Annotated in this window: 53 protein-coding genes and 1 pseudogene (1 of these 54 cut by a window edge); 30 read left to right on the plus strand and 24 right to left on the minus strand. The window is 73.6% G+C overall.

What is annotated here, in order from left to right:
• Positions 1-114 precede the first annotated feature (114 nt).
• Positions 115-579, minus strand: a complete 465-nt coding sequence (locus tag AB0N17_RS13835; RefSeq protein WP_366011487.1) for a hypothetical protein — start codon at positions 577-579, stop codon at positions 115-117.
• Between the two features lie 295 nt (positions 580-874).
• On the opposite strand from AB0N17_RS13835, the gene AB0N17_RS13840 reads away from it, so the two are divergent.
• Positions 875-1,519 (plus strand): hypothetical protein, encoded by a 645-nt coding sequence (locus AB0N17_RS13840; RefSeq protein WP_366011488.1) that lies wholly within the window; start codon positions 875-877, stop codon positions 1,517-1,519.
• A gap of 219 nt (positions 1,520-1,738) precedes the next feature.
• Here AB0N17_RS13840 and AB0N17_RS13845 read toward each other — a convergent pair whose 3' ends face one another.
• Positions 1,739-3,091: a VWA domain-containing protein gene (locus AB0N17_RS13845; RefSeq protein ID WP_366011489.1), complete on the minus strand. Its 1,353-nt coding sequence runs from the start codon at positions 3,089-3,091 to the stop codon at positions 1,739-1,741.
• Positions 3,088-3,945, minus strand: a complete 858-nt coding sequence (locus AB0N17_RS13850; RefSeq protein ID WP_366011640.1) for a MoxR family ATPase — start codon at positions 3,943-3,945, stop codon at positions 3,088-3,090. The genes AB0N17_RS13845 and AB0N17_RS13850 overlap by 4 nt, the downstream gene beginning before the upstream one ends.
• 120 nt (positions 3,946-4,065) lie before the next feature.
• Here AB0N17_RS13850 and AB0N17_RS13855 point away from each other — a divergent pair, with 120 nt between their 5' ends.
• From AB0N17_RS13855 to AB0N17_RS13870, 4 genes are all read left to right on the plus strand, one after another.
• Positions 4,066-4,638: a TetR/AcrR family transcriptional regulator gene (locus AB0N17_RS13855; protein WP_366011490.1), complete on the plus strand. Its 573-nt coding sequence runs from the start codon at positions 4,066-4,068 to the stop codon at positions 4,636-4,638.
• 635 nt (positions 4,639-5,273) lie between these two features.
• Positions 5,274-5,954, plus strand: coding sequence for an ABC transporter permease (locus AB0N17_RS13860; RefSeq protein WP_366011492.1), 681 nt, complete (start codon positions 5,274-5,276; stop codon positions 5,952-5,954).
• Complete coding sequence (locus AB0N17_RS13865) at positions 5,951-6,622, plus strand: ABC transporter permease subunit (protein ID WP_366011493.1); 672 nt, start codon at positions 5,951-5,953, stop codon at positions 6,620-6,622. Before AB0N17_RS13860 ends, AB0N17_RS13865 begins: the two co-directional genes overlap by 4 nt.
• Complete coding sequence (locus AB0N17_RS13870) at positions 6,619-7,560, plus strand: ABC transporter substrate-binding protein (RefSeq protein WP_366011494.1); 942 nt, start codon at positions 6,619-6,621, stop codon at positions 7,558-7,560. Before AB0N17_RS13865 ends, AB0N17_RS13870 begins: the two co-directional genes overlap by 4 nt.
• Positions 7,561-7,566: 6 nt before the next feature.
• Here AB0N17_RS13870 and AB0N17_RS13875 read toward each other — a convergent pair whose 3' ends face one another.
• From AB0N17_RS13875 to rhaI, 7 genes are all read right to left on the minus strand, one after another.
• The gene (locus AB0N17_RS13875; RefSeq protein ID WP_366011495.1) at positions 7,567-8,721 is read right to left on the minus strand and encodes a betaine/proline/choline family ABC transporter ATP-binding protein; all 1,155 of its coding nucleotides are present in this window, start codon (positions 8,719-8,721) and stop codon (positions 7,567-7,569) included.
• Between the two features lie 63 nt (positions 8,722-8,784).
• Positions 8,785-9,426 (minus strand): lactate utilization protein C, encoded by a 642-nt coding sequence (locus AB0N17_RS13880; protein ID WP_366011496.1) that lies wholly within the window; start codon positions 9,424-9,426, stop codon positions 8,785-8,787.
• A complete protein-coding gene (locus tag AB0N17_RS13885; protein WP_366011497.1) occupies positions 9,423-10,901 on the minus strand; it encodes a lactate utilization protein B in 1,479 nt (492 codons plus the stop codon). Before AB0N17_RS13885 ends, AB0N17_RS13880 begins: the two co-directional genes overlap by 4 nt.
• Positions 10,898-11,653 carry a (Fe-S)-binding protein gene (locus AB0N17_RS13890; protein ID WP_366011498.1) on the minus strand — a complete coding sequence of 252 codons (756 nt, stop codon included), beginning with the start codon at positions 11,651-11,653 and terminating at the stop codon, positions 10,898-10,900. The genes AB0N17_RS13885 and AB0N17_RS13890 overlap by 4 nt, the downstream gene beginning before the upstream one ends.
• A gap of 72 nt (positions 11,654-11,725) precedes the next feature.
• Positions 11,726-13,114: a rhamnulokinase family protein gene (locus tag AB0N17_RS13895; RefSeq protein WP_366011641.1), complete on the minus strand. Its 1,389-nt coding sequence runs from the start codon at positions 13,112-13,114 to the stop codon at positions 11,726-11,728.
• Positions 13,115-13,170: 56 nt separating this feature from the next.
• Complete coding sequence (locus AB0N17_RS13900; RefSeq protein ID WP_366011499.1) at positions 13,171-15,210, minus strand: bifunctional aldolase/short-chain dehydrogenase; 2,040 nt, start codon at positions 15,208-15,210, stop codon at positions 13,171-13,173.
• A 59-nt stretch (positions 15,211-15,269) separates the two neighbouring features.
• Positions 15,270-16,430: an L-rhamnose isomerase gene (gene rhaI / locus AB0N17_RS13905; RefSeq protein WP_366011500.1), complete on the minus strand. Its 1,161-nt coding sequence runs from the start codon at positions 16,428-16,430 to the stop codon at positions 15,270-15,272.
• A gap of 262 nt (positions 16,431-16,692) precedes the next feature.
• Between rhaI and AB0N17_RS13910 the strand changes: the two genes are divergently transcribed.
• The 8 genes from AB0N17_RS13910 to AB0N17_RS13945 all read left to right on the plus strand — a co-directional run bounded on the left by AB0N17_RS13910 (position 16,693) and on the right by AB0N17_RS13945 (position 24,484).
• A complete protein-coding gene (locus AB0N17_RS13910; protein WP_366011503.1) occupies positions 16,693-18,210 on the plus strand; it encodes a sugar ABC transporter ATP-binding protein in 1,518 nt (505 codons plus the stop codon).
• Positions 18,207-19,277 (plus strand): ABC transporter permease, encoded by a 1,071-nt coding sequence (locus AB0N17_RS13915; RefSeq protein ID WP_366011504.1) that lies wholly within the window; start codon positions 18,207-18,209, stop codon positions 19,275-19,277. Before AB0N17_RS13910 ends, AB0N17_RS13915 begins: the two co-directional genes overlap by 4 nt.
• Complete coding sequence (locus AB0N17_RS13920; RefSeq protein ID WP_366011505.1) at positions 19,270-20,235, plus strand: ABC transporter permease; 966 nt, start codon at positions 19,270-19,272, stop codon at positions 20,233-20,235. The genes AB0N17_RS13915 and AB0N17_RS13920 overlap by 8 nt, the downstream gene beginning before the upstream one ends.
• 112 nt (positions 20,236-20,347) lie before the next feature.
• Positions 20,348-21,427, plus strand: coding sequence for a rhamnose ABC transporter substrate-binding protein (gene rhaS / locus AB0N17_RS13925; protein WP_366011506.1), 1,080 nt, complete (start codon positions 20,348-20,350; stop codon positions 21,425-21,427).
• A gap of 17 nt (positions 21,428-21,444) precedes the next feature.
• Positions 21,445-21,765 carry an L-rhamnose mutarotase gene (locus tag AB0N17_RS13930; RefSeq protein ID WP_366011507.1) on the plus strand — a complete coding sequence of 107 codons (321 nt, stop codon included), beginning with the start codon at positions 21,445-21,447 and terminating at the stop codon, positions 21,763-21,765.
• 26 nt (positions 21,766-21,791) lie between these two features.
• Complete coding sequence (locus AB0N17_RS13935) at positions 21,792-21,971, plus strand: hypothetical protein (RefSeq protein ID WP_366011508.1); 180 nt, start codon at positions 21,792-21,794, stop codon at positions 21,969-21,971.
• A 53-nt stretch (positions 21,972-22,024) separates the two neighbouring features.
• Entirely contained in the window at positions 22,025-23,050 is a 1,026-nt protein-coding gene (locus AB0N17_RS13940) for a LacI family DNA-binding transcriptional regulator (protein ID WP_366011509.1), read from the plus strand.
• A gap of 132 nt (positions 23,051-23,182) precedes the next feature.
• Positions 23,183-24,484, plus strand: coding sequence for an alpha/beta fold hydrolase (locus tag AB0N17_RS13945; protein ID WP_366011510.1), 1,302 nt, complete (start codon positions 23,183-23,185; stop codon positions 24,482-24,484).
• A 102-nt stretch (positions 24,485-24,586) separates the two neighbouring features.
• Here the strand turns inward: AB0N17_RS13945 and AB0N17_RS13950 are convergent, their stop codons facing one another.
• Positions 24,587-25,738 carry a glutathione-independent formaldehyde dehydrogenase gene (locus AB0N17_RS13950; protein ID WP_366011511.1) on the minus strand — a complete coding sequence of 384 codons (1,152 nt, stop codon included), beginning with the start codon at positions 25,736-25,738 and terminating at the stop codon, positions 24,587-24,589.
• 197 nt (positions 25,739-25,935) lie between these two features.
• Here AB0N17_RS13950 and AB0N17_RS13955 point away from each other — a divergent pair, with 197 nt between their 5' ends.
• Positions 25,936-26,796, plus strand: a complete 861-nt coding sequence (locus AB0N17_RS13955; protein ID WP_366011512.1) for a pentapeptide repeat-containing protein — start codon at positions 25,936-25,938, stop codon at positions 26,794-26,796.
• On the opposite strand, the gene AB0N17_RS13960 is transcribed toward AB0N17_RS13955, so the two are convergent.
• On the minus strand, positions 26,758-28,407 hold the full coding sequence (locus AB0N17_RS13960; protein WP_366011513.1) for a cytochrome P450: 1,650 nt from the start codon (positions 28,405-28,407) through the stop codon (positions 26,758-26,760). The two genes, AB0N17_RS13955 and AB0N17_RS13960, sit on opposite strands and share 39 nt — an antisense overlap.
• Positions 28,408-28,527: 120 nt before the next feature.
• Between AB0N17_RS13960 and AB0N17_RS13965 the strand changes: the two genes are divergently transcribed.
• Both AB0N17_RS13965 and AB0N17_RS13970 read left to right on the plus strand, forming a co-directional pair.
• Entirely contained in the window at positions 28,528-29,133 is a 606-nt protein-coding gene (locus AB0N17_RS13965) for a TetR/AcrR family transcriptional regulator (RefSeq protein WP_366011514.1), read from the plus strand.
• An 80-nt stretch (positions 29,134-29,213) separates the two neighbouring features.
• Positions 29,214-29,939 (plus strand): DUF2470 domain-containing protein, encoded by a 726-nt coding sequence (locus tag AB0N17_RS13970; protein WP_366011516.1) that lies wholly within the window; start codon positions 29,214-29,216, stop codon positions 29,937-29,939.
• Here the strand turns inward: AB0N17_RS13970 and AB0N17_RS13975 are convergent.
• From AB0N17_RS13975 to AB0N17_RS13990, 4 genes are all read right to left on the minus strand, one after another.
• Positions 29,907-31,022, minus strand: coding sequence for a lactonase family protein (locus AB0N17_RS13975; RefSeq protein WP_366011642.1), 1,116 nt, complete (start codon positions 31,020-31,022; stop codon positions 29,907-29,909). The genes AB0N17_RS13970 and AB0N17_RS13975 overlap by 33 nt on opposite strands.
• Before the next feature lie 192 nt (positions 31,023-31,214).
• On the minus strand, positions 31,215-32,300 hold the full coding sequence (locus AB0N17_RS13980; protein WP_366011518.1) for a hypothetical protein: 1,086 nt from the start codon (positions 32,298-32,300) through the stop codon (positions 31,215-31,217).
• Between the two features lie 96 nt (positions 32,301-32,396).
• Positions 32,397-33,650, minus strand: a complete 1,254-nt coding sequence (locus AB0N17_RS13985; protein ID WP_366011519.1) for an aromatic acid exporter family protein — start codon at positions 33,648-33,650, stop codon at positions 32,397-32,399.
• A 93-nt stretch (positions 33,651-33,743) separates the two neighbouring features.
• Positions 33,744-34,238, minus strand: a complete 495-nt coding sequence (locus AB0N17_RS13990) for an FBP domain-containing protein (protein ID WP_366011520.1) — start codon at positions 34,236-34,238, stop codon at positions 33,744-33,746.
• 49 nt (positions 34,239-34,287) lie between these two features.
• Between AB0N17_RS13990 and AB0N17_RS13995 the strand changes: the two are divergent.
• Positions 34,288-34,533: pseudogene (locus AB0N17_RS13995) on the plus strand (DUF3626 domain-containing protein); the annotation flags it as partial.
• A gap of 82 nt (positions 34,534-34,615) precedes the next feature.
• On the opposite strand, the gene AB0N17_RS14000 reads toward AB0N17_RS13995, so the two are convergent.
• Positions 34,616-35,260 carry a LuxR C-terminal-related transcriptional regulator gene (locus AB0N17_RS14000; protein WP_366011522.1) on the minus strand — a complete coding sequence of 215 codons (645 nt, stop codon included), beginning with the start codon at positions 35,258-35,260 and terminating at the stop codon, positions 34,616-34,618.
• 222 nt (positions 35,261-35,482) lie between these two features.
• Between AB0N17_RS14000 and AB0N17_RS14005 the strand changes: the two genes are divergently transcribed.
• Positions 35,483-38,662, plus strand: a complete 3,180-nt coding sequence (locus AB0N17_RS14005; protein ID WP_366011523.1) for a cytochrome P450 — start codon at positions 35,483-35,485, stop codon at positions 38,660-38,662.
• Positions 38,663-38,844: 182 nt separating this feature from the next.
• Positions 38,845-40,134, plus strand: coding sequence for an ROK family protein (locus AB0N17_RS14010; RefSeq protein WP_366011524.1), 1,290 nt, complete (start codon positions 38,845-38,847; stop codon positions 40,132-40,134).
• A 404-nt stretch (positions 40,135-40,538) separates the two neighbouring features.
• On the opposite strand, the gene AB0N17_RS14015 is transcribed toward AB0N17_RS14010, so the two are convergent.
• Positions 40,539-40,769 (minus strand): hypothetical protein, encoded by a 231-nt coding sequence (locus AB0N17_RS14015; RefSeq protein ID WP_366011526.1) that lies wholly within the window; start codon positions 40,767-40,769, stop codon positions 40,539-40,541.
• A 56-nt stretch (positions 40,770-40,825) separates the two neighbouring features.
• Positions 40,826-41,857, minus strand: a complete 1,032-nt coding sequence (locus tag AB0N17_RS14020) for an SDR family oxidoreductase (RefSeq protein ID WP_366011527.1) — start codon at positions 41,855-41,857, stop codon at positions 40,826-40,828.
• Positions 41,858-42,088: 231 nt separating this feature from the next.
• Between AB0N17_RS14020 and AB0N17_RS14025 the strand changes: the two genes are divergently transcribed.
• The gene (locus tag AB0N17_RS14025) at positions 42,089-42,967 is read left to right on the plus strand and encodes an alpha/beta hydrolase (protein WP_366011528.1); all 879 of its coding nucleotides are present in this window, start codon (positions 42,089-42,091) and stop codon (positions 42,965-42,967) included.
• A 285-nt stretch (positions 42,968-43,252) separates the two neighbouring features.
• Here the strand turns inward: AB0N17_RS14025 and AB0N17_RS14030 are convergent, their stop codons facing one another.
• Together AB0N17_RS14030 and AB0N17_RS14035 are read right to left on the minus strand one after the other, a co-directional pair.
• A complete protein-coding gene (locus AB0N17_RS14030) occupies positions 43,253-43,909 on the minus strand; it encodes an HAD family hydrolase (RefSeq protein WP_366011529.1) in 657 nt (218 codons plus the stop codon).
• A gap of 43 nt (positions 43,910-43,952) precedes the next feature.
• Positions 43,953-44,993, minus strand: a complete 1,041-nt coding sequence (locus AB0N17_RS14035) for a PHP domain-containing protein (protein WP_366011531.1) — start codon at positions 44,991-44,993, stop codon at positions 43,953-43,955.
• Positions 44,994-45,179: 186 nt separating this feature from the next.
• On the opposite strand from AB0N17_RS14035, the gene AB0N17_RS14040 reads away from it, so the two are divergent.
• Genes AB0N17_RS14040 through AB0N17_RS14050 form a run of 3 tightly spaced genes read left to right on the plus strand, consistent with a single transcriptional unit; the run spans position 45,180 to position 47,282 of the window.
• Positions 45,180-45,968 (plus strand): SDR family oxidoreductase, encoded by a 789-nt coding sequence (locus AB0N17_RS14040; protein ID WP_366011532.1) that lies wholly within the window; start codon positions 45,180-45,182, stop codon positions 45,966-45,968.
• 7 nt (positions 45,969-45,975) lie between these two features.
• Positions 45,976-47,001, plus strand: a complete 1,026-nt coding sequence (locus AB0N17_RS14045; RefSeq protein WP_366011643.1) for a DNA topoisomerase IB — start codon at positions 45,976-45,978, stop codon at positions 46,999-47,001.
• A gap of 35 nt (positions 47,002-47,036) precedes the next feature.
• A complete protein-coding gene (locus AB0N17_RS14050; RefSeq protein WP_366011533.1) occupies positions 47,037-47,282 on the plus strand; it encodes a hypothetical protein in 246 nt (81 codons plus the stop codon).
• Between the two features lie 100 nt (positions 47,283-47,382).
• On the opposite strand, the gene AB0N17_RS14055 is transcribed toward AB0N17_RS14050, so the two are convergent.
• Entirely contained in the window at positions 47,383-48,618 is a 1,236-nt protein-coding gene (locus AB0N17_RS14055) for an RICIN domain-containing protein (RefSeq protein ID WP_366011534.1), read from the minus strand.
• 96 nt (positions 48,619-48,714) lie between these two features.
• Positions 48,715-49,230 (minus strand): VanZ family protein, encoded by a 516-nt coding sequence (locus AB0N17_RS14060; RefSeq protein WP_366011645.1) that lies wholly within the window; start codon positions 49,228-49,230, stop codon positions 48,715-48,717.
• 532 nt (positions 49,231-49,762) lie between these two features.
• On the opposite strand from AB0N17_RS14060, the gene AB0N17_RS14065 reads away from it, so the two are divergent.
• The 6 genes from AB0N17_RS14065 to AB0N17_RS14090 are packed head-to-tail and all read left to right on the plus strand — an operon-like array spanning position 49,763 to position 53,550.
• Positions 49,763-49,957: a hypothetical protein gene (locus AB0N17_RS14065; RefSeq protein ID WP_366011535.1), complete on the plus strand. Its 195-nt coding sequence runs from the start codon at positions 49,763-49,765 to the stop codon at positions 49,955-49,957.
• Positions 49,954-50,406 carry a monovalent cation/H+ antiporter complex subunit F gene (locus AB0N17_RS14070; RefSeq protein ID WP_366011536.1) on the plus strand — a complete coding sequence of 151 codons (453 nt, stop codon included), beginning with the start codon at positions 49,954-49,956 and terminating at the stop codon, positions 50,404-50,406. Before AB0N17_RS14065 ends, AB0N17_RS14070 begins: the two co-directional genes overlap by 4 nt.
• 21 nt (positions 50,407-50,427) lie before the next feature.
• Positions 50,428-50,688: a DUF4040 domain-containing protein gene (locus tag AB0N17_RS14075; protein WP_366011537.1), complete on the plus strand. Its 261-nt coding sequence runs from the start codon at positions 50,428-50,430 to the stop codon at positions 50,686-50,688.
• Positions 50,685-51,422 (plus strand): MnhB domain-containing protein, encoded by a 738-nt coding sequence (locus AB0N17_RS14080; RefSeq protein ID WP_366011538.1) that lies wholly within the window; start codon positions 50,685-50,687, stop codon positions 51,420-51,422. Before AB0N17_RS14075 ends, AB0N17_RS14080 begins: the two co-directional genes overlap by 4 nt.
• An 8-nt stretch (positions 51,423-51,430) precedes the next feature.
• On the plus strand, positions 51,431-51,778 hold the full coding sequence (locus AB0N17_RS14085) for a sodium:proton antiporter (protein WP_366011647.1): 348 nt from the start codon (positions 51,431-51,433) through the stop codon (positions 51,776-51,778).
• Complete coding sequence (locus AB0N17_RS14090) at positions 51,778-53,550, plus strand: complex I subunit 5 family protein (protein WP_366011539.1); 1,773 nt, start codon at positions 51,778-51,780, stop codon at positions 53,548-53,550. The genes AB0N17_RS14085 and AB0N17_RS14090 overlap by 1 nt, the downstream gene beginning before the upstream one ends.
• Here AB0N17_RS14090 and AB0N17_RS14095 read toward each other — a convergent pair whose 3' ends face one another.
• Complete coding sequence (locus AB0N17_RS14095; RefSeq protein ID WP_366011540.1) at positions 53,551-54,207, minus strand: DUF4230 domain-containing protein; 657 nt, start codon at positions 54,205-54,207, stop codon at positions 53,551-53,553. It lies immediately after the preceding gene.
• Between the two features lie 209 nt (positions 54,208-54,416).
• On the opposite strand from AB0N17_RS14095, the gene AB0N17_RS14100 reads away from it, so the two are divergent.
• A protein-coding gene (locus AB0N17_RS14100) for a glycosyltransferase family 39 protein (RefSeq protein ID WP_366011541.1) crosses the window boundary here: on the plus strand, positions 54,417-55,750 show its 5' portion. Its footprint extends 967 nt past the window's final position; only the first 1,334 of its 2,301 coding nucleotides appear in the window; its start codon is at positions 54,417-54,419; its stop codon lies off the right edge, out of view.

The following is a 55,750-nucleotide window of genomic DNA, read 5'->3' on the forward strand; positions in this document are numbered from 1 at the left end:
GCGAGCGATGCGGCTATGCGAGAGCGGGATGAGACGACCGGCGGCAGCCCGATCGGGGCGCGCCTGGCTGCGCCTCCCCCGCACCGGCCCGTCTAGATGGTGCTGCTGCCTGCCTCAGGGATGCCGCGGAACCGGCGCCGGGGTGGCGTGGCCGTGGTGCGGTACGTGCCGCGGGTGGGCCGGAACCGGAACGGGGGCCGGGGCGGCGGGCGGTACGGACGGCACCGGGCTCGGGGCGGCGTGCCCGGGCGACGACGGCACGGGCCGCGGAGTGGCGGGCACGGGACTCGGGGTGGCCGTGCGGGCCGGGGACGGTACCGGGGAGGGGGCCGCCGTACGGACCGGGGACGGCACAGGGGACGGGGTCGCCGCTCGGGCCGGGGCCGGGGCCGCTGTCGGCACGGCGGTGGCACCGGTGTGGGGGTGAGGCGCGGAGTGGGCGGGGGAGTGGCCGCCGGTCTGTGCGGCCTGGGCGGTCATGGTGCCGGCGAGGGCCAGGGCCGCGCCTACGGCGGAGACCCCCAGGGTGGCGCGCAGCCTGCGGGCACGGTTCGGGCGAGGGGCACGGTGTGCGGACATGGGTTCCTTCGGTCGCTCGGGGTCGGACATCTGCTCGAAGTGGAGGCCTCCATCCCGACAGACGTCCGGCCCCGGGCGAGGTTGCAGGCGGGGAGGGAGGAATTTTCGTACCCCCCGGTCCTGGCCCGGGATCCTCGCCTGCGAACTCCTTCCGCGGCAGGCGCGTACCTGGTGGCCGGTGCCGGACGGTCGGTTCTCGGCCTGTCGTCCGTCGCGATCTCCTCTGTGTCCGGGGCCGCCTGCGTGCCAGAGTGGGCACGGACGCGCATCGGACGGCCGGGCGGCGGGGGAATCCATGCACACGGTGTTTCAGCTGGGCACGGGAGTGTTCTGGACCGTGGCCTATGTGCTGCTGATCCGGACGGGGTTACGGGAGCGCACCTTCGGTATGCCCGTGGTCTCCTTCGCCACCAATCTCAGCTGGGAGTTCACGTTCGCGTTCGTGCGACCCGGCAGCGGGGTCGTGTACGTCGCCGACATGGTCTGGTTCGGCTTCGATCTCGCCATCGGTTACACGCTCGTACGCCACGGCCGGTCCGAATTCCCCTACCTGCCGGACCGGTTGCTCCTGCCCTCGCTCGCCGCACTGCTCGCCCTCGCCTACACGGGCATGAACTACGCCTCGCTGCAACTGGACAGGGGCGACGGCACCCTCACGGCGTTCGGCAGCAACCTGGCGATGTCCGCCCTGTTCCTCGGGATGCTCGCCGGCCGCCGGGGCACCCGCGGCCAGTCCCCGGGGATCGCGCTGGCCAAGCTGCTCGGCACGGCCTGCGCCTCCATGGCCATGGTCGCCGCCCCCGACCCGGACCACCGTTACGACAACGCCCTCATGTACTACCTCTACGTCGGCTGCTTCCTGCTCGACCTCGTCTATCTCGTCGCCCTGCTGGCCGTGCGCCGGGCCGAGCGGGCGGCACCCGCCCCGGTGCGCGCCTAGTAGTGCTTCGTTAGGTTCTGTTTCTGCTGGCCGGCAGGGGGCGGCCGCAGGTGGTGCAGGTGCCGGTCCAGCACCTCAGCAGGTCTTGGAAGACGTCGAGGACCTGGTAGAGGGTTTAAGGGGAGTGGGGAAGGTGCCGAGCGGCACGGGGGAGTGGCTCATGGCGTGCGTCCTTCGCTGCGGATCAAGGGCCGGTCGCGGTCGTCCGGGACCAGTCGATCACACCGGCAGCAGACGGGCGATCAGCGCACCGAGCTGGCGGGCCGTCCGGCACTCGTGCATCTCGGCCAGCTCCGCGTAGGCGGGCGCGGCCGAGTCGCCGGTGCCCCACTGAGCGCGCGGCTCGGGGTTGAGCCAGTAGACGCGGCGGGCGCGCCGGGCGAGGTCGCGTACGGCGGGCAGGTTCGGGTCGCTCATGTTCGTCCGGGCGTCCCCGAGGACGAACACCGTCGTGCGCGGGCCGACCGCGGCGCCGTACCGCTCGGTGAACTCGCCCAGCGCCATGCCGTAGTCGCTGCTGCCGTGCCAGCCGGTGAGGGTGGCCTCGGCGCGGATGCGGGCGCTCAGCCCGCCGGGGTCGGCGCGGCCGTGGTCGAGCAGGCCGGTGACCTCGTCGAGCCGGTTGACGAAGGCGAAGACCCGGACCTTGCTGAACTGGTCGTGCAGCGCCTGCACCAGCAGCATCGTGAAGTCCGAGAAGCCCGACACCGAGCCCGAGACGTCGCACAGCAGCACCAGTTCGGGGCGGACCGGCCGGCGCCGGCGCAGCACCGGCCGCATCGGCACGCCGCCCGTGGAGAGCGAGGAGCGCAGGGTGCGGCGCAGGTCGACGGTGCCGCGCGCGGCCCGGCGGCGGCGCGCGGCGAGCCGGGTGGCCAGCTTGCGCGCGAGCGGCTGCACCGCCCTGCGCAGCTCGGCGAGCTGATCGCGGTCGGCGAACAGGAAGTCGACCCGGTCCGCGGTCGGCCGCACGCCGCGCCGCGCGATCTCGTCCCGCCCGCGCCGCTCCGCGACCCGGCGCCGCGCCTCCGTCCCGACCATGCGCCGGAAGTCCTCGATGCGGCGCCGGATCTCGTCGTCCAGCAGCCGGTCCGTGAACCCGGCCCCGCTGTCGCCCTGCCCCCGGACATCGGCCCGCACCCGGGCCAGCAGGGTCTGCGGGCGCAGCCGGTCGAGGGTCTGGTACGCCGAGAAGCCGTCCGAACCCGGCGAACTCCCGTACCCGCCCATGCCGTCGACGGCCTCGGCCGCCAACCGGGCCATCAGCGCCCGGTCGTCGGCGGCCAGCGCCTCGGCGAGCCGGTCGCGCAGGGCGTCGCGGTCCGCCGCGGCGCCGTCCGGGCCGCCGACCCCGCGCGGGAAGTACAGGTCGAAGACCGGGTCGAAGACGGCCCGTTGGGCCGGCCCGTGCAGCAGGGTGGCCGCCAGTCCCTCGCGCAGCCGCTCCCGGTCCGTGAGCCCCAGCGCCTGGACCGCGAGGGCCGCGTCCACGCTCTCGCCGGTGCCGATCCGCACCCCGTGCGCGCGCAGCGCCCCGACCAGGCCGGTGATCCGCTCGGCGACACCGGTCACAGCGCGTCCAGGTCGAGCTTGGCCGCCGCCTTCTGGATGTCGTCCTGGTGCTTGAGGATCACGCCGAGGGTGTCCTGTACGACCGTCTCGTCCAGCGTGCCGGCGCCCAGCGCCAGCAGGGTGCGCGCCCAGTCGATGGTCTCGGCGACGGACGGCACCTTGCGCAGGTCCATCGCGCGCAGCGCCCCGACCACCCGGACCACCGATTCGGCCAGCGCGGCGTCCAGGCCCGGCACCTTCAGCCGGACGATCCGCCGCTCCAGCTCCTCCTCCGGGAAGCCGATGTGCAGGAACAGGCACCGGCGGCGCAGCGCCTCGGACAGTTCCCGGCCGGCGTTGGAGGTGAGGACGACGAACGGGCGGCGGGTCGCGGTGACCGTGCCCAGCTCCGGGACCGTGACCTGGAAGTCGCTGAGCACCTCCAGCAGCAGCCCCTCCATCTCGACGTCGGCCTTGTCGGTCTCGTCGATGAGCAGCACCGTCGGCTCGTCGCCGCGGATGGCGGTGAGCAGCGGGCGGGGGAGCAGGAACTCCTCGCTGAAGATGTCGGTGCGGGTCTCGTCCCAGCTCTCGTCGCGGCCCGCGCTGATCCGCAGCAGCTGCTTGGCATGGTTCCACTCGTACAGCGCCCGGGACTCGTCCACGCCCTCGTAGCACTGGAGCCGGATCAGCCGGGCCCCGGCCACCTGGGCGACGGCCTTGGCCAGCTCGGTCTTGCCCACCCCCGCGGGGCCCTCCACCAGCAGCGGCTTGCCCAGCCGGTCGGCGAGGAAGACGGTCGTGGCGACGGCGGGCGAGGCGAGGTAGCCGGTCTCGGCCAGGCGGGCGGAGACGTCGTCGACGGACGTGAACAACGGGGCCTCCGGCGGGTCGGGAACAGGAGCCGGGTTCCTATCTAAGCGCTTGTTCACCTCGCGCGCCACGGTATACACCGATCGGTTTCTCTTCAGTCCGTCCAGCGGTAACCTCGCCGCATGGCCACCACTGACAAGGCGTCCCCCCGCGACCGGCTCCTCGACGCCGCCGCCCGGCTCTCCTACCGCGACGGCGTCTCCATCGGCATCGAGGCCCTGTGCCGGGAGGCGGGCGTCTCCAAGCGGTCGATGTACCAGCTGTTCGACAGCAAGGACGAGATGCTGGCCGCGAGCCTGGAGCAGCGCATCCCCCGGTACGAGGCGCGGTTCGCGCACCCCGATCCGCAGGCCGCGACCCCGCGCGAGCGCATCCTCCACGTCTTCGGACAGCTGGAGCGGGCCGCCCTGGACGACGGCTACCACGGCTGCCCGTACCTCGCCGTGCTGGTCGAGCTGAAGAACCCGGAGCACCCGGCGAGCGTGGTGGCCAGCACGGTCAAGGAACGGCTGGTTCGGACCTTTCGTACCGAGGCGGAGCGCGGCGGCGCCCACGACCCCGGCCTGCTCGCCCGCCAACTCCTGCTGATCTTCGACGGCGCCGCCGCCCGGGCCGGCACGGGAGTGGAGCGCCTGGACGACGGCCTCGCGACGACGACGGTCACGACACTGCTGGACGCGGCGGGAATGGCGTAACCGCCCCGAAGGGACACGGGCCCGCGTCCGGCCCGCGCGTGCGCGGCCGGCCGCGACGAGGCCGCAGTCGGCCGGCGGCTCCTTCCGGCCTCCGTGTGCGTGGCCGGCGACGACGACGCCGTAGCCGACCGGCGGCCCCCTCGCGGTCCGTGCGTGCTCGGCCGGCGACGACGACGCCGCAGCCGACCGGCGGTCCCTCCACCCCCGCGGGCGCGGTCGGCCACGACGCAGTGCAGCCGACCGGCGGCTCCTTCCGGCCTGCATGTGCGCGGCCGGCGACGACGAGGCCGCAGTTGACCGGCGGCCCTCCCAGCCCGCGCGCGTGCGGCCAGCGGCGACGTAGCCGCAGCCGCCCGGCGGCCCCTCCCGGTCCCTATGGCTCCCTCCCGGTCCCGGCGGTCGCTCCCGGTCCCGGCGGTCCCTCCCCGTTCCGGCGGCCCCTCCCGGTCCCTATGGCTCCCTCCCGGTCCCGCCGGTCGCTCCCGGTCCCGGCGGCCCCCTCCCCGTTCTGGCGGCCCCCTCCCGGTTCCGGCGGTCCCTCCCGGTCCCGGCGGCTCCTCCCGGTCCCCCGCGGAGCGCCCCGTACGGGTCAGTCCAGCGTGCCGACGCGTCGGACGGGCCGGTGCAATGGAGCCGTGACCGCGCCCCCGCACGACTGTCTCGCGCGCAACGCATGGATCTGCGGCGCCTATCTGCGCACCCGCCGCGAGATCCTGCTCGACGCGGTCGTCCAGCACCTCCAGCTGACCGCCCTGTCGGTCCTGCTCGGGCTGGTCATCGCCCTGCCGCTGGCGGTGCTGGCCCGCCGCTGGGGCTGGGCGGCCGGCCCGGTGCTCGCCGTCACGACGATCCTCTACACCATCCCGTCGCTGGCCATGTTCTCCCTGCTCCTGCCCCTCTACGGCCTCTCTGCCGGCCTCGTCGTCGCCGGTCTCGTGCTGTACTCGCTCACCCTCCTCGTCCGGAACATCCTCGCGGGCCTGCGCGCGGTCCCCGAGGAGACCCGGCAGGCCGCGCGCGGCCTCGGCTACGGCCCGGTCCGCCTCCTGCTCACCGTGGAGCTGCCCCTCGCCCTGCCCGCCGCGATGGCCGGCCTGCGCATCGCCACCGTCTCGGCGGTCTCCCTGGTCACCGTCGGCGCGATCGTCGGCTTCGGCGGCCTCGGCAACCTGATCTACGCGGGCATGAACACCTACTTCAAGGCCCAGGTGCTCACCGCGTCCGTACTGTGCGTGCTGATCGCGGTCGCCGCCGACCTGCTCCTGCTGGGCGTGCAGTGGCTGATCACGCCGTGGGCGCGGGCGGCCCGGGCATGAGCACGCTCGCCGCGAGCTGGGACTGGCTCACCGACCCCGCGCACTGGGCCGGCGACGACGGCGTCCGGCACCGGCTGCTCCAGCACCTCGTGCTCACCGTGGTCTGCCTGATCGTCAGCTGCCTCGTCGCGCTGCCCGTCGCCCTGGTCCTCGGCCACCTCGGCAAGGGCGGCGCGCTCGCCGTGAACCTCTCCAACGTCGGCCGCGCCGTGCCCACCTTCGCCGTCCTGGTGCTGCTGCTCCTGACCCCCGTCGGACGGTGGGGCGAGGGCCCGACGGTGGTGGCCCTGGTGCTGTTCGCCGTACCGCCGCTGCTCACCAACGCCTACGTCGGCATGCGCGAGGTCGACCGGAACGTCGTCCAGGCCGCGCGGGGCATGGGGATGACCGGGCGGCAGCTGCTGTTCCAGGTGGAGCTGCCCCTCTCGCTCCCCCTGGTCCTCAACGGGGTACGGATCGCCGCCGTCCAGCTCGTCGCCACCGCCACCATCGCCGCGCTCGCGGGCGGCGGCGGCCTCGGCCGGATCATCACCGCGGGCTTCAACCTCGCCAGCACGCCCATGGTCGTCGCCGGCGCCCTGCTCGTCGCCGTGCTCGCCCTCGTCGTGGAGGGCCTCTTCGAGATCGCCGAGCGGCTGGCGCCGGCGTGGGCCAGGGGCGGCCGATGAGGGGCGCCACGGCGCTGACGGCCCTCGTGCTCCTCGTCCTGCCGGCCTGCACCACCGGCCCCTCCCTGGAGAACCGCGGCCAGGTCACCGCTCCGCCCGGCGACAGCCACCACCTGACCATCGGCTCGGCCGGCTTCACCGAGAGCGACCTGCTCGCCCAGATGTACGCCCAGCTCCTGAACCGGGCCGGCTACAAGACCTCCCTGCTCACGGTCGCCAACCGGGAGCTGTACGAACCGGCCCTGGAGTCCGGCCGGATCGACGTCGTGCCCGAGTACGCGGCCACCTTCGCCGACTGGCTGAACGCCAAGACCCACGGCGCCGACGCGGAACCCGTCGGCTCACCCGACGTCGCCACCACGATGAAGGCCCTGCGCGGGCTCGCCGCACCCCGCGGGCTCACCGTCCTGCCGCCCGGCCGTGCCGTCGACCAGAACGCCTTCGCGGTGAGCGCCTCCTACGCCCGGCAGCACCGGCTCAGCACGCTCAGCGACCTCGGCGCCTCCCGGCTGAAGGTCCGGCTCGCCGCCGGCGACGAATGCGTGCAACGGCCGTATTGCGAGCCGGGCCTGCGCAAGGTGTACGGCATCGACGTCACCGGCGTCGACCCCAAGGGCGTCGGCACCACCCAGGCCAAGCGGGCCGTGCAGCAGGGCCGGGACCAGATGGTGCTGACCACCACCACCGACGCCACCCTAGGCTCCTTCGGCCTGGTCCTGCTCGCCGACGACAAGCACCTGCAGAACGCCGACTACGTGGTCCCCGTCGTCAACCGCTCCCGCGCGGGCGGCCCCGGGGCCGCCAGGGCGCTCGGCCGGCTCAACGAGGTCCTGACGACCGAGGACCTGGCCCGGATGAACCAGCAGGTCGACAGCTGGCGCCGGCTGCCCGCCGACGTGGCCCGCGCCTATCTCCGTGAGAAGGGCCTGCTGAAGTGAGAGGCGTCAGGCGTCCGACACCGAGTCGAACGGCACCTGCCCCCGCGCCACGCCCCGCACCTCCGCGTCCACCGAGCGGCGCAGCGCCTCGTGCAGCTTGGCCGGGGTGAGCACGCCGAGGAACCGCGCGCCGTCCAGCACCGCGACCCACCCGGCGTCGTACTGGAGCATCACCCCGAACGCCTGCTTCAGCGGCGCGCCCACCGGCACCCACGCGGTCATCCGGTGGGCGAGGTCGCCGACCGTGCCGCCCGCCGCCAGCTCGTCGACGCCCGCCCAGCCGTGCAGGTCGCCGTGCGCGTCCAGGACGACGGCCCACCGTGCGCCCTCCGCCCGCAGCCGCTCGCGGGCCCGGTCGGCGGGCTCGTGCAGCCGGGCCACGGGCGGCTGCTGAAGGTCGTCCGGCTCGATCGTGGTGACCGACAGCCGCTTCAGGCCGCGGTCGGCGCCCACGAAGGAGGCGACGTACGAGGTCGCGGGCGCCCCGAGGACCGCGCCCGGCGTGTCGAACTGCTCGATCCGCCCCTGCCCGTACACGGCGATCCGGTCACCGAGCCGGACCGCCTCCTCCAGGTCATGGGTGACCAGCAGCACGGTCTTGCGGACCGCCGACTGCATCCGCAGGAACTCGTCCTGCAGCTGCTCGCGCACCACCGGGTCGACCGCCCCGAACGGCTCGTCCATCAGCAGCACCGGCGGATCGGCCGCGAGCGCCCGCGCCACCCCGACCCGCTGCCGCTGCCCGCCGGACAGCTGCTCGGGGTAGCGCGACCCGTACGTCTTCGGGTCGAGGCCCACCAGCTCCAGCAGCTCGGCCGCCCGGGCCCGCGCCCGGGCCCGCTTCCAGCCGAGCAGCGCGGGCACGGTCGCGGTGTTGTCCAGGACGGTGCGGTGCGGGAAGAGGCCCACCTGCTGGATGACGTAACCGATCCGGCGGCGCAGCCGTACCGGGTCGACCGCCGCGATGTCCTCGCCGCCGACGAGGATCCGGCCCGAGGTCGGTTCGATGAGCCGGTTCACCATCATCATGGTCGTCGTCTTGCCGCAGCCGGACGGCCCGACCAGCGTGACGAGCTCCCCCTCGGCCACCTCGAAGGAGAGGTCGTCCACAGCCGTCGTACCGTCCGGGTACCGCTTGGTGACCTGCTCGAACCGGATCATTCCCTCACGCTAACGGGGCCGTCCGCGCGGCGCCCGGCGGCGGCATCGGCCAGGTGAAGCACCTCAGCCGACCAGCACCACCTCCAAGGTGCGCGGGCCGTGCACGCCCTCCACCCGGTCCAGTTCGATGTCGCTGGTCGCCGAGGGACCGGAGATCCAGGTCAACGGGCGCCCCGGGTCCAGGCGTTCGAGGGCCTGGGGGACGGCGGAGACGACCTGGTCGGGGACGCGGACCACGCAGATGTGGTGGTCGGGGACGAGGCTGATCCGGCGCCTGCCCTGGTCGGGGCCGCCGTCCAGGACGATGGTGCCGGTCTCGGCGATCGCCACCGCGCAGGCGGTGACCACGCTGTCGGCCCGGTCCAGGTCGTGCGGCGTGCTGTCGCCCCGGTCGGCGACCCGTGCGACGTCCGTCCGCGCCAGCCAGCCCTCCGCCAGGCCCGGCGGCACCAGCACCGACGCCGCCTTCCGGTCCGCGAGCAACCGGGCGACGAGGGAAGGGAGTTCGTCCTCGGTGCAGCGGTGCACGAGCGCCCGGTAGTCCGCCAGGTTCTCCGCCAGCAGGTCCACCGTCTGCTCGGCCGTGCGCTGCCCGTGCTCCCGCAGATAGTCCCGCGCCACGGCCTCCTCGTACGGCCGCTCGTCCGGTGTCACGTCGGCCAGCGCCCGCCGCACCCGGCCCAGGACCCTTTCCCTGCTGCTCACTTGCCGCCCTCCTGTCCGCCGCGCGTGCGCCGCCACCAGTCCCGGAAGGGTTCCGCCGGGACCGCCGGCAGATCCCGGCTGCCGGTCCAGGCGCCGCCCGGGCCCGGCAGGGTGCGCGGGTGCAGCCGGCGGGTGCGGGAGGCGAGCCGCTGGCCCGCGAGCAGGGCGCCGGGGCGGGCGAAGGCCCAGCGTGCCGCCCGCATCGCCGCCCGCTCCGCCGCGTGCCCCCGGGCGGGCTTCAGCACCACCCGGTTGCCCTGCCGCACCGCCGGGCCGCCCTGCACGACCCGCTCCCGCAGGTGCACCAGCACCTCGGGGATGTCGATGGCGACCGGACAGACCTCGTAGCAGGCGCCGCACAGGCTCGACGCGTACGGCAGCGAGGCGTCGATCTCGCTCGCCGTGCCCCGCAGCTGGGGGCTGAGGATGGCGCCGATGGGACCCGGGTAGACCGAGCCGTACGCGTGCCCGCCGGCCCGCTCGTACACGGGGCACACGTTGAGGCAGGCCGAGCAGCGGATGCAGCGCAGCGCCTGCCGGCCCACCCGGTCGGCGAGGGTGTCGGTGCGGCCGTTGTCGAGCAGCACCAGATGGAAGGTCCGCGGCCCGTCCTCGTCGGCGGTCCCCGTCCACATGCTCGTGTACGGGTTCATCCGCTCGGCGGTGGAGGAGCGGGGCAGGGTCTGCAGGAACACCTCCAGGTCCCGCCAGGCCGGCACCACCTTCTCGATGCCGACGACCGAGATCAGCGTCTCCGGCAGGGTCAGGCACATCCGGCCGTTGCCCTCGGACTCCACGACCACCAGGGTGCCGGTCTCCGCGACCATGAAGTTGGCACCCGAGATGCCGACCTTGGCCCGCAGGAACTTCTCCCGCAGGTGCAGCCGGGCCGCCTCGGCGAGCTCGGCGGGCGTGTCGGTCAGCCCCTCGGGGGCCGGGCGGCCCCACGCGCCCATCTCGGCCGTGAAGATGTCCCGGATCTCGCCGCGGTTGCGGTGGATCGCCGGGACCAGGATGTGCGAGGGGCGGTCCTTGCCCAACTGCACGATCAGCTCGGCGAGATCGGTCTCGTAGGCACGGATGCCGGCGGCCTGAAGTGCCTCGTTCAGCCCGATCTCCTGCGTGGCCATCGACTTGACCTTGACGACCTCCGACTCGCCGGTGGCCCGGACCAGTCCGGTCACGATCCGGTTGGCCTCGTCGGCGTCCGCCGCCCAGTGGACCGTGCCGCCCGCCGCGGTGACCGACTCCTCCAACTGCTCCAGGTACCGGTCGAGATGGCGCAGCGTGTGGTCCTTGATGCGGCGGCCCGCCTCCCGCAGCCCCTCCCAGTCGGACAGCTCGGCCACCGCCCTGGCCCGTTTGGCGCGGATGGTGTGCGTGGCGTGCCGCAGATTGCCGCGCAGGGTGGCGTCGTGGACGGCCTCCCGCGCGGCCTCGGGGAAGGCCGGCATACCGACGAACGTCCCGCTCATACCGCCGTCTCCTCCTTCGTGCTCGCCAGGATCTGTGCGAGGTGCACCGGCCGCATCCCCACCCGGAGCCGGCTCATGGTGCCGCCGATGTGCATCAGACAGGAGTTGTCGGCCGCGCACAGCACCGACGCGCCCGTCGACTCCGCGTTGCGCACCTTGTCCACGCCCATCGCCGCCGACACCTCCGCGTTCTTCACCGCGAACGTCCCGCCGAACCCGCAGCACTCCTCGGCGCCCGGCAGCCAGACCAGTTCCAGCCCCCGGACCGCCCGCAGGAGCCGGAGCGGCCGGTCCCCGAGCCCGAGGCCGCGCAGCCCGTGACAGGTCGGGTGATAGGTGACCCGGTGCGGGTAGTACGCGCCCACGTCCGTCACCCCCAGCACATCCACCAGGAACTCCGTCAGCTCGTACGTCCGCGGCACCACCGGCGCCAGCGTCCGGGCCAGCGAGTCCCCGCGGCCCTCGGCCCGGGCCCGCTCGCCCATCCGGGGATACAGCTCCCGCACCATCGCCCCGCAGGACCCGGACGGGGTGACGATCGCCTCGTAGTCCCGGAAGACGTCGGAGAAGTGCCGGGCGAGCGGCTCGGCCTGGTGCCGGTAGCCGGTGTTGTAGTGCGCCTGTCCGCAGCAGGTCTGGCCCATGGGGAAGTCGACCTCGACGCCCAGTCTGGTCAGCAGTCGCACCACGGCCCTGCCGGTGTCCGGATAGAGCGTGTCGTTGACACAGGTCAGGAACAGGGCGACACGCATCGCGGCTCCTCGGAGTCGGTCGTCGGACGAGTGCAGGGTAGTGGGCGCGCGCCGGCGCGAGGAGACGGCGGCTCACCGTGCGGCGAGCCGTTGTCCGGCCTCCCGCCAGCGGGCGGTGCCGCCCCGGGGCGCGTACCGGGTCAGCGGCCGGGTACGGGCCAGCAGCCGGCGCATGGCGGCGAGGTCGCCGGTCAGCCCCTGCGCCCTGGCCTGCACCAGGACGTTCCCGAGAGCCGCCGCCTCCGTCGCACCGGCCACCACGGGCAGCCCGCAGGCGTCGGCCGTCAGCTGGCACAGCAGCGCGTTGCGGACGCCCCCGCCGACGACGTACACCACGTCCACCGGACGGTCGGCCAGCCGCTGCGCGTCCCGCACGGCCCGCCGGTGGGCGAGGGCGAGCGAGTCGAGGATGCACCGGGTGACCTCGGCCCGCGACGCGGGCACCGGCTGCCCCGACTCCCGGCACGCCTCGGCGATCCGCTCCGGCATCCGGCCCGGCGCCAGGAACCGCTCGTCCCCGGCGTCCACCACCGAACGCAGCGCCGGCACGCCGGCCGCCTCGCGCAGCAGCGCCGCCAGATCGGGCTGCCCCCAGGACCGTACGCACTCCTGGAGCAGCCACAGCCCCATGATGTTCCGCAGGTACCGGACGGTCCCGTCGAGCCCCAGCTCGTTGCTGAAGTTCGCGGCCCGGCTCTCCTCGGTCAGCACCGGAGCGGTCAGCTCCAGCCCGGCCAGGGACCAGGTGCCGGTGCAGATGTAGGCGAAGCGCTCACCGGTCGCCGGGACGGCGGCCACCGCGGACGCGGTGTCGTGCGAGCCGACGGCCGTCACCGGCACCGGACCCGTCAGACCCGTCTCCTGCAGCACCTCCGGCCGCAGCACCCCGGCCGGATCGCCCGGCTGCCGCAGTGGCGCGAACAGCCCGAGGTCGATCCCCAGCCGCTCGGCCACGCCGTACGACCACGTCCGCGTCCGGGGATCGATCAGCTGGGTGGTGGAGGCGTTGGTCAGCTCGGTGCCCTGCTCGCCGGTCAGCCAGTACGTCAGCAGGTCGGGGATCAGCAACAGCCGTACGGCCCGGGCGAACTGGACCGTGGAGCGGGCGGCCGCGAGCTGGTACAGGGTGTTGAACGGGGCGTACTGCAACCCGGTCGCCGCGTACAGCTCCGGTGCCGGCACGGTCGCCCACACCTTCTCGGCGACGCCCTCGGTGCGGGCGTCGCGGTAGTGCACGGGGTTGCCGAGCAGGGCGCCGTCGGCGTCCAGCAGCCCGTGGTCCACGGCCCAGCCGTCGATGCCGACGGAGTCCACCCGGCCCACCGCCCGCAGCCCGTCCAGGACACCGCCGTACAGCCCGAGCACGTCCCAGCGCAGCCCCTCCGGGACCCGCACCGGCCGGTTGGCGAACCGGTGCACCTCGCTCAGCTCCACGCGGTCCGGGCCGACCCGGCCGAGCATGACCCGCCCGCTGGAGGCCCCCAGGTCGACGGCGGCGTACGACTTCACGTCCGCGCTCACCGCAGGAACGCGGCCGCCACACCCGCGTCGACCGGGACGTGCAGCCCGGTGGTGTGGGTGAGGTCGCCGCCCGTGAGCGCGAACACCGCGTTCGCCACGTGCTCGGGCAGCACCTCCCGCTTCAGGAGCGTGCGCTGCGCGTAGAACTCGCCCAGCCTCTCCTCCGGCACCCCGTACACCGCGGCCCGCCGCGCACCCCAGCCGCCGGCGAAGATCCCCGAACCGCGCACCACACCGTCCGGGTTGACCCCGTTGACCCGGATGCCGTACTCGCCCAGCTCGGCCGCCAGCAAGCGCACCTGATGCGCCTGGTCAGCCTTGGTCGCCGAATAGGCGATGTTGTTGGGTCCGGCGAAGACGGCGTTCTTGGAGACGACGTAGACGACGTCACCGCCCAGCCCCTGCGCGGTCATCACCCGGGCCGCCTCCCGCGACACCAGGAACGAGCCCCGGGCCATGATGTCGTGCTGGAGGTCCCAGTCGTCGGCCGAGGTTTCGAGCAGCGGCTTGGAGACGGAGATCCCGGCGTTGTTGACGACGAGGTCGACGCCCCCGAAGGCCAGCACGGCGGCCCGGAAGGCGGCGGCGATCTGCTCCTCGGACGTGACGTCCACGGTCACGGCGACGGCCTTGTCCGGTCCGCCCAGCTCCTTCGCCACGGCGGCGGCGCTGTCCCCGTCGAGATCGGCCACGACGACACACGCGCCCTCGGCCGCCAGGCGGTGCGCGACGGCCTTCCCGATCCCGCTGCCCGCCCCCGTGACGAACGCGACGCGCGTGGCCAGCGGCCCGGGCTCCGGCATCCGCCGGAGCTTGGCCTCCTCCAGCGCCCAGTACTCGATGCGGAACTTCTCCGCCTCCTCGATCGGCGCGTAGGCGGAGACGGCCTCGGCGCCGCGCATGACGTTGACGGCGTTGACGTAGAACTCGCCGGCCACGCGGGCGGTCTGCTTGTCCTTGCCGAACGAGAACATGCCCACCCCGGGGACGAACACGACCGCCGGATCGGCGCCGCGCAGGGCGGGGGAGTCCGGCGTGGCGTGCCGCGCGTAGTAGGCGGCGTACTCCTCGCGGTACGCGGCGTGCAGTTCCCGCAGCCGGGCGACGGCGTCCTCCAGGGGTGCGCTCGGCGGCAGGTCCAGGACCAGCGGCCGTACCTTGGTGCGCAGGAAGTGGTCGGGGCAGGAGGTGCCGAGCGCGGCGAGCCGGGGGTGCGCGGCGCGGGCGAGGAAGTCCAGGACGACGCCGGAGTCAGTGAAGTGGCCGACCTGGGCCCGGTCCTCGGAGGCGAGCGCCCGGACGTACGGGGCGAGGGCGGCGGCCCGCTCCCGCCGCTCGCCCGGGGGCAGCGCCTCGTACCCCTCGATCACCGGCCCGAACGGCTCGGCCTTCCCGCGCTCGGCCAGGAACGCCTCGGCGGTACGGATGATGTGCAGCGAGTTGCGCTCGCACTCCTCGGAGGAGTTCCCCCAGGCGGTGATCCCGTGGCCGCCGAGGATGCACCCGACGGCCCGCGGGTTGGCCTCCTTGACGGCGGCGATGTCCAGCCCCAGCTGAAAGCCCGGGCGCCGCCACGGCACCCAGACCACGCTGTCCCCGAAACACTCGGCGGTCAGTCTCTCTCCGTCCACGGCACAGGCGAGCGCGATCCCCGAGTCGGGGTGCAGATGGTCGACGTGCGGCGCGTCCACGAGCCCGTGCATGGCGGTGTCGATGGAGGGCGCGGCCCCGCCCTTGCCGTGCAGGCAGTAGTCGAACGCGGCGACCATCTCGTCCTCGTGCTCCACGCCGGGATACACCTCGGCGAGGGCGCGCAGCCGGTCCAGCCGCAACACGGCCAGCCCGCTCTCGGTGAGCGTACCGAGATCACCTCCGGACCCCTTCACCCACATCAGCTCGGCATCACCCCCGGTGACGGGATCGGTGCCGGTGCCCTTGGCGGAGGCGTTGCCGCCGGCGTAGTTGGTGTTCCGGGGGTCGGAGCCCAGCCGGTGGGAGCGGGAGAGGAGGGCGGTGGCTTCGGGATGGGTGGTCATGAGCAACGGTCCTTTTCGCGAGAGAGGGGCATTCCGGGGGCGCGGGGGTGTGTCGCGCTCTACGCCCCCCACCCCGCCTGCCGGCCGCCGACCCGCTCGGTGACGACCTTCTCCGCCCACCCGCACCGGGCGTACGCGGCCATGGGATCGGGATCCAGGCCCATCTCCTCGCGCACCTCGCCCAATAGCCCGCGCACATCGGTGTTGTACGCATCCATCAACACCGCGTTGGCCCCCAGCACGTCACCGGCGGCCTGGGCCGCGGCCAACGCCGGCCGATCGACCGACAGAGCCTTCGCCGTGGCCTCCTGGACGTTCATCACCGACCGGATGATCGCCGGAATCTTCGCCTCGATGTTGTGGCACTGATCCAGCATGAACGCCACCTCGGAGGTGAAACCCCCGCCCCGGACCACCTCGCACATGATCCGGAACAGCTGGAAGGGATCGGCGGCCCCCACCATCAGATCGTCGTCCGCGTAGAACCGCGAGTTGAAGTCGAACCCCCCGAGCTTCCCCTCCCGCAGCAGCGTCGCCACGATGAACTCGATGTTCGTCCCCGGCGCATGGTGCCCGGTGTCGACCACGACCTGCGCCTTCGGCCCGAGCTTCAGACAGTGCGCGTACGCCGTCCCCCAGTCCGGCACGTCCGTCGTGTAGAAGGCCGGCTCGAAGAACTTGTACTCCAGCAGCATCCGCTGCCCCTCACCGAGCCGCGCGTACACCTCGGCCAGCCCCTCCGCCAGCCGGTCCTGCCGCGCCCGTACGTCGTCCTGGCCGGGATAGTTCGTGCCGTCCGCGAACCACAGCTTCAGATCGGCGGAGCCCGTCGCGTCCATGATGTCGACGCACTCCAGCAGATGACCGACGGCCTTGCGCCGCACGGCCGCGTCCGGATGACAGATGCTGCCCAGCCTGTAGTCGTCGTCCTGGAAGGTGTTGGAGTTGATCGCGCCGAGCCGCACCCCGTGCTCCTCGGCGTACGCGGCGAGCGCGGCGTAGTCGTCGACCCGGTCCCAGGGGATGTGCAGGGCGACGGTCGGGGCCACGCCCGTGAACTCGTGCACCTTGGCCGCGTCCTGCAGCTTCTCCCACGGGGAGCGCGGCACACCGGCCTGGGCGAACACCTTGAAACGGGTCCCCGAGTTCCCGTACGCCCACGACGGCGTCTCGACGGCCTGGGTCTTGAGCGCGGCCTTCACCGCGGCGAGGTCGGTCACTTCGGGGCTCCTGGGGTGTCGGTCCGAACGACTGAGCGTGTGAAACGATTCAGAACGGCAAGCTAGGGGCCGCTCAGGGGGGTGTCAAGCATTCCCGCCGACCTACTCTCCCGATACTCCACCGTGACCTTCGACTGTCGAAACTTTTTCGACACGGACCCATTGACGTGACATGGCTGCGCTGCCTACGGTCCCGGCAATCCAGTTGAAACCTTTCATGCCGTCGTGAGGCGCCTGCCCGGGCGTCGTCGAGGAGCCATCCATGACCCACCCGCCCGACACGGGACCGCCCCCGGTGCTGGCGCTGAAGGGCGTCTCCAAGTCCTTCGGCGCCGTACGCGCCCTGAGGGACGTCTCCCTGGAGCTGCTGCCCGGCGAGGTGCACGCCCTCGCCGGTGAGAACGGCGCGGGCAAGTCGACGTTGATCAAGACCCTCGCCGGAGTGCACCGGCCGGACGCCGGCCAGGTGCTGCTCGACGGGGAACCCGTCGTCTTCCACGGCCCCGGCGACGCCCGCGACGCCAAAATCGCCGTGATCTACCAGGAACCCACGCTCTTTCCCGACCTGTCGATCGCCGAGAACATCTTCATGGGCCGCCGGCCCAGGCGGACCCTCGGCCGGATCGACCACAAGGCCACTCGCGCGGCCACGGCCGCCCTGATGAAGCGCCTCGGCGTCGGCCTCGACCCCGACCGGCCCGCCCGCGGGCTCTCGATCGCCGACCAGCAGATCGTGGAGATCGCCAAGGCGCTCTCCTTCGACGCCCGCGTCCTGATCATGGACGAGCCGACCGCCGCCCTGACCGGCAGCGAGGTCGCCCGGCTGTTCGGCGTCGTACGCACCCTGCGCGAGCAGGGCGCGGCCGTGCTGTTCATCTCGCACCGGCTGGAGGAGATCTTCCAGATCTGCCGGACCGTCACCACACTCCGGGACGGCGCCAGGATCGCCAGCGAGCCCCTCGACGGCATGACCGAGGACGACCTGGTGCGCCGCATGGTCGGCCGCGACCTGGACGAGCTGTACCCGAAGCAGGAGGTACGGGCGGGCGAAGTCGCGCTCAGCGTGAGGCGGTTGACCCGGGAGGGCGTGTTCACCGACGTGTCCTTCGAGGTGCGGCGCGGGGAGATCGTCGGGCTCGCCGGGCTCGTCGGGGCCGGCCGCACCGAGGTCGCCCGGGCCGTGTTCGGCGTCGACCGCTGGGACGCCGGCGAGGTCGAGGTCGGCGGCCGCCGGCTCACCAACGGAGCGCCGTCCACCGCGATGGCCGCCGGTCTCGCCCTGGTCCCCGAGGACCGCAGGGCCCAGGGACTGGTGATGGGCATGTCCATCGAACGGAACATCGGCCTGACCGGACTGCGGACGACCGTCAGGGCCGGCCTGATGGACCGGGGCGCCGAACGCAGCCGCTCCCTGGACTGGGCGGTGAAGCTCCGGGTGAAGTACGCCCGGATCGCCGACACCGTCGCCACGCTCTCCGGCGGCAACCAGCAGAAGGTCGTCCTCGCCAAATGGCTGGCCACCGGCCCGAAGGTGCTCATCGTGGACGAGCCGACCCGCGGGATCGACGTCGGCACGAAGGCCGAGGTGCACCGGCTGCTGTCGCAGCTCGCCGCCGACGGGGTGGCGGTGCTGATGATCTCCTCCGACCTTCCGGAGATCCTCGGCATGGCCGACCGGGTGCTGGTGATGCACGAGGGCCGGATCACCGCCGAGATCCCCCGCTCCGGCGCCACCGAGGAGACCGTGATGGCCGCAGCCACCGGGAGGGCCGCCGCATGACGGTGACCACGCCGAACGAGACCGCCGTCGCCGAGACTCCCGAGTCGAGCGGCACCCGGCTCGTGGACCGCGTCTTCAAGATGCGCGAACTGGCCATCCTCGCCGTCTTCCTGCTGATGATCGCCGTCACCCAGGCGGGCAACAGCCAGTTCCTGTCCGCACAGGGCATCAAGGACCTGCTGCTCAACGCCACGATCCTGGTGCTGGTCGCGACGGGCCAGTCCCTGGTGGTCGTCACCCGTAACGTCGACCTGTCCGTCGGCTCCACCCTCGGCATCAGCGCCTTCGCCGCCGGCACCTACCTGCACGGCGGCGGCGACGCGGTCGTCGCCATCCTCCTGGCCGTCCTGCTCGGCGTCGGCTTCGGCCTGCTCAACGGCCTGCTGGTCAGCCTCGGCCAGGTGCCCGCGCTGGTCGTCACGCTCGGCACGCTCTACATCATCCGCGGCGTCGACTCGATCTGGGTCGGCTCCCGGCAGATCACCGCCGCCGACCTCCCGGGCGGCTTCGTCGACTTCGGCTCCGGCGGCGTCTCCGCCGTGCCCTGGCTCGCGATGATCGCTCTGGTGGTCCTGGTGGCGACCGCCTACTACCTCAAGCACTTCGGCAGCGGGCGGGAGCTGTACGCCCTCGGCTCCAACCCGGAGGCCGCACGGCTCGCCGGCATCCCGGTCCGCAAGCGGATCCTGACCGCCTACACCTGCTGCGGCGCGCTCGCCGGACTCGCCGGGGCCCTCTACCTGGCCCGGTTCGGCAACGTCGACTCAGGCACCGGCAACGGCTACGAACTCACCGTCGTCAGCGCCGTCGTGGTCGGCGGCGTCGCCTTCACCGGCGGCTCCGGCAGCGTGTACGGCGCCGCGCTCGGCGCCCTGCTGCTCACCTCCGTCAACAGCGTGCTGCCCGCCCTCGGCGTCAGCTCCGTGTGGGTGCTCGCCATCAACGGCGTCCTGCTGCTGCTCGCCATCGCCGTCGACCGGATCGTCGCGCTGCGGGTGGCCGCCGCCCTGAAGAAGAAGTCGGCCCGAAGGAGGACCGTCATGGCGAAGGAGAAGCCCGGTGCCTGAGTCGCTCACCCGCGCGATCCGCTGGGACACCGTCGTCGGCGCGCTGCTGCTCGTCCTGTCGCTGCTGTCGTTCGGCTTCGTCGACGGCTTCGGCAACGCCCTCAACCTGTCCTTCCTCCTCGGCAACACCCTCCCGATCGCCCTGATCGCCCTGCCGATGACCCTGCTCGTGGTCGCCGGCGAGATCGATCTGTCGGTAGCGTCGACCGCCGGGCTGTCCGGGGCGGTGATGGGCAAGCTGTGGAACGAGGGCATGGCCATCGAGACGATCATCCCGCTGTGCCTGCTGCTGGGCGTCGTCTGCGGGCTGGTCAACGGTCTGCTGGTGACCCGGCTCGGGCTGCCGTCCCTCGCCGTCACCATCGGCACGCTGGCCGCCTACCGTGGCATCGCCGAGATCGTCCTCGGCTCGGACGCGGTCACCGACTTCCCCTCCCGGTACCTGGACTTCGCCGCCGGCCGGCTCGGGAACTCCTTCCTGCCCCAGGCGTTCCCGCCCTTCCTGGTGCTCCTCGCCGTCGCCGTCGTCGTCCTGCACGCCACCCCGTTCGGGCGGTCGCTGTTCGCGGTCGGGGCGAGCGAGGAGGCGGCGCGGTTCGCGGGAATCCGGGTCAAGCGGACCAAACTGATCCTCTTCGTCGCCACCGGCCTCATGGCGGCGCTCACCGGTGTCTTCTGGGCGCTGCACTACGCGAGCGCGCGGTACGACAACGCGACGGGGCTGGAGCTGTCCGTGGTCGCCGCCGTGCTGCTCGGCGGGATCGACTTCGACGGTGGCAGGGGCACGTTGGGCGGTGCGATCGCCGGGGTGTTCCTGCTCGGTGCGCTGCAGAACGTGATGAGTCTGCTGAACGTCTCCGCGCAGTCCCAGATCGTCGTCACCGGTGTGCTGCTCGTCGTCTCCGTGCTGGGGCCGCGCGTGGCGAAACAGATCGCCGTGGCGCAGCGGTCCGTCTGACGGACGCGGCCCTCAGCGGCCGGTCGCGCCCACGCGGCGGCAGCCGCACACCGACAACGCCCCGCGCCCCTTCGCGGCGCCTCCACTCAACCTCTCGCAAAGGACGCCTCCCATGCGTACGTCATCCCTCCGCCGCGCCGGTGCCGCCCTGGCCGCCGTGACCACCCTCGCCCTCGCCGCCACCGCCTGCGGCGGCACCACCAAGAACGACGTCAAGGACGACAACGGCCCGGCCGCCACCGCCGGCAAGGCCGATCCGAACGCCGCCACCAAGAAGGGGCTGACCGTCGGCTTCCTGCCGAAGCAGGTCAACAACCCCTACTTCACCACCGCCGACAAGGGCGGCGAGAAGGCGCTCACCGCGCTCGGGTCGGCGTACAAGGAGGTGGGGCCGTCCAGCGCCACCGACACCGCCGGGCAGGTGAGTTACGTCAACACGCTCACCCAGCAGCAGGTGAACGGCATCGCCGTCTCCGCGCAGGACCCCGGCGCCCTGTGCACCGCGCTCAAGCAGGCCATGAAGAACGGCATCAAGGTCGTCACCTACGACTCCGACACCAACCCCGGCTGCCGCGACGCCTTCGTCTCGCAGGCGTCCGCCGAGGACCTGGGCCGTACCGAGGTGCGGCTGCTCGCACAGCAGATCGGCTACAAGGGCGAGATCGCGATCCTGTCCGCCGCGCAGACCGCGACCAACCAGAACACCTGGATCGGCTACATGAAGGACGAGCTGAAGGACCCCAAGTACAAGAACGTCGAGCTCGTCAAGATCGCGTACGGCAACGACGACGCCCAGCAGTCCTTCCAGCAGACCCAGGGACTGCTCCAGGAACACCCGGACCTGAAGGGGATCATCTCCCCGACCACCGTCGGCATCAAGGCCGCCGCCCAGTACCTGTCGGGGTCGAAGTACAAGGGCAAGGTCAAGCTGACCGGTCTCGGCACCCCCGACGACATGCGCACGTACGTCAAGAACGGCACCGTCGACGCCTTCGAGCTGTGGGACCCGGCGAAGCTCGGCGACCTGGCCGCGCGGACCACCGTGGCGCTGGCCTCGGGGCAGATCACCGGCAAGGAGGGGGAGACCTTCAAGGCCGGCGGGACGACGTACACCCTCGGCAAGGACGGCGTGATCAACCTCGGCAAGCCGACCGTGTTCGACGCGAAGAACATCGACCGGTTCGACTTCTAGTGGCGCGGGGGTCCTTGATGCAGCGCGTGTGCTTCCTGCTGAGGGTCCGGGCGGGCCGCCTCGACGAGTACCGTGCGCGGCATGCCGCCGTGTGGCCGGAGATGCTGGACGCCCTCGGCGCGGCCGGCTGGCACAACTACTCGCTGTTCCTGCGCGAGGACGGCCTGCTCGTGGGCTATCTGGAGACCGAGGACTTCGCCGCCGCCCGGGCCGGTATGGAGGCCACGGAGGTCAACGCCCGCCGGCAGGCGGAGATGGCGCCCTTCTTCGAGTCGCCGGACGGCGCCCGGCCCGACGAGGCCATGAAACCGCTCACGGAGGTGTTCCACCTGCCATGACCGCCGCCTGAGGCGGAGCCGTCCCGGTGCCGCCGGACTCCGGCCGGCGCACCAGGCCGGTCCTGGACCGTCACGACGACGCCTGCGCGGCCGCGCTCTGCCGCATCGCCGGTGCCTCGAAGGCTCGCGGGTGCACCGACCGGGAGGGGGCGAGCGGCACGGCCCCTTCGCTCCCGCACGTGATCGACTTCGCGCCGCCCGCCTGACGGTAGTGTGAAGGCCCCCGCCGCCCCTCGTCTTCCTGGAGGTCAGAAGCCCGATGGCCCAGTCGGTGGGTATCAAGGACGTGGCCCGCGCCGCCGGTGTGTCGGTGGGCACGGTGTCCAACGTCATCAACCGCCCGGACACCGTCGCCAGCGAGACCCGGGCACGGGTGCTGTCCGCGATCGACCGGCTCGGCTACGTCCGCAGCGAGTCCGCGCGGCAGCTGCGCGCGGGCCGCAGCCGGATCATGGGACTGCTCGTCCTCGACATGGGCAACCCCTTCTTCGTCGACGTGGCCCGGGGCGCCGAGCGGGCGGCCCGGGAGGCCGGGCTCGGCGTGATGGTCTGCAACAGCGCGCAGAACGCCGGCGAGGAGGCCGACTACCTGTCGCTCTTCGCCGAACAGCGGGTGCGCGGCGTGCTGCTCACCCCGGCCGACGCCAGCGGCCGGAACATCGCGGCCTTCCGCCGGCACAACATCCCGTTCGTGCTGGTCGACCGGGTCGCCGAGGGCACCACCGAATGCTCGGTCTCCGTGGACGACGTGGCCGGCGGGGCACTCGCGGTCCGGCACCTGGTGGACGCCGGGCACCGGTCGATCGCCTACGTCAGCGGGCCGCCCGGCCTCAACCAGGTCCGTGACCGCCGCACCGGCGCGCTGAACGCCCTGGCCGAGGCCGGGCTCGGCCCGGACGCACTGCGCGAGCTGCCCACCGAACGCCTCGACGTGGCCGCCGGGCGGGACGCGGGCGCCCGTCTGCTCGGCCTCGCCGACCGGCCCACCGCCGTGTTCTGCGCCAACGACCTGCTCGCCCTCGGTGTCCTGCAGGCCTTGTACGCGGCCGGCGTCACCGTCCCGGACGACCTCGCCATCGTCGGCTACGACGACATCGAGTTCGCGGCGGCGGCCGCCGTACCGCTGACCTCCGTACGCCAGCCCGCCGTCACCATGGGCGCCCTCGCCGCCGAACTGCTGCTGGAGGAGACCGAGCAGGGCGAGGGCGGGCCGGCGCACGAGCACCGCCGGGTGGTGCTCCAGCCGGAGCTGGTGGTGCGCCGCTCCAGCCTCGCCGCACGCTGAACCGCCGTACAGCGGGTGCGCGGTCCCGCGCTGACCGGGAGTTCAGTAACAATCCATGATCCCGGGGGGCGGACCGCCCCCGGTCATGTGCTGAACTGGGACGCGTCCGACCCATCCGTCCCGGGAGACCCGTTGAGCCTCAGCTACCGCCAGCCCGGCGTCATCCTCACCGACCGCCGCTTCACCGTGCCCCTCGACCACGCCGACCCGGGCGGCGAGACCATCGAGCTGTACGCCCGCGAGGCGGTCGCGAGCGACAAGGCCGGGCAGGAGCTGCCCTGGCTGCTGTATCTGCAGGGCGGCCCCGGCTTCGGGGCGAATCGTTTCGTCGGACGTCAGGCCTGGCTGGACCGGGCCCTGAAGGACTACCGCGTCCTGCTGCTGGACCAGCGCGGCACCGGCAGCTCCACGCCCGCCACCCGGCAGACCCTCCCGCTGCGCGGCGGCCCCGCCGAGCAGGCCGGCTACCTCACCCACTTCCGGGCCGACTCCATCGTCCGCGACTGCGAGGCCATCCGCCCCGAGGTGACCGGCGGTGCCCCGTGGACCGTGCTCGGCCAGAGCTTCGGCGGCTTCTGCACGGTGTCGTACCTCTCCCTCGCCCCCGAGGGGCTGGACACGGCCCTGATCACCGGCGGCCTGCCCTCCCTCACCGCCCACGCCGACGACGTCTACCGGGCCGCCTACCCGCGCATCGAACGCAAGGTGACCGCGCACTACGCCCGCTACCCGCAGGACGTGGAGCGGGTCCGCCGGATCGCCGACCACCTCCTCACCCACGACGTGGTGCTGCCGGGCGGCTACCGCTTCACGGTCGAGGCCTTCCAGTCCCTCGGCCTGATGCTCGGCGCGAGCGACGGCAGCCACCGCCTGCACCACCTCCTGGAGGACGCCTTCGTCCGCACGCCCGGCGGCCTCGAGCTGTCCGACGCCTTCCAGGAGCAGGCCCAGTCCCTGCTGTCGTACGCCGGCCACCCCCTCTACGCCCTCGTCCACGAGGCGATCTACGGCCAGGACACGCGCCCCACCGCCTGGGCCGCCGAGCGGGTCCGGGCCGAGTTCCCGCAGTTCGACGCGGCGAAGGCGCTCGCGGGCGACGCACCGGTCCTCTTCACCGGGGAGACGGTCCACCCCTGGATGTTCGACTCCGACCCGGCCCTGCGCCCGCTGCGCGAGACGGCCGAGCTGCTCGCCGCCCGCGCCGACTGGCGCCCGCTGTACGACGCCGAACGCCTCGCCGCCAACGAGGTGCCGGTCGCCGCCGCCGTCTACCACGACGACATGTACGTCGACACCGCCCACGCGCTGCAGACCGCCCACACCGTCCGCGGCCTGCGCCCCTGGGTCACCAACGAGTACGAGCACGACGGCCTGCGCGCCGGCGCGCCCCGGGTCCTGGACCGGCTGCTGGCGATGACCCGCGACGAGGTGTGACCCGGCACGTGTGAGGGTCCGGACACCCGCGGGCGTCCGGACCCCTGACATGCGCGGTGCGCGCGGCTCACGTGGGTCCGCGGGTCACACGGCTCACACGGCTCACGCGGCCAGGGCGTGACCCGGGTGCAGGACCACCTTGGTGTAGCCCTCGATCCGCTTGTCGAACTTCTCGTAGGCCTGCGGGGCCTGGTCCAGCGGCAGCTCGTGGGAGACCACGAAGCTGGGCTTGGCCCGCCGCGCGATGATCATGTCGCGCAGCTGGCGGTTGTACCGCTTGACGTTGCACTGGCCGGTGCCCATCTGCTGGCCCTTTTCGAACATCTTGCCGATGGAGACCAGCAGTTGGCCGTGCTTGGCGTGATCGTCGGGCCCGCCCGGGTCGGACGGCACGTACAGCCCGGGGACGCCCAGCATGCCGGTGGGGCGCACCGTCATGACCAGCTCGTTGAGCACGATGGCGGGTTCCTCGTGGCTGGCGTCGTGCGCCTGGGCCTGGTAGCCGACGGCGTCCACGCCCTTGTCGGTCCCTTCTCCGTTCGTCTGTTCCTTGATCTGCTCGGCCGGGTCGCCCTGCGTGAAGTCGATGGGGATGGCCCCGATCTCCTCGGCCTTGGCGAGCCGCTCGGGCACCCGGTCGACCGAGAAGACCTTCGCCGCACCGCGCAGCAGCGCGGAGTAGGCGGCCATCAGCCCCACGGGCCCGGCACCGAAGACGGCCACGCTCTCGCCGGGGGAGACCTGGGCGAGTTCGCAGCCGTGGTAGCCGGTCGGGAAGATGTCGGCGAGCAGCACGAAGTCGGTCTCGAACTCCTCGCCCGGCGGCAGCTTCAGACAGTTGAAGTCGGCGAACGGCACCCGCAGCAGCTCTGCCTGACCGCCCTTGTACGGGCCCATGGCGACGTAGCCGTAGGCTCCGCCGGCGAAGCCCGGATTGACCGTGAGGCAGAAGCCGGTCTTCCCGGCGAGGCAGTTCTTGCAGAACCCGCAGGCCACGTTGAACGGCATGACCACGCGGTCCCCCTGGGACAGGGAGGCCACCCCGGGGCCGACCTCCTCGATGATGCCGAGGTTCTCGTGCCCGAAGACGATGCCGGACTCGGCCGCCGTGCGGCCCTCGTACATATGCAGGTCGGATCCGCAGATGGCGGACGACGTGACGCGTACCAGCACATCGTTGGGGTGCTGGATCTGCGGATCGTCGACGTCCCGCACCGTCACACTGAAAGGCTTCTCGTAGACGACGGCTTTCACCTCTGTCACCTCCGCGTCGAGCGCTGGACGATGGCGGCGAGGAGCGCCGATGGCCCGCGGGAGCACAGGGAGGCGTGGGCCTCGGCCCGTGCCGTGACCCCCTGCGCGCTTCACCGCCGGTACTTCCAGGTAACGCCCGTCGGGCAGGGGCCGCAACTGTCGGTTTTCCGGTGAGACGTCCCCAGTAGGCTGTGTGCATGCCAGATCAGATAGCCGGCCTTCCGGAGCTGCGCGGGGACTGCGCGCGCTGCTTCGGGCTCTGCTGTGTCGCCCTGCCCTTCGCCCGCTCCGCCGACTTCGCGCTCGACAAGCCGGCCGGCAAGCCGTGCCCCAACCTCCGGGGCGACCACCGCTGCGGTGTCCACGCCGAGCTGCGCACGAAGGGCTTCACCGGCTGCACGGTCTACGACTGCTTCGGTGCCGGGCAGAAGGTCTCGCAGGTCACCTTCGGCGGGCAGGACTGGCGGACGGGGCCGCAGGACCGGGCGCGACGGATGTTCGACGTCTTCCCGGTCGTACGGCAGCTGCACGAGCTGCTGTGGTACCTGACGGAGGCGCTGGGACTGCCGGCCGCCCGTCCGGTCCACCCCGACCTGCGGCGGGCGCTGGAGGAGACCGAACGGCTCACCCGGCAGACCCCCGAGGAGCTGGCCGCGCTGGACGTGGCCGCACACCGGCAGGAGGTCAACGTGCTCCTGCTGCGCGTCAGCGAGCTGGCCCGCGCCGCCGCCGTTGCCGGCACCGGCGGCAAGGGCAAGGGGAGGGGCAAGGGCAAGGACCACCGGGGCGCGGACCTCGTCGGGGCCCGGCTGAAGGGTGCCGACCTGCGCGGGGCGAGCCTGCGCGGCGCCTGTCTGATCGCCGCCGACCTCACCGGTGCCGATCTGCGGGGCGCGGACATGATCGGCGCCGACCTGCGTGACGCCGACCTGACCGATGCGGACCTGACCGGGGCGTTCTTCCTCACCCAGCCGCAGGTGAACGCCGCGCGGGGCAGCGCGGGTACGAAGCTGCCCGGGTCAGTCGGCCGGCCGGTGCACTGGGCAGCGGCCGGCTGACGCCGAGCGCCCGGCGGTCGTCGCCGCGGTGGGCGTGCGCCGTGCGGTGCCGTCGTTCGCCTGCCGGTCCGTCGTGGCCGGTCGCGCCCTCGCGGCGGCAGCCGCGGATCCGGTGCTGCCCCGTGCCCCCTCGGGGTGCTCCGCGCCGGCCCCGTTCAGCGGTGCCGCCCTCCGCTCCAGCCCCAGCCGCAGCCCCTGCGGCATCACCGTCAGCCGTTCCGTCACGCTCAGCCGGTAGCCGGGGTCGGCGTGCAGGTCGTAGCGGCGGAGCAGCAGGCCGAGGACCAGGGTGGCCTCGTGCAGGGCGAACTGGCGGCCGATGCAGGCCCGGGCGCCGGTGCCGAAGGGCTTGAAGGTGTGCGGCGGGCGGGCCCGTACGGCCGCCGCCTCGAACCGGTCCGGGTCGAACCGCTCGGTGTCCTCGCCCCAGGCCTCCGGGTCCCGGTGCAGCATCGGCGTCAGCACCAGCGCCCAGGCGCCCCGGCGCATCGGGTGCTCCCCGGCGAGCACGGTGTCGTGCCGTGCCTCCCGGGCGAACGCCGGCGCGGTCGGCCACAGCCGCAGCGACTCGTCGAGCACCCGGCGCAGGTAGCGCAGCTTGGCGACCTGGTCGTAGCCGGGCTGCGCGGCGTCGCCCCAGACGCGGTCCACCTCGGCGCGGGCCCGGGCGGCGATCTCGGGGTGCCGGGCCAGGTAGTACAGGGCGAAGGAGAGCGCGCCCGAAGTGGTCTCGTGGCCGGCCACCAGGAAGGTGATCACCTGCTTGCGGACGTTGTGGGCCGACAGCTTCTCGCCGGTCTCCGGGTGGGCCGTCTGCAGCATCCGGTCCAGCATGTCGCCGTCACCGCCGCCGGACCGGCGCCGGGCCGCGACCAGGTCGTCGACCGTGCGGTCGAGGTGGGCCATGTCGGCCGCGTTGCGCCGGGCGGCGGCGCGCAGCAGCAGCGGGGCCAGCGCGCCGGGCACGCTGTTCAGGCGCTGGGCGTAGCTGAGCGTGCCGACCATGGCGGTGACGAAGGGGTGCGGCCGGTCGCGTTCGAAGGAGCCGAAGTCGTGGCCGAACCCGGTGCGCGCGATCGTCTCCAGGGTCAGCTTCGTCATGTCGCCGGGCACGTCGACCGTGCGCCCGGCCGCCGCCTCCCGGTCCCAGTGGTCGGTCAGCCGGCCGGCGACCGCCAGCATCATGCCGTGGTAGCCCTCCATGGCCTCGCGGCTGAAGCCGGGTGCCAGGACGTCGTGCGCCAGCTGCCAGTTCGGCTCGTGGTTGTAGGCGGTGAACAGCCCGTCCCCGGCCACGGGCCGCAGATTGGCCACGCCGAGCCCGACGTGCTTGGCGAACCGGGACTCGTCGGCGAGGTCGGCGACCAGCCGCGATCCCCAGACGAACACGAACTCCTTGCCGAACGCCCGCCGCCGGAAGACCGGCCCCAGGTCGCGTGCGAAGCGCATGGAGTCCTGCAGCGGCGTGCGCCGGTCGGCGCCGATCACATCGCCGAGCAACGGGAGCCGGTGCGGCGGATGCGGGATGCGGTGGAGCTCCGGCCAGCCCCGCTCGGCGCTGCGGAAACCCTTCGGCAGGCCCGTCCCCGTGGTCTCCGTCGTCTGAGCCATGACGCCGATCTCCCTTGATCCAGCGAGCAGTTCATCCCGTGACGTGCGTGTTGTACGTGAGTTCAATAACGTGTTTCAGTGTGGGCCGCTTGTTGAACTCGCGTCAAGTAAAGTGACGCCATGCCCGCGAACCAGGGGGAGCGCGCCCGGCGCAGACTCAGTACCGGGGAGCGCCGTGAGCAGCTGCTGTCGGTCGGGGCCAGGCTGTTCTCGGAGAGCCCGTACGACGACGTGTGGATCGAGCAGGTCGCCGAGATCGCCGGGGTCTCCCGGGGGTTGCTCTACCACTACTTCCCGAACAAGCGGGACTTCTTCGCCGCGGTCGTGGAGCGCGAGAGCGAGCGGATGCTGCGCATGACGGCGGCCGTGCCCGGGACGCCGGTGCGCGAGCAGCTCACCGCCGGCCTCGACGCCTACCTCGGCTACGTCCAGGCACACGCCCACGGCTTCCGTGCCTTCCATCGCGCGGACGCGGCCGGCGACCAGGCCGTGCGCCGGGTCTACCGGCGGGCGCTCGCCGCCCAGGAGCGGCAGATCCTCGCCGCGCTCGCGGCCGATCCCGAGTTCGGGCCGGCCGCCGGACGCGGCCCGCAGGTCCGGCTGGCCGTGCGCGGCTGGCTCGCCTTCACCACCGCCGTCTGCCTGGAGTGGCTGCGGGACGGGGAGCTGAGCCGGGAGCAGGTGCGCGACCTGTGCGCGCGGGCGCTGCTGGGCGTCATCGGATGACTCCCCGCGCCGGGAGGCGTGGTTGGCGTGCGCCCCGATCTTCGATAGGTTAGGCAAGGCTTACCTAAGGAGGTCTCGGGATGGGTGACACGCAGGACTGGACGGCCGCCCCCGGCGCGGCGGAACGGGCCCGGTCGGTGACGGCCACCGCGTGGTCGTGCGCGGTGACCGCGGACGGCGCCCGCGAGGAGTACGTCGGCGCGCACACCGTGACCGACGACGGCGAGGTGGTGCTCGGCGTCCCCGGCGACAGCGCCCTGTGGGCGGCGAGCCTGTGCGCCCCGCGCCAGGAGCCCTCCGCCGTGCTGGAGTTCGCCGACGTGGCCCCCGTCCCGGTGCGCCACCGGATCCGCGCCCGGCTGTGGCTGTCCGGCCGGCTCGTCCCGTCCGGAGACTCCCTGCGCCTGCGCCCCACCCGGGTCGTGCTGCGCCGGCCCTCCGGGGCCGTCGTCGTCGACCCCGACGAGTTCACCGCCGCCCGCCCCGACCCGCTCGCCGGCGCCGAGGCCGGCCTGCTCACCCACCTCGCCGACGCCCACCCGGACGCCGTCGAGCGGCTCACCCGTCTGGTGCGGCCGGAGAGCCTGCACGCCGTGACCCGGGTGGTGCCCCTCGCCGTCGACCGGCACGGACTGACCCTGCGCATCGAGCGCACCCGCGCCCACGGCGACGTACGGCTGACCTTCCACACGCCCGCCGACGACGTCACCCAGCTCACCGAGCGGATGCACGCCCTGCTGAACCAGGCGAGCGCCGCCGTCTGCCCCCGCGCGCTACAGCGGCAGCGCGCAGACGGCGACGGGTGACGCGAAGGGCTCGCCCGCCCGGAGCAGTTCACCCCGGTCCGCGTCGACGTGGAAGACGGTGACCGTCCCGGAGCGCTGGTTCGCCGCGAACAGCAGCCCGCCGTCGGGCGAGAAGGCGATCTGCCGCGGGAAGTCCCCGCCGACCGGCACCGTGCCGAGCAGCCGCAGCCGGGCGCCGCCGCCCTCGACGGCGTACCGCGCCAGGCTGTTGTGACCCCGGTTGGCCAGGAACGCGTACCGGCCGTTCGCCGTCACCAGGAACTGCGCCGGGTAGTTGGTGCCGCCGCTCGACCCGGTGGCCTGCGGCTCGCCGACCGTCAGGCGGCCGGTCCGCGGGTCGTAGGCGCACACGGCGACCGTGTCGTTCACCTCGTTGGCCAGGTACGCGTGGCGGCCGTCCGGGTGGAAGGTCAGATGGCGGGGGCCCGCACCGGGCCGGGTGTGCGCCTGCGCCACCTCCGTCAGTGTGCCCTTCGCCTGGTCGAGGCGGTAGCTGTAGACGGTGTCGGTGCCGAGGTCCACGGCGAGGACGTGCCCGCCGTCCGGGCCGGTGAGGAACTGGTGGGCGTGCGGGCCCTGCTGCCCCGGGCCGGGCGCGGGCGAGGTGTGCGTGACCAGGTCGGCGCGCTCGCCCAGGGCGCCCGAGGCGTCGATCGGGTGCACCGCGACACTCCCGGAGCCGTAGTCGGCGCTCAGCAGCCAGCGGCCGGAGGGATGCACCGACAGGTGGCAGGGGCCCGCGCCGCCGCTGTCCCGGGTGCCTAGCACCCGCCGGTCCGCGAGGCGTACGGCCGTCAGCCCGCCGTCCTGGCGCTCGTCCACCGCGTACAGCGTGCGCCCGTCGGGATGGACGGCGAGATACGACGGGTCGGGCACGCCGGGGAGCGTGCCGGACCCGGTGACGCGACCGGACTCCGGGTCGTACGTGGCCAGCCCGATACCGGAGCCGCCGCCGGCGACCGAGGTGTACGTGCCGATGTACAGCGGGCGGGGCCCGGGCGGCGGGCCGGAGGCCGGCCGCCGCCCGGCGGCCGGTGCGGGGTCCGCCCGCCGGTCCGCCGGCGGGGCCGCCGGGGACGGCATCACCAGCACGGCCGCCGCGCCCGCCACGGCCCCGACGAACCGGCGCCTGCTCCAGCCTTCGCGCACCCCGTGCCTCTCGTGTCCGTGCCGCACCTCAGGGCGTGGGCCGCCCCGGTCGTGACAGCCACCCTGACCCGGCCCGGTCACCGCGGGCAAGCGCGGCACCGGGCGGGGCACGAAACGCGACGGGAATCACCACTCCCCGTCCTCGACCGGCTTGCCCGGCGCGTCCTTCAGCGGGGCGACCTGGCCGGGGGACGGCGCCTGCCACGGGTCCAGGTCGTCCCCGAGCCAGTCGCCCACCGGCTTGACCGCCTGCAGGGTGTCCGCCGGGGCGAGGTCCGCGGCGTCGGCGTCGTAGTAGTCGTACCAGGGCAGGCCCGCCCGCGTGTACGCCGCCCGGTCCACCGGGGACGGCGGCGGCGCCTCGCCGGTGATCCGGCGCCACTCCGGCGGGGTGACCAGGTGCACGAACACCCGCCCCGCGGGCTGCTCCGACCAGTCCGTCAGCGGCCGGTCGTCCCGGTAGACCTCCTGCCGCATCGAGCCGCCGACGCCCAGTCCCATCGCCGCGGCGGGCCGGGGCGCCGCACCGCCGGCCCGCGGCGGACCCGCCGCGCCCGGGGCGGCCGGCATCGCGGGCGGGGGCCCGCCCGGCGCCGACGCCATCATCGGCGCGCCGTACCCGGCCGCCGGCCCGGCCGACAGGGCCCTTCGCCGCGCCTCCTCCCGCTCCCGCTCGCGGCGCCGCCACTCGGTGAGAAGCGGTTCCTTCAGCGGGAACGACTGCAGCTGCACCCCGCCCCACACCTCCTCGCCGGTGACCTGCCCCTCCACCGTCGCGCCCAGGCCCAGCGGCACGGCGACGAACTGGCGGACCGTGCCCGTGCCGGAATTGATGCCGTCCAGCCAGGGCTGCCGGGGTATCACGACGTAGTTCTGCGGGCCCCGGGCGAGACGGCCGCTCCACGGCCGGCCGGACACCGCGCACACCTTGCCGACCCCGACCTGCAGCGCGGCCGGCTCCCTCGAACCCGAGAAGCTCAGCCACATCGCCTCGCGCAGGTACACCGGGAGCATCACGCCACCGCGCGCCCGCCACGCCTGAGGGACGGTGTCCGCGTAGTCCTCGACCCGCCGGACCGGGAACTCGCCCAGCCCCGGCGGCAGCGGATGCGTGCCCGTCTCCGGCAGCCGCAGCGTGCGGATGAACCGCACCGCCACCCCGCCCGGCAGCCGCAGCGTGTTCCCGTCGACCCTCACCCCGGAACCGGCCATCCGGTCGCCCCTCGCTCTCCGCGCCGGCTCGTCCCGGCACCCTTCGCACCGAGCCCGTCCGGCATGCGCCGCACCGGGTCCCGCCCGGCACCGCCCTCACAGAGAACGCTCGCCGAACCCCGCACGGTTCCGCCACAGCTCCTCCTGGACGCCGAGCCGCTCCCGCAGCCGGGTCATCCGCGGCAGCTTCTCCCGCTGCTCCCGCGAAACCCGGTCCAGCTCCTCCAGCAGCCTGCGGGTGCGGTGCTCGGTGTTCATCTCGTCGATGATCCGGGTCGTCTCGGTCAGCACCGCGCCCAGCAGCTGCCAGTTCGCCCAGTCCTTGCCGATCTCCTCGCGCAGCAGCTCGGCCAGCCGGTCCCGGGTGCCGGCCGCGGTGTGCAGCTCGGCCGTCAGCCGCGCCTCCGCGGACTCGGCGTTCTCACTCAGATGCGTGGTCACCAGGACGGCGAAGCTCACGATCGCGTCGGCGATCTCCGACAGCAGCTGCTCCACGGTCTCCCCGGCCGGCGGCGGGAACAGCTCCTCGGAGCCGCGGGCCTTGGCCAGGTCGGTGAACGAGCGGGCCAGCACCCGCAGGACCACCGTGCAGATCTCCAGCGTGTCCAGACCGGTGCGCAGCACCACCCGGTGCAGCAGTCCCTCCTTGACCCGCGGATTCAGCCGCAGGCTGTCCTCCGCCTGCCGCAGCACCGCGTCCACCTGGGCGATGTCCTGGTCCAGCCGGCGTGCCTCGTGCAGCCGCTCGGCCGCCTGCTCCCAGGGGGTCCGGCCGGCGGCCTCCTCGCCCATCCGCAGCATCAGCTGCCGCACCCGGCGGGCCATGTCCTCGATCGACCGGCCCGCCTCGTCCACCCAGACCGGCGGCGGCAGCAGCAGGTTGCAGGCCGTCCCGACGACCGCGCCGATCAGCGTCTCCACGATCCGCGCCCACGCGGTGAAACCGATGGTGGTCACCCCGAGCACCAGCATGGCGCTGATCGCCACCTCGGCCACGTACTCGTCGACCCGCACCAGATGGCCGACGGCCAGCGACGCCACGATCAGCAGCGCCAGGCTCCACCAGGTCAGCCCCACCAGCACGCTGAAGGCGATGGCGACCAGGACACCCGCCACCACCGAGTTCACCCGGCGGATGCCGTTGGTGAGGGTGGCGTAGAAGGTCACCTGGACGACCAGCAGGGCGGTCAGCGGTGCGGTCAGCGGGGCCGGCTCGGGGCTCAGCCGCAGCGCGATCACATAGGCGACCGTCGCCGCGGCGGCCGACCGCAGCGTCTGGACGACCACCGGCTTCCGGCGACGCTCCAGCAGGCGCAGCAGTCCCGTGGTCCACTTCCGTACGTCGTGCATCCTTTCGCCTGTTCCCGTTCCTCGGGTGCGTCGAACGTGCTGGAAGAGGGAGGACGGGACGTCACGGCCGCGACCGGCCGGGCACGGGCGGCGTCAGGCGTAGAGCTTGTAGACGAAGGAGGACAGGTTGGCCGCCGTCCGGGCGATCTGCTCCTCCAGGGTCAGGCTCTCCTCGAACCGCCCGCCCGACTCGGGCACCTTCCGGCCCCGTACGTACAGCGAACACGCCAGGTCCGTGCACATGTACAGGCCCACCGAGTTGCCCTCACGGCCCGCGGCCCCCGCCTTCCTCGCCGTCATGAGCGACACACCGCCGCCGGGATGCGTGGTCAGGCAGAGCGAGCACATGCTCCGGTGCAGGAATCCGCGCTGCGCGGCCGGGAAGCGCAGGGTGATGCCGACGAGCCGGCCGTCCCGCTCGGTTACCAGGTAACTGCGGTCGGGGGCGCCGGGATCGCGCCAGCCGAGGAAGTCCAGATCGTCCCAGGGGCGCTCGTCGAGGTCGCGCGGGACCGCCAGGCGCTTGGCCTCCCCCTTGGAGCAGTTCACGAAGGAGTTGCGGATGTCCTGCTCGGTGAGCGATCTCATGAGGGGGGTCCTTCCGGATCCGTCGCCATAACCTAGGGGGTCTAGGTTCATGGCTAGCCTAAGTAGCCGAGGGAGGGTGGGCCAATGGATTTCCCAGGCACTGACCCGGGACGGCGCGTACCACTCGCAGTACGTCACCGGCACGAGCGACGGCGGCCCCACCGCCCACCCCGGAGGCGACCGGACGCGCCGGCAGAGCCGCGTCTTCGGCGGCGCGTACGACGACGCGGACCCGGGGGAGCGGCCGGTGTACGGCGCGCCGGACTTCCGGCGCCGGGTGGCCGGCGCGGCCCCGTTCGTCCTCGGCCGGTTCCCCTGCGCGGGGCCGGTCCCGCTCGGTTCCGGGCCGGACATGCGGGCACGCTCGGCTACTGCGGCTACTGCGGCTCCGGCGGCCTCGGTTGTGGGGGCCATGTGCCGGGGGTGAGGATGCCCAGGGCGTAGGCGCGGGCCACCAGTTCCGTGCGGTTGGACGCGTTCCAGCGGGTCGACAGGCGGCGCAGGTGATAGTTCACGCCGTCCACCGTCAGCCCCAGGTCCCGGGCGGCCCGCGCCGTCGTGGCACCCCCGGCCAGCAGCGCCAGCACCCGCGCCTCCGCGGGCGTGACCGGCACCGGCACGGCCTCCTGCGGGGCGGCGCACTCGCCCCGCACCCGGAGCATCACCAGCAGTGCCGGTGTCTCCTCCACGCTGTCGCTCACCGGGTCCGCCGTCAGCTCCCCGTACCGCCCGATCCCGCCGGGCGCCTCCCAGCGCACCGACACCTGGTACCGCGAGCGGCGCCGCAGCCGCAGCGCCTCGGCGATCCGCTCCACCTGGCCGGCCTCCTGCGGCCGGAACAGCTCCAGCACGTCCCGTTCCCGCAGCCGCCCCGGCGTCGTACCGACCTCCGCGGCCATCGCGGGATTCGCCAGCACCACCTGCCCGTACACGTCGCACACCGCGACCGGCACCGAGACCCGGTCGAAGAGGGTCATGGCGCGGTTGCGCCAGACCACGGCGTCGCCCCGGCCCATGTCCACGCCCCACCTCCGTCAGGTCCGACCCGATCCGCGCGCCCCTTCATCCAAGACGAAGACCCAGGTCAGCGACAACTCGGCGGCGGTGCGCAAGTCCTCCGGCCGACTTTTGACTGCAGGATCGTGTAGTGCGCGCGGCCGGTGTCCCCCGGGGAGCGGACCACCCTGGGACAAGTACTCGGTTACCGCGAGTACCCCGTTACCGCGAAAGGCAGTTGTCGCGCCATGTCCCCCACCGCACTGCACCCCGGCCCGGCCGGAACCCTGCCCGGCGTCCCCGTCGTCGACATCACCGCCACCGGTCCCGGCCGTACCCCCATCCAGCAGGTCATGGAGCTGATGCGGGCTCACGGCCCGGTGCTCGTACGCCGGTTCCACGGACGGGACGTCCTGTTCGTCGCCGACGCGGACCTGGTCGCCGACCTGGCCGACGAGGAGCGGTTCGCCAAGCACGTCGGACCCGCGCTGGAGAACGTCCGCGCCTTCACCGCCGACGGACTGTTCACGGCGTACAACGACGAGCCCAACTGGGCCAAGGCGCACGACATCCTGATGCCCGCCTTCGCGCTCGGCTCGATGCGCACCTACCACCCGGTGATGCTCCAGGTGGCCCGCCGCCTCATCGGCTCCTGGGACCGCGCGGCCCGCGACGGGCGGCCGGTCGAGGTCCCGGACGACATGACGCGGATGACCCTCGACACCATCGGGCTCGCCGGGTTCGGCTACGACTTCGGCTCGTTCGAGCGGGCCGAGCCGCACCCCTTCGTGGAGTCGATGGTCCGCTGCCTGGAGTGGAGCATGACCCGGCTGGCCCGCACCCCGGGCCAGGACCACACGGCGGCCGACGCGGCCTTCCGGACGGACGCCGACCATCTCGCGGGTGTCGTCGACGACGTGATCGCCGCCCGCACCGGCACCGACCAGAGCGGCGCCACGGACCTGCTCGGGCTGATGCTCAGCGCGCCCCACCCGGCCGACGGCACCACCCTGGACGCGGCCAACATCCGCAACCAGGTCATCACCTTCCTGATCGCCGGCCACGAGACCACCTCCGGCGCGATGTCGTTCGCCCTGTACTACCTCGCCAAGCACCCGTCCGTGCTGCGGCTGGTGCAGCGCGAGGCCGACGCGCTGTGGGGCGACGCGGCCGACCCGGAACCGTCGTACGACGACATCGGCCGGCTCACCTACACCCGCCAGGTCCTCAACGAGGCGCTGCGGCTGTGGCCGACGGCCGCCGCGTTCAGCCGGCACGCCCGCGAGGACACGCTGCTCGGCGGCCGGATCCCGATGCGCGCCGGACAGGCCGTCACCGTGCTCGCGCCGATGCTGCACCGCCGGCCGGTGTGGGGCGACAACCCGGAGCTGTTCGACCCCGAGCGGTTCACCGCCGAGGCCGAGGCGGCCCGCCCGGTGCACGCCTTCAAGCCGTTCGGCACCGGTGAACGCGCCTGCATCGGAAGGCAGTTCGCCCTGCACGAGGCGACCATGCTGCTCGCCATGCTGGTGCACCGCTACCGGCTGCACGACCACGCCGGCTACCGGCTCGACATCAAGGAGACCCTCACCCTCAAGCCCGAGGGCTTCACCCTCACCCTCACCCCGCGCACCGCCGCCGACCGCGTCCACACCCCGCTGCCCGGCGCCGCCCCCGCACGGGCCGGCCGGAGCTCCGCACCGGACACCCTCCCGGCCCGGGTCCTGCCCGGCACCGGCGCGCTCCTCCTGCACGGCAGCAACTACGGCACCTGCCGGGCCTTCGCCGCCCAGCTCGCCGACGAGGCCGCCGCCGCCGGCTGCGCCACCGAGGTCGCCGCCCTGGACGCCTACGCGGACGGACTGCCCACCGACCGGCCCGTCGTCATCTGCGCCGCCTCCTACAACGGCCGCCCCACCGACGACGCCCGCGCCTTCACGGCCTGGCTGGACGGCACCCCCGACCTGACCGGCGTGACGTACGCCGTCCTCGGCGTCGGCGACCGCAACTGGGCCGCCACCTACCAGCAGGTCCCCACCCGCATCGACGCCCGCCTCGCCGAACTCGGCGCGACCCGGCTCACCGCCCGCGCCGCCGCCGACGCCTCCGGCGACCTGAGCGGCACCGTGCGGGACTTCACGGACCGGCTGCGCACGGCACTGCTGACGGAGTACGGCGACCCCGGCGCCGCACAGGGCGCCCCGGCCGACGAACCCGCCCACGGCTACGAGGTCCGCACCCTGAGCGGCGGTCCGCTGGACGCCCTCGCCGAACGGCACGAGCTGGTCCCGATGACGGTCACCGAGGCCCGCGACCTCACCGCGCCCGGCCACCCGCGCACCAAGCGGTTCCTGCGCGTCGCCCTGCCCGAGGGCGTCACCTACCGCACCGCCGACCACCTGACCGTGCTGCCCGCCAACGCTCCCGACGCGGTGGACCGTGCCGTCGCCGCGTTCGGTCTCGACCCCGACGCCGTCCTGGACATCCGGGCCACCCGCCCGCGCCGCGAGGGCCTCGCTGTCGACCGGCCGCTCACGGTGCGGGAACTGCTCACCCACCACGTCGAGGTGCAGGAGCGGCCCACCGCCCGGCAGCGCGCCCTGCTCGCCGAGGCCGACCCGTGCCCGCCCGAGCGCGCCGCCCTCGCCGCCCTGACCGACGACGACCCGCGCACCCTGCTGGAGCTGGCCGAGGACCACCCCGCCCTGCGCGGCGCCCTGGACTGGCCGCACCTGCTCGACCTGCTGACCCCGCTCAAGCCCCGGCACTACTCGGTCTCCTCGTCCCCGGCGGCGAGCCCGCGCCACGTGGACCTCATGGTCTCCGTCCTCGACGCGCCCGCCCGCTCCGGCAGGGGCCGCTACCGGGGCACGGGCTCCGGCCACCTCGCCGCCCTGCGGCCCGGCGACACCGTGTACGCCCGCGTGCAGCCCTGCCGCGACGCCTTCCGGGTCGACGGCTCGGCACCGGTGGTGATGGTCGCCGCGGGCACCGGCCTCGCCCCGTTCCGCGGCACCGTCGCCGACCGGGTCGAGGCCCTGCGCGCCGGCGCCGAACTCCCGCCCGCCCTGTTCTACTTCGGGTGCGACGCGCCCGGCGCCGACTTCCTGCACGCCGCCGAGCTGAGCGCCGCCGAGGAGGCCGGCGCGGTCGCGCTGCGCCCGGCCTTCAGCGAGGCCCCCGAGAACGGCGCCCACTTCGTCCAGCACCGCATCGCCGCCGAGGCCGACGAGGTGTGGGAGCTGCTGGACGCCGGCGCCCGGGTGTACGTCTGCGGCGACGGCGCCCGCATGGCGCCCGGCGTCCGCGAGGCGTTCCGTACCCTGTACCGGGGACGCACCGCGAGTGACGAGGCGACCGCGGCGCGCTGGCTCGACTCGCTGGTGGCGGACGGCCGTTACGTCGAGGACGTGTACGCGGCGGGCTGACACGCGGCGGGCCGACCCGCATGCGAGGAGGGGGCACGATGGGCGCTCGGCGGTGCCGACCGGACACCGCCGAGTGCCTCACCTCTTAGCTCACAGCGTGAACTAAGGGTTGGAAAAATGTCGCCTTCCCGCTGCCCGAAGGGGTATGTTGCAGGTCGGGCAGGGTTCGTGAAGGGAGCCACATGGCGGCGCGCAACGGGCGTACGGTCCGTGATCTGAGGCGGGGCAACCGCACGGCGGTGCTGCAGCGGCTGTACTTCGACGGCCCGCTCAGCCGCTTCGAGCTGGGTCCCGCGACCGGGCTGAGCTCCGGCTCGGTCAGCAACGTGGTCGCGGACCTGGTCGCCGACGGCCTGGTCGAGGAGGCCGGCAGCGTCGACTCCGACGGCGGCCGGCCCCGCACCCTGCTGCGCGTCGCACCGCACAGCGGCCAGATGATCGGCGTCGACGTCGGCGAGACCCGCGTCCGCGTCGAGCTGTTCGACCTGGCCCTCACCGAACTCGCCCGCACCGAGCGCCCGTTGGCCGCGCAGGGCTACGACGTCGACGTCATCGCCGGTCACATCCGCGACGGCGTCGCCGAGGTCCTCTCCGCCGAGGGCGCCGCACCCGAGCGGCTGCTCGGCGTCGGAGTCGGCGTCCCGGGCATCGTCGAGCACACGCCCGACCGGGGCGCCGTCGTGCACGGGCAGACCATCGGCTGGGACGCGGTCCCGTTGGAGCGGCTGCTCCGCTCCACCTCACCCCTGCCCGAGTCGGTCCGCTACTTCATCGACAACGGCGCCAAGACGCTGGGGCAGGCCGAGATGTGGTTCGGCGCGGGGCGCGGCGCGCGCAACGCCGTGGTCGTGCTGTTCGGCTCCGGCGTCGGGGCCTGCCTGGTCACCCCCGAGGTGGAGCACGGCCGGGCCGTGGAGTGGGGGCACCTGACGGTGCGGGTCCGCGGGCGCCGCTGCCGCTGTGGGGCGCCCGGCTGCCTGGAGGCCTACGCCGGTGCCGAGTCGCTGCTCGCCCGCTGGCGGGAGGAGGGTGGCCGGCCGCCCTCGAACGCCGACGAGGAGACCGCGCTCACCGCCATGCTCGCCGCCGCCTACCCGCCCGAAGGCACCGCGCCCGACCCGGTCGCGCTCGCCGTGCTGGAGGAGACCGCCGAGTACCTGGGCGCCGGGCTGTCCGACCTGATCAACCTCTTCCAGCCCGAGCGGATCCTCATCGGCGGCTGGGCCGGGCTCCAGCTCGGCACCCGGTTCCTGCCCGCCGTGCGCCGCCACGCGGCGACGTACGCGCTGCGCCACCCGGCCGACCGGGTGACCATCGACCTGGGCCGGCTCGGACCCGACGCGGTCACCGTCGGCGCCGCGATCCTGCCGCTGGCCGACTTCTTCGCGAGCGGTGGACGGCGCCCCGAACCGGCCGCCGAGGACCGGCTGCCCGCCTGGCGGGCCGCACTCCAGGAGCGCAGCCCACGCTGAGCGGCCGCCCGCTCGGGCCGGCGTCTCGGGCCGTCTGCTCGAACGGACGGCTTAGGCCGCCCGCTCAGGCCGTCTGTTCGGGCTGGCGCCTTAGGCCGCCTGCTCAGGCCGTCTGTTCGGGCTGGCGTCTTAGGCCGCCTGCTCAGGCCGTCTCCTCAGGCCGACGACTGCGGCTGACCACTCGGGCCCGCCCGCGCAGGCCGTCTGTTTGGGTCGGCGTCTCGGGTCGTCTGTTCGGGCTGACGTCTTAGGCCGCCCGCTCAGGCCGCCCGCTCAGGCCGCCTGCTCAGGCCGCCTGCTCAGGCCGCCTGCTCAGGCCGGCGACTCAGGCTGACGACTCGGGCCCGCCCGCTCAGGCCGCCTGCTCACGCCGACGACTTGGCCCGGCGGCTCAGGCCGCTCGCTCAGGCCGACGGCTCGTCCGGTGCCGGATGCTCGGGGTGGGCCGTCCCCGAGCGGGGCGCGCCGCGAGGGCCGGCACCGGCCTCGTCGGGATCGGGCGCGTCCGCGTCGGCCCCGGTCTCGTCGCCCGCCTGCTGCGGCGCGACGTCCCACCGGTCCTCCGCGGCCCCCGCCTGCTGATCGGGCGGGTCCCGCGGGACCGGGCCGGGATCGGGCTGCCTCTTGGCGGTCATGGCGCTTTCTCCTCTCCTTCCTCCGGTCCTCCGGGCGAAGGCCCGGGCGGGCCGGCTCAGCCGACCTTCCGGCCGCGCATCGGTTCGGTGTCCATCCCGCCGCCCTTCTGCAGGCCGTTCAGGAACTCCTGCAGCACCTCGGTCGCCGTGTACCGGGGCTGCCAGCCCAGCTCGGTGCGGGCCCGGCCGCAGTCCATCAGCGGCAGGCGCAGCACCGCGTCGAACAGGTGCGGGGAGGCGGGCAGCAGGTGCAGTCCCCAGGCCGCGGCGATCGCCGACCGCGCCGCCGTACGCGGCAGCCGCACCGGACGGCTGCCGAGCAGCTCGGCGAGGACCCCGGCGTCCAGCGGCGGATCGGCGGCCAGGTTGAAGGGGCCCCGGGCGGAGTCCGAGTGCACCGCCAGCCGGTAGGCCTCGGCGGCGTCGTCCGTGTGCAGCGCCTGCACCCTGAGGCCGGGGACGTCCGGCAGGAACGGCAGCAGGTCGGGGCGGGCCAGGGGTCCGGGCAGGAACTTCCCGCCGAAGATCCGGCGTTGCTCGCTCGCCGACTCCCACTTGAACAGGAACGCCGGGCGCATCCGGACCACGCGCACCTCGGGGTGGTCGCGCTCGAAGACGTCGAGCGTGCGCTCCAGGTAGGCCTTCTCCCGGCAGTAGGCGGCGTCCGGCCAGCCGTGCGTCGGCCACGACTCGTCCACCGGGCGGTCCTTCGGGCCCGGCGAGTACGTGCCCACGGAGGAGGCGTGCACCAGCACCGGCACCCGGGCCGCGGCCACCGCCTCGAACACCCTTATGCCGCCGAGCACGTTGGTCCGCCAGGTGGTCGCCGGATCGTGCGTCGGCTGGAACGCCCAGGCCAGGTGGACGACGGCGTCGGCACCCTCGAACCGCTCGGCCAGGTTCGCCTGTTCGGAGGAGATGTCGGCCGCGGACCACTCGGTCTTCGGCGGCGACCACGCCGGCGTCCGCCGGGCCAGTCCCCGCACCGACTTGATCCCGGGGTCCTCCGAGAGCAGGCGCACCACGCTCGTCCCGACATTGCCGGTGGCGCCCGTCACGACCACCCTGCTGCCCGCTGCAGTGCTCACCTTCGGCTCCTCTCGGCGTCAGGCTCCGGCGGACGGCCGGGTACCCGGGCGTGCCCCGCACACACCCGGCCGGGACCCGCCCCACACCATCGGCCCAACGCCCGCAGGGCCTCCGCGCCCGACGGCCATGACGTGGCAGGTAATCGACCCGCGCCCCGGCCCCGGGGAGTATCGGTGACGTCAGCGCGACGGAGCACGTCGCACCCGGTCAGGACAGCCGAGGAGGCCCCCATGCCGTACTACGAGAGCCCGGTCGACGGCACCCGTCTGCACTACGTCGACCACGGTCCCGCGACCGGCCCCGTCGCCGTCTTCGTCGCGAGCGCCTACCTCGGCCACGAGATGTGGGAGTACCAGACGCTGCCGCTCGCGGAGGCCGGATTCCGGTGCGTGGCCCTGGACCGGCGCGGCCACGGACGCTCGGAGGACACCTGGTCCGGCTACGACCTCGACACCCTCGCCGACGACCTGAACGGCCTGTTCGACCACCTCGACCTGCGCGGGATCACCCTGATCGGGCACTCCGTCGGCACCGCCGAGGTGATCCGCTGCCTCACCCGGCACGGCAGCGCGCGCGTGGACCGGGTCGCCCTGGTCGCCGGGGTCAGCCCCGGTCTCGTGCGTTCGCCGAATCTGCCGGAGGGCATCGACCCCGCGCTCGTACGCGCCGACGAGGAGGTCTTCCGCCGCGACCGGGCCGCCTGGTTCACCCACTTCGCCGACGACTTCTTCGCCGTCCGGCAGCCCGGCAACGACGTCTCCACGGCCTACGTCCGGCACCTGATCGACCGCTGCATGGTCGCCACACCGCGCGCCGCGACCGGCGTCCGGGCCGTCGTGGCCGCCCTCGACATCGCCGACGAGCTGCCCGCGCTGGACCTGCCGGTGCTCGTCGTGCACGGCACCCACGACACGTCCGCCCCCCTCGCCCTCACCGGGGAGCGCCTCGCCCGGCTCGCGCCGCGGGCCACGCTGAAGGTGTACGAGAACGGCGGACACGGCCTGTTCGCCACGCACGCGGAACTGCTCACGGCGGACCTCAGGGAGTTCCTCGACACCGGCCGGGCCCCGGCGGGCGAGCCCGTCGGCGCCGCGACGGACGCCCGCTGAACAGCCGCGGCGGACACCCGCTGATCAGCCGCCGCGGACGCCCGCCGAACACATGAGAGCCCCGGCCGTGACGGGGGATTCACGACCGGGGCGGCCAGGGGGTGGGCACGGATGGCGGTCGCCTCTCGGCGAGACGCTCCACAGGGCTTCAGCCGGACGATCGTCCCTGTGGGCAGATGGTGAGGCCCGGGGACACTGTCCCATCCGCACCCACGGTTGGTTCAACGGGCAACCACCTCCGGGTGTTCCGGCAGGTCACGTGACCCGCATCACCCCGGCACGGGCTCAGCCCAGCGGACTCCCCTCGAGCCGCGCCAGCAGGTCGGCGGGATCGGCGTACACCGCCTCCGCCCCGGCCTCCTCCAGGTCCGCCCGCGGAATCCCGCCGCACAGCACGCCCAGGCAGCGCACCCCGGCCTTGCTCCCGGCCCGCATGTCCCACACCGTGTCCCCGACGAACACCGCCCGCGAGGCCGGCACCCCGGCCAGTTCCAGGGCGTGCTCCACCGGCTCCGGGGCGGGCTTGCCCTCCTCGACGTCGTCGGCGCTCGCGGTGGCCGCGATGGCGTCGTCCGCGTCGATCGCCCGGCGCAGCGCGCCCAGCTCCGGACCGCTCGCCGAGGTGGCGAGGACGACCGTCCAGCCGTCCCGGTGCAGCCGCCGCAGCAGCCGGCCGGCCCCCGGCAGGGCGGGCAGCCGGTCGAAGTACTGGCCGTACAGCGTCGTGTGGGCCTGGCTCAGCTCGTCGTCCCGCCCCCGGTCGCGGTCGTCGCCGAGCAGGTGGGCGATCAGGTCGGACGAGCCGAGGCCGACGGCCCGGTGCACGGCGTGCATGGGCACCTCGTGCCCGGCCTGCCGGAACGCCTCCCACCAGGTCACGACATGCAGGTGATTGGTGTCGACGAGGGTTCCGTCGACGTCGAACACGGCGGCACGGTCCATGCGGGGTTCCTCTCCTTGCTCTCGCTGCGCTCCGGGTACCACGTCAGGCATCCGCCACGCGTGCCGGGACCCGGCCCTCCCGCGTCCAGGCCAGCAGTTCGTCGGCGGACCAGGTGGTCACCACCCGCTCGGGCGGCACCCCGCACTCCTCCGCGCGGGCGCAGCCGAGGATCTGCCAGTCCAGCTGGCCGGGCGCGTGCGCGTCGGTGTCGACCGCGAACAGCACCCCCGCGTCCACGGCCGCGCGCAGCAGCCGGCGCGGCGGGTCCAGCCGTTCGGGCCGGCTGTTGATCTCCACGACCGTCCCCGACTCGGCGCAGGCGGCGAACACCTCGTCCGGGTCGAACTCCGACTCCGGCCGCCCCCGCCCGGTCACCAGACGCCCGGTGCAGTGCCCCAGCACATCGGCGTGCGGATCACGCACGGCGGCCACCATCCGGCGGGTCATCGAGCGGGCGTCCATCCGCAGCTTGGAGTGCACGGACACCACGACCACGTCCAGCCGCTCGAGCAGCTGTGGTTCCTGGTCCAGCGAGCCGTCGTCGAGGATGTCGCACTCGATGCCGGTGAGCAGCCGGAACGGCGCCCAGCGCGCGTTCAGCTCCGCCACCACCTCCAGCTGCTCCCGCAACCGCTCCGGCGACAGCCCGCGGGCCACGGTCAGCCGCGGGGAATGGTCGGTGAGCACCGTCCACTCATGGCCCAGCCCGGCCGCGGCCCGCCCCATCTCCTCGATCGGGCTGCCCCCGTCGGACCAGTCCGAGTGGGTGTGACAGTCGCCCCGGATCAGCGCCCGCAGCGTCGCCCCGGGACCCGTGGCGGGTGCCGCGCCGGCCTCCTCCTCCAGCTTGCGCAGATACCCGGGCACCTCCCCGGCCAGCGCCTCCCGCACCACCTGCGCGGTCTTGGGCCCGACCCCCTTGAGCGACTCCAGCGTCCCCGCCGCCGCGCGCTCGGCGATCTCCCCCTCGGGCAGCGCGGCCAGCGTGCGAGAGGCCGTACGAAAGGCCTTCACCCGATAGGTGGGCGCGAGCGCCCGCTCCAGCAGGAAGGCGATCCGGTCCAGGGCAGCCACGGGATCCATGCGACCAAGGTCGCACGAGGCGCCCCCCGGGGGCGCGGGGAGCGCCGGTGTGCGGCTCCGCCGCGTGGGCGCGACAGGCCACCGCGCACCCCGGGCCCGCGACGGTGCCCCGCACGCACACGGGTCCGGTTTGCCCACCTTGCCCCCGGGTACTGCGATGCCCACCGTCAACGAGGGAGGCCGCCCATGCCCAGCGCAGCGATCGTCACCGGGGCGGACTCCGGCATCGGCCGCGCCACCGCCGTCCGTCTGGCCGAGGCGGGTCTCGACGTCGGCATCACCTGGCACACCGACGAGAAGGGCGCCGAGGAGACGGCGGAGGAGGTCCGCGCGAAGGGCCGACGCGCCGTCGTGGCCCGGCTCGACCTCACCCGGCTGCCCGAGGCGGCCGACACCGTGGACGAGCTGGGCGACGCCCTCGGCCGCATCGACGTCCTGGTCAACAACGCCGGTACGGGCACCATGACCCCCTACCTCGACCTGACCCTGGCGGACGTGCGCCGGGTCCTCGACGTCGATCTCGTCGGCCCGTTCCTGTGCGGACAGCGGGCGGCCCGGCACATGATCCGGCAGGGCGACGGCGGCCGGATCGTCAACGTCACCTCCGTCCACGAGCACCAGCCCCGGGTCGGCGCGGCCCCGTACTGCGCGGCCAAGGGCGGCCTCGGGCTGCTCACCCAGGTGATGGCCCTGGAACTCGCCGAGCACGGCATCACCGTGAACGCGGTCGCGCCGGGCGAGATCGCCACGCCGATGACCGGCCAGGAGGACACCGACGTGCACACCGAGCGGCGGCCCGGTGTGCCGCTCGGGCGGCCCGGTGACGCCCGGGAGGTCGCCGCCGTGATCGCCTTCCTGGCGAGCCCGGACGCCTCGTACGTCACCGGCGCCTCCTGGAGCGTCGACGGCGGCATGCTGCGGATGGGCCCACAGGCCGGTTCGCACCTGACCGGCGACGACTGGCGCCGTCCGTGAGGTGACCGTGCGCCTGCGGACCAGCTCCTGCGACGACCCCGGCTACACCCGCCTGCGCTGCGGCCGGGGCTTCCGCTACGCCGACGACACCGGCGAGCCCCTCACCGATCCCGGGCAGCTCGCCCGGATCCGCGCCCTGGCCATCCCGCCCGCCTGGCGCGACGTGTGGATCTGCCCCTGGCCGGGCGGCCATCTCCAGGCCGTGGGCACGGACGACGCCGGGCGCCGCCAGTACCTGTACCACGAGCAGTTCCGGGCGGAGCAGGACAAGGCCAAGCACGCGCACGTGCGGCAGGTCGCGCGGGCCCTGCCCGAGCTGCGCGCCGAGGTGGCCGCCGACCTGGCGGGGCGCGGGCTGAGCCGGCCCCGGGTCACCGCGTGCGCGGTCCGCCTGCTCGACCTCGGCTTCTTCCGCATCGGCAGCGACCGGCACACCCGCACCAGCCGGACGTACGGCCTGACGACCATGCTGCGGGAGCACGTCACCTGCCGCCGCGACGAGATCGCGTTCAGCTTTCCGGCCAAGGGCGGGGTCGAGACGGTGCGCGCCGTGGTCGACGACCAGGTGCGGGCCGTCACCCGCGCCCTGCTGCGGCGCCCGCGCGGCGGCGACAGGTTCCTCGTCTTCCATGAGCGGGGCGCCTGGCACGAGCTGCACGGGGACGACCTCAACGAGGCGCTGCGCCGGCTGTCCGGCACCGATGTCACCGCCAAGGACTTCCGTACCTGGCACGCCACCGTCCTCGCCGCGGTGGCCGTCGCCGTGACCGCGAAAGGCGCCCGGACGAGCGCGGCGGCCCGGCGCCGGCAGACCGCCCGCGCCGTCCGCGAGGTCAGCCACTACCTGGGCAACACCCCGGCGGTATGCCGGTCCTCCTACATCGACCCGAAGGTCTTCGAGCTGTTCGAGCAGGACGTGACCATAGCCCCCGTGCTCACCCGGCTGGGCGAACACGGGGACTTCGGGCGCCCCGCCACGCAGGGAGCGGTCGAGGCGGCGGTTCTCGATCTTCTGGACGGTACCGGCGGATGACCCGCCGGCGCGGGTTGCGTTCTACGCTCGATTGCATGACCGAACAATCAGCTCCCCACATCTCCCATCCGCGGATCATGGTGCTCGGCGTCTGCCCGGGCAAGCCCGGCGAGCGCCCGTTCCGGATCATGGAGATCGACGGTCAGGTGATCGGAGAGGCCAGGACGGTCACCGATGTGCTGGAGACCGCCGCCTCCTACGGCATCCCCGTGCACGACCTGGACGATCCCGACGTGGTCCGCTGGGTCGGCGGCGACAAGTACACCTGGACGCTGCGCTAGGGCCTCTCCTTCGGATCAGGCCGGCTCCGGCCGACCTGTGCGTGCCAGACCCCGCGATTCCGGCAAGATCCGAAGGAGAGGGCCCGGACAGGGGCGTGCCTCAGCCGACCGTCCACTTCTGGTTCGCGCCGCCCGTGCACGTCCAGATCTGCAGCCGGGTGCCGTTGGCCGAGTTGTTCCCGGTCACGTCGAGGCACTTGTCCGCCTGCGGATTGACGATGTCGTGCGCCCCGGTGACGGTCCACCTCTGGTTCGGGCCGCCGGTGCAGTCCCACAGTTGGACGGTCGAGCCGTCCGCCGTGCCGTTGCCCGTGACGTCCAGGCACTTGCCGAGTGCCCGGAGCGTGCCGTCCGAGCCGGCGGTCCAGGTCTGCGCGCCCGTGCCGTTGCAGTCGTAGAGCTGCACCGGAGTGCCGTTCGCGGGGTTCGCGCCGGCCACGTCCACGCACTTGCCGGCCAGGCCCCGGAGCGGGAGCCCGGCCGCGCTGTCGCCGGTCGTCACCGACACCGAGTCGACCACCAGGGCCTGCGGGAACTGCGTCGAGCCGTCCGGGTCGCCCGGCCAGTAACCGCCGACCGCCAGGTTCAGGATCAGGAAGAACGGCTTGTCGTCGTACACCCACGTCTTCCCGCCCAGGTCGGCGGGCGTGCGCCGCTCGTAGACGTTCCCGTCCACGGACCAGGTGATCGAGCCGGGGGCCCAGTCCACGGCGAAGGTGTGGAAGGCGTCCGCGAAGGCCTGCCCGTTCGGCAGGGTGTAGGCGGCGCCTATGCCGCCGGAGCCGGAGTAGCCGGGACCGTGGATGGTGCCGTGCACGGTCGAGGGCTCGAACCCGACGTTCTCCATCACGTCGATCTCACCCGAGTCGGGCCAGTTCACGGGCGTGCCGAGCATCCAGAACGCCGGCCACATGCCCTGCCCGCGCGGGATCTTCATGCGAGCCTCGACATGGCCGTACCGCGCGGTGAATTTCCCGGCCGTGTTCAGCCGGGCCGAGGTGTACTGGCAGCTGCCGTACCAGCACTGGTAGCCGGCCGGGTTCTCCTTGCGGGCCGTGATCACCAGATGGCCCTGGCCGTCCAGGGCCGCGTTGTGCGTGCCCGAGGTGTAGTACTGCCGCTCGTGGTTGTTGACGTTGTCGCCGGTCTCCAGCGTCCACTTCGAGGAGTCGACCGCGGCGCCCGCGGGGCCGTCGAAGGTGTCGGAGAAGGTGGTGACGGTCGCCGCCGCCGGGGCGGCGGTGCCGGCCCGGGCCGGGCCGACGGCGGCCGAGCCGACCAGGACGGCCGACAGGGCGGCGAGGAGGCATCTGTGGAGCAGGCGTAGGGAGGCCATGGCTCTCCGATCCGTGGGGGGCGATTGAGATGCCTCTTGATTTAAGGAATGAGATAAGAAAGCGTCAATACTGCGGTACGGACCTTTCGCTGACGATCAGCCGGCCGACGACGGACGCACCCGGGCATGCACCGCACGCCCGAGCCGCCGCCCCAGCAGCAGCCAACCCAGCAGCGCCCCAGTGGTGTTGAGGATGACGTCGTCGATGTCGAAGGCCCGCCCGGTGATCAGCGCGCCCTGGGCCAGCTCCACCATCAGCATCACGAGCGCCGTCAGCGCCACCACCCGCAGCATGCCCCGCGCACGCGGAGCGAGGACCGGCACCAGGACCCCGAAGGGGACACCGAGCAGCACGTTCCCGCCGATCTGCCGGATCGCGTCCCGCACCGGGGCGTGCTCCAGGTAGGCGCTCAGGGAGCGCCCGGGGTGCAGATTGCTGTGCGTCAGGGCCACCGAGGCGGGGGAGGGGCGCAGGGTGAGCCGGGCCAGGACGACGGCGAACGCCACCATGCACGCGAACGCCACCAGCATGGCGAGCAGCCGGACGGGCAGCGGGAGCGCATGCCGCGGACGGTCCACCGTGTCCGGCTCCCGCCGCCGGAGTGCGAACAGGCCGCCGGACAGCCGCCGACCGCCCTGGTCCCGCCCCCGCTCGCGCTTCTTCCGCGCCCGCGGCGACGCGGGCAGGCCCCGCGTGCCGCCGGCCTCCCCGGCCCGGTCCCGCCGCCGGAACGCGAGCATGCCCCGGGCGCCGTCGGCGTCTTTGGCCGGCTCGGCCTTCCTGCGGGCGCGCAGCCACGAGGGCGGGCCCCACGGGCTGCCGGACTTGCCGGTCCGCCCCCGCTTCCTCGGGGTGCGCAGGATCGCGGGCAGGTGCGGGGCGGTACGGGTCATCGCTGCTCCCGGTCGTCAACTTCGAGGCATTTCACAGCGGTTACCCGCCCGGCGCGCCGGGATGCCCGCGCTCCGACGGCACCGGGCGCACGCCCGCGGTTTCCGTTCACGCTCCCGGGGCACTCCGGGTGCGGACCCGCGTGCCGTCACCCCTGCACGGGCCCGGGGTGCTTGGATGCCCCGAGCGGCACCTGGGATATATCCCCGCACAGCATGACAGAGCGGACCAAACGGACCGAGGAGGTGGCGGATGACCCGGCGTACGGCCCCACGCGCCGTCCTCGTCGCCGTCGGTGAACTCCTCGGCTGGTGGCTGGCGCTGGCCCTGCTGTGGCTGGTGTTCATCACCTCGGTCGACACCCTGGAGCGGATCGTCGGCGCGAGCTGCGCCGCCGTGGGCGCGCTGCTGGCCCGGGCCGGCCGGCGGGCGGTGACCTGGCGGTGAACGGCTGGATCCTCGCGGCGACCGTCGAGCTGGGCGGGGGAGGGGCCGCCGCCCTGTGGGGCGTGACCACCGGCCCCACCGGCCGCCGGGTCATCGCGCAGAACCTCGCCACCTCGGTGGTGTGCCCGGCCCTGCTCCTGCTCTCCCAGGGCTACGGCCGCCCCGCCTACGTGGACCTCGCCCTGCTGCTGGCCGTCCTCGGCCCCGTCGGCACCCTCGTCTTCGCCCGGCTGCTCTCCGACGACCTCGCCGGCGAACGGCCGAGCGCCTGGGGGCTGACCTGGGCCGCCGCCGCCCTGGGCGCGGTCGTCGTGGTCGCTTGTTGCGTGGCCACCGGGCCGAGCCGGGCGATGGCGAAGCTCCTGGTGATCGGCGCCCTGCTGATCGGCGGCAACGTGATCGCCTCGCGCGCCCTGTCGGGCGGGTTCCAGGGGGTGCGCGGTGGCTGACGGCCCGTGGGGAGGTGCGGTGTGTCCGATGCGCTGACCGTCGTGGCCCTGCTGCTGGTGGCCGCCTCCGCCACCGCGGCCGTGGCCCAGCGCGACCCGGCCCGCCAGGCGCTGGTGCTGTCCGTGCTCGGCATTCTCCTGGCCGCGCTGTTCACCGTGTTCCAGGCCCCGGACGTCGGCCTCTCCCAGCTGGCGGTCGGCTCCGCGCTGACCCCGCTGCTGATCATGCTGTCCGTGCGCAAGATCAGGCGCCGCGGCCGGAGCAAGGAGGGGACGAAGTGAACCGGCTGCGGCTGGGACTGCTGGCCTTCGGCGGCGCGGGCCTGGCCGCCCTGCTGGTCGCCGCCTGCCTCGACCTGCCCGGCTTCGGCGGCGGCAGCCACCCCTACGACACACGGGCCGTGCACGCCTCCCTCGCCCGCCACACCGCCAACACCATCGCCTCCGTCAACTTCGACCAGCGCGCCTACGACACCCTCGGCGAGATGAGCATCCTGTTCGCCTCCGTCCTCGGCTGCGTGGTGCTGCTGCGCCAGGCACGCGACGAGCACCGGGCCGAGCCGGAACCCGCCGAGGTGGCCCGCCCCGTCCGCCGCTACGCCCTGATCGTGCTGCCCGTCGCGCTGGTCACCGGCCTGTACGTCGTCGCCCACGGCCAGCTCAGCCCCGGCGGCGGCTTCCAGGGCGGAGTCGTCGCCGCGACCGCCCTGCATCTGCTCTACCTCGGCTCCGACTACGGAGCCCTGGAACGCGTCCGCCCGCTCGCCGTGTTCGAGACCTCCGACGCCGTCGCCGTCTCCGCCTACCTCGTGCTGGGCGTCGCCGGAATCCTGGCCGGCACCGCGTTCCTGGCCAACACGCTGCTGCCGTACGGCACCTTCAACACCCTGTCCTCCGGCGGCACCGTCCCCCTGCTGAACGCGGCCATCGGCATGGAGGTGGCGAGCGCCGTCGTCGTGCTCCTCGCCCACTTCCTGGACCAGGCCGTCGAGATCGAGGAGGAGCACGGGAAGTGACCGCCGTGATGCACGTCCTGCCCTACCTGGTGGCGGTGTACGTCTTTCTGACGGGCTGCTACGGCCTCGCCACCAGCCGCAATCTGATCCACGCCGTCGGCTGCCTCGCGGTCTGCCAGTGCTCCACCTACGTCCTGCTGCTGGCGGTCGGCTACCAGGACGGCGCCACCGCACCGGTCTTCTCCGACATCCGGCCCGGCTCCCGGCCGGTGGTCGACCCGGTGGTGCAGGCCCTCACCCTCACCGACATCGTGGTCGGCGCCACCGTCACCGCGCTGCTGCTCGCCCTGGTCCTGCAGATCGCCAAGCGGCACGGCACGGTCAACCCCGACGAACTGCGGGAGCTGCGCGGCTGATGCACCATCTGCTCCCGCTGCTCGTCGCGGTCCCGCTGCTCGGAGCCGCCGTCCTGGTGGCCGTCGGCCGGCATCTGCCCCGCGTCGCCGCCGAGATCACCGGCTTCGCGGTCTCCGGCGCCACGGCCGCGCTCGCGGTCGTGCTGCTGTTCAACTCCTCGCCGCCACTGGTCGAATGGGTGGGCGGCTGGCTGCCCGTCGGCGGCGAGAGCGTCGGCATCGTCGTGATCGGGGACGGCCCCGCGCTCGGCATGGCCGCGCTGGTCTCGCTGCTGACCCTCGCCGCCCTCGCCTACTCCTGGCGCTACTTCGACGAACCCCCGCGCGGCCACAGCGGCGCCTTCACCGCGCTGATGCTGGTCTTCCAGGGCGCCATGTGCGGCTTCGCCCTCGCCGGGGACCTGTTCAACGCGTTCGTGTTCTTCGAGCTGATGAGCGTCACCGCCTACGCGCTCACCGGCTACCGCATCGACGAGGCGAAGGCCGTGCAGGGCGCCCTCACCTTCGGCGTCGTCAACTCCCTCGGCGCGTACGCCATGCTGATGGGCATCGGCCTGCTGTACGCCCGTACCGGCGAACTGGCGATGACGAAGATCGGCCGGGGACTCGACACGGCGGCCGGGCACGGCGGGCCGGACGCCCTCGTCCTCGCCTCCTTCGTGCTGGTCATGACCGGCCTGCTGGTCAAGGCGGCAGCCGTGCCCTTCCACTTCTGGCTCCCCGACGCGCACGCCGTCGCCCCCACCCCGGTCTGCATGCTGCTGTCCGGCGTGATGGTGGAACTCGGCGTCTACGGCGTCTGGCGGGTGTACGGCACCGTCTTCGCCGGACCCGGCGGCATTCCCGCCGCCGACCTCACCCGGGCGCTGGTGACACTCGGCACCCTCACGGCAGCGACCGGCGCCGTGATGTGCTGGTACCAGCGGCACATCAAACGGCTCCTGGCCTACTCCACCGTCGCCCACACCGGTCTGTTCCTCGTCGGCCTCGGCATCCTGACGCCCGAGGGCGACGACGGGGTCGCCCTGTACATCATCGGGCACGCCGGAGTGAAGGCCGCGCTGTTCGCCTGCGCGGGCGTCCTGCTCGACCGGTACGGCAGCGTCGACGAACACACCCTGCACGGCCGGGCCCGTGAACTGCGCGCGGTCGCGGTGATGTTCGCCGTGGCCGCCCTCGGCCTCGCCGGCCTGCCCCCCTTCGGCACCGGGCTCGGCAAGGCGGTCACCGAGGAGGCGGTGGGCGGCCCGCTCACCGTGGTGTTCGTGGCCGCCTCCGCGATCACCGCCGGCGCCGCCCTGCGCGTCACGGCACGCGTGTTCCTCGGTCTCGGGCCGCAGCCGCAGGACGCCGACTCCGACCTCGAGACCAGCGGATCCGAGGAGGAGCCCGAGACGCCCGGCCTGCTGCGCCGGATCCCGGACACCATGCGGACGGTGCCCGCCGTGCTGCTGGCCGGCGCCCTCGCCGTCGGTGCGGTCCCCGGCTTCGGCGACGTGGTGGCCCGCTCCGCGAACGAGGCCGGGTCGGGCGGTGCCCACGTCTCCGTGCACTGGACCCTGCACGGCGTCCTGCTGGGCGTGGCCTCCACCGCGCTGGCCGTGGCCCTCGCCGGCCTCGCCGTCACCCGCCCGCACTGGACGGCCGCCCCCGACTGGGCCCGGCCCCTGAGGCGCCTGCAGTCGGGCCATGTGGGCGACTACGTGGCCTGGCTGCTGGTGGGCGCGACCGTGCTGGGCGCGCTGGCCGTGCCCGGGGTGCTGGGCGGCTGATCAGCCGTACGAGATGTGCACCTCCTTGAAGCCGAGGGAGCGCAGCAGGCCCTGCAGCATGCCGGTGGTGTTCGACTCGGCGCGTGCGGTCAGCCCGCTGCCGCGCGCCGCGTCACCGATGTGCCGGACGGCGAGCTTCTGCACGGCCTGCTCGCTGTTGGGGTTGTCCGAGAAGAGGTCCCCGAGCCGGTCCAGCAGTCCGCGCTGCTTGGACACGGCGTAGGAGTGGTCGGGGTCGAGGGCGGGGCTGCCGAGCCGGGCGTGCGGCAGCCGCAGGGTGGCGGACGTGCGGTCGCCGTTGACCGACACGTCCTTCTCACCGACCCGCCCCAGGTCGACGTAGGCGTCCACGGTCCCCGCGCCGACGTACAGGGTGCGGGTGCCGCGGATCGCGTCGGGCAGGAACTTCGCGTCCTTCTCCAGGTCGACCACGACCTGGAAGTTGCCCGACGCGGCGTCGTAACGGCTCATGTCCTGGATGGATTTCAGCAGTGCCGGGCCCGAACGGTCGTGCGTCCGCGTGCCGAACAGGTCCTCGATGCCCGGCAGTACGGCCAGCCGGATCCCGGCGAACAGCACGGCGAGCACCAGCACGAGCGCGGCAACGGCCTTGGCCCAGCCGGGCAGGCGCCGGACGGAACTCACGGAAGTCGTCATCGCGACGGTCCTCCTTCCTCACCCTCGCATGCCCCGTCACCCGCCCCGCCAGACCCGCGCACCGACGCGAGCGGCGCGGCGGCACGCGTACGCGGGCGGGGTGACGTGCGGGCGAGGTGATTAAAGAATTGTTCTCGCGGACGTGAGAATTTCCTTGAAGGGGCCTGTTCCGGCGGGGCGGGCGACCGCGGTGGCGAACACTGCCGTGCATGGCCACGAACGTCCTCGACGCGCCCGCCCGCACCGGTGCCGGCCGTCGCCCGCCATGGAGATCACCCGTGGGCGAGCCCGCGTACGCACGCCCGGCGCTGCTGGTCGTCACCGTGCTCGCCGCCGTGCTCTACACCTGGGGCATCGACCACAGTCAGTACCACACGTTCTACGCGGACGCCGTCCGCAGCATGACGGAGAGCTGGAAGGCCTTCTTCTACGGCTCCTTCGATCCCGGCAATTCCATCACCCTCGACAAACTGCCGGGATTCCTCTGGCCGCAGGCCCTTTCCGCGCGTCTCTTCGGATTCCGCCCCTGGGCGCTGATCCTGCCCCAGGTCCTGGAGGGAGTGGCGAGTCTGCTGGTGCTGTACCGGCTGGTGCACCGGTGGGCCGGCGTGCACGCGGCGCTGATCGCCGCGACGGCCTTCCTGGTGACCCCCGTGGCGGTCGGGCTGTTCCGCACCACGGTGGAGGACCCCGCGTTCACCCTGTGCCTGCTGCTGGCCGCCGAGGCCACCGGGCGCGCCGCCCGGGAGGGCCGGCTGCGCCCGCTGCTGACGGCGGGGGTGTGGGTCGGCGTCGGCTTCCAGGCCAAGATGCTGGAGGCGTGGGCCGTGCTGCCCGCGCTCGCCCTGGTCCATCTGATCTCGGCGCCGCTCACGCTCCGGCGGCGGCTGGCGCACCTCGGCCTGGCCGCTCTGGTGATGACCGCCGTCTCGGCGTCGTGGACGCTCGCCGTCACCCTCACCCCGGCCCAGAACCGGCCGTATGTGGACGGCACCACCAACAACTCGGCGCTCAGCATGGTGGTCGGCTACAACTTCCTCAACCGCTTCTCGGCGCTCGGCATCAGCGCGGCCTCCACGGGCAGCGTGAGTGCCGTCCAGGGCGCGGGAGGCGGTCACGGCGGCGCCGGGCGGGCGGCCGGAGCGGAGGGGCGGGCGGCCGGAGCGGACGCTGCCGGTGTCCGCCACCGCGCGGCCGGGGCGCTCGGCGCGGCCGGTCCGCGCGGCGCCGTGGACACGCGGTCCGCCGGGGAGGCCCGCACGCCGTCGGCCGTCGCGGCGGATGCCGGGCAGCAGAGCGCCGGCGGGGGTCAGGAAGGCTGGTCGAAGATGTTCGGCAGCGCGCTCGCCGCCCAGACCGGCTGGTTCTACCCGATCGCCGCCCTGGCCGTCGGGTGCGGTCTGCTCTGGCGCCGGGGACGCCCGCGCACCGACCGGCTGCGCGCCGGCTTCGTGCTCTGGGGCACCTGGCTGGCCACGTTCTTCCTGGTCTTCAGCGCCGGCAGCGTCGGCGGCCACACCTACTACATGGGGGTGATCGCGGT

The organism is Streptomyces sp. NPDC051133 (genome assembly GCF_040682635.1).
GTDB lineage: Bacteria > Actinomycetota > Actinomycetes > Streptomycetales > Streptomycetaceae > Streptomyces.

What these genes read in the sequence shown, in the direction of transcription:
- AB0N17_RS14055 (WP_366011534.1), bottom strand. Translation starts at nt 48,618, where the DNA reads ATGGCCTCCCTACGCCTGCTCCACAGATGCCTCCTCGCCGCCCTGTCG.
- AB0N17_RS13840 (WP_366011488.1), top strand. Translation starts at nt 875, where the DNA reads ATGCACACGGTGTTTCAGCTGGGCACGGGAGTGTTCTGGACCGTGGCC.
- AB0N17_RS13990 (WP_366011520.1), bottom strand. Translation starts at nt 34,238, where the DNA reads ATGAGATCGCTCACCGAGCAGGACATCCGCAACTCCTTCGTGAACTGC.
- AB0N17_RS14015 (WP_366011526.1), bottom strand. Translation starts at nt 40,769, where the DNA reads ATGACCGCCAAGAGGCAGCCCGATCCCGGCCCGGTCCCGCGGGACCCG.
- AB0N17_RS13885 (WP_366011497.1), bottom strand. Translation starts at nt 10,901, where the DNA reads ATGAGCGGGACGTTCGTCGGTATGCCGGCCTTCCCCGAGGCCGCGCGG.
- AB0N17_RS14085 (WP_366011647.1), top strand. Translation starts at nt 51,431, where the DNA reads ATGCACGTCCTGCCCTACCTGGTGGCGGTGTACGTCTTTCTGACGGGC.
- AB0N17_RS14035 (WP_366011531.1), bottom strand. Translation starts at nt 44,993, where the DNA reads ATGGATCCCGTGGCTGCCCTGGACCGGATCGCCTTCCTGCTGGAGCGG.
- AB0N17_RS13870 (WP_366011494.1), top strand. Translation starts at nt 6,619, where the DNA reads ATGAGGGGCGCCACGGCGCTGACGGCCCTCGTGCTCCTCGTCCTGCCG.
- AB0N17_RS13875 (WP_366011495.1), bottom strand. Translation starts at nt 8,721, where the DNA reads ATGATCCGGTTCGAGCAGGTCACCAAGCGGTACCCGGACGGTACGACG.
- AB0N17_RS14010 (WP_366011524.1), top strand. Translation starts at nt 38,845, where the DNA reads ATGGCGGCGCGCAACGGGCGTACGGTCCGTGATCTGAGGCGGGGCAAC.
- AB0N17_RS13965 (WP_366011514.1), top strand. Translation starts at nt 28,528, where the DNA reads ATGCCCGCGAACCAGGGGGAGCGCGCCCGGCGCAGACTCAGTACCGGG.
- AB0N17_RS13955 (WP_366011512.1), top strand. Translation starts at nt 25,936, where the DNA reads ATGCCAGATCAGATAGCCGGCCTTCCGGAGCTGCGCGGGGACTGCGCG.
- AB0N17_RS13980 (WP_366011518.1), bottom strand. Translation starts at nt 32,300, where the DNA reads ATGGCCGGTTCCGGGGTGAGGGTCGACGGGAACACGCTGCGGCTGCCG.
- AB0N17_RS14040 (WP_366011532.1), top strand. Translation starts at nt 45,180, where the DNA reads ATGCCCAGCGCAGCGATCGTCACCGGGGCGGACTCCGGCATCGGCCGC.
- AB0N17_RS13855 (WP_366011490.1), top strand. Translation starts at nt 4,066, where the DNA reads ATGGCCACCACTGACAAGGCGTCCCCCCGCGACCGGCTCCTCGACGCC.
- AB0N17_RS13940 (WP_366011509.1), top strand. Translation starts at nt 22,025, where the DNA reads ATGGCCCAGTCGGTGGGTATCAAGGACGTGGCCCGCGCCGCCGGTGTG.
- AB0N17_RS13900 (WP_366011499.1), bottom strand. Translation starts at nt 15,210, where the DNA reads ATGACCACCCATCCCGAAGCCACCGCCCTCCTCTCCCGCTCCCACCGG.
- AB0N17_RS14005 (WP_366011523.1), top strand. Translation starts at nt 35,483, where the DNA reads ATGTCCCCCACCGCACTGCACCCCGGCCCGGCCGGAACCCTGCCCGGC.
- rhaS (WP_366011506.1), top strand. Translation starts at nt 20,348, where the DNA reads ATGCGTACGTCATCCCTCCGCCGCGCCGGTGCCGCCCTGGCCGCCGTG.
- AB0N17_RS14065 (WP_366011535.1), top strand. Translation starts at nt 49,763, where the DNA reads ATGACCCGGCGTACGGCCCCACGCGCCGTCCTCGTCGCCGTCGGTGAA.
- AB0N17_RS14030 (WP_366011529.1), bottom strand. Translation starts at nt 43,909, where the DNA reads ATGGACCGTGCCGCCGTGTTCGACGTCGACGGAACCCTCGTCGACACC.
- AB0N17_RS13910 (WP_366011503.1), top strand. Translation starts at nt 16,693, where the DNA reads ATGACCCACCCGCCCGACACGGGACCGCCCCCGGTGCTGGCGCTGAAG.
- AB0N17_RS13915 (WP_366011504.1), top strand. Translation starts at nt 18,207, where the DNA reads ATGACGGTGACCACGCCGAACGAGACCGCCGTCGCCGAGACTCCCGAG.
- AB0N17_RS13865 (WP_366011493.1), top strand. Translation starts at nt 5,951, where the DNA reads ATGAGCACGCTCGCCGCGAGCTGGGACTGGCTCACCGACCCCGCGCAC.
- AB0N17_RS13835 (WP_366011487.1), bottom strand. Translation starts at nt 579, where the DNA reads ATGTCCGCACACCGTGCCCCTCGCCCGAACCGTGCCCGCAGGCTGCGC.
- AB0N17_RS14095 (WP_366011540.1), bottom strand. Translation starts at nt 54,207, where the DNA reads ATGACGACTTCCGTGAGTTCCGTCCGGCGCCTGCCCGGCTGGGCCAAG.
- AB0N17_RS13985 (WP_366011519.1), bottom strand. Translation starts at nt 33,650, where the DNA reads ATGCACGACGTACGGAAGTGGACCACGGGACTGCTGCGCCTGCTGGAG.
- AB0N17_RS14050 (WP_366011533.1), top strand. Translation starts at nt 47,037, where the DNA reads ATGACCGAACAATCAGCTCCCCACATCTCCCATCCGCGGATCATGGTG.
- AB0N17_RS14025 (WP_366011528.1), top strand. Translation starts at nt 42,089, where the DNA reads ATGCCGTACTACGAGAGCCCGGTCGACGGCACCCGTCTGCACTACGTC.
- AB0N17_RS13960 (WP_366011513.1), bottom strand. Translation starts at nt 28,407, where the DNA reads ATGGCTCAGACGACGGAGACCACGGGGACGGGCCTGCCGAAGGGTTTC.
- AB0N17_RS14090 (WP_366011539.1), top strand. Translation starts at nt 51,778, where the DNA reads ATGCACCATCTGCTCCCGCTGCTCGTCGCGGTCCCGCTGCTCGGAGCC.
- AB0N17_RS13975 (WP_366011642.1), bottom strand. Translation starts at nt 31,022, where the DNA reads ATGCCGTCCCCGGCGGCCCCGCCGGCGGACCGGCGGGCGGACCCCGCA.
- AB0N17_RS13890 (WP_366011498.1), bottom strand. Translation starts at nt 11,653, where the DNA reads ATGCGTGTCGCCCTGTTCCTGACCTGTGTCAACGACACGCTCTATCCG.
- AB0N17_RS13930 (WP_366011507.1), top strand. Translation starts at nt 21,445, where the DNA reads ATGCAGCGCGTGTGCTTCCTGCTGAGGGTCCGGGCGGGCCGCCTCGAC.
- AB0N17_RS13970 (WP_366011516.1), top strand. Translation starts at nt 29,214, where the DNA reads ATGGGTGACACGCAGGACTGGACGGCCGCCCCCGGCGCGGCGGAACGG.
- AB0N17_RS13895 (WP_366011641.1), bottom strand. Translation starts at nt 13,114, where the DNA reads ATGCTCGGCCGGGTCGGCCCGGACCGCGTGGAGCTGAGCGAGGTGCAC.